55 protein-coding genes and 1 tRNA gene (2 of these 56 cut by a window edge) are annotated in these 57,457 nt (G+C 53.9%); 21 read left to right on the top strand and 35 right to left on the bottom strand.

All coding sequences use genetic code 11. The features are described from left to right. On the top strand, positions 1-727 hold the 3' portion of the coding sequence (gene proC / locus AC6I8R_RS04660; RefSeq protein ID WP_497831960.1) for a pyrroline-5-carboxylate reductase. It extends 86 nt beyond the left edge of the window; the window shows 727 of its 813 coding nt (coding positions 87-813); the start codon falls outside the window, past its left edge; it ends in the stop codon at positions 725-727. Positions 728-782: 55 nt separating this feature from the next. Here proC and AC6I8R_RS04655 read toward each other — a convergent pair whose 3' ends face one another. The 4 genes from AC6I8R_RS04655 to AC6I8R_RS04640 form a co-directional block, all read right to left on the bottom strand. Next, the gene (locus AC6I8R_RS04655; RefSeq protein WP_497831959.1) at positions 783-2,309 is read right to left on the bottom strand and encodes an FAD-dependent oxidoreductase; all 1,527 of its coding nucleotides are present in this window, start codon (positions 2,307-2,309) and stop codon (positions 783-785) included. A gap of 166 nt (positions 2,310-2,475) precedes the next feature. Beyond that, complete coding sequence (locus AC6I8R_RS04650; RefSeq protein WP_021185900.1) at positions 2,476-2,778, bottom strand: PsiF family protein; 303 nt, start codon at positions 2,776-2,778, stop codon at positions 2,476-2,478. 106 nt (positions 2,779-2,884) lie between these two features. Continuing rightward, positions 2,885-3,139: an anti-adapter protein IraP gene (gene iraP, locus AC6I8R_RS04645; protein ID WP_021185902.1), complete on the bottom strand. Its 255-nt coding sequence runs from the start codon at positions 3,137-3,139 to the stop codon at positions 2,885-2,887. 220 nt (positions 3,140-3,359) lie between these two features. Further along, positions 3,360-3,518: a hypothetical protein gene (locus AC6I8R_RS04640; RefSeq protein ID WP_021185903.1), complete on the bottom strand. Its 159-nt coding sequence runs from the start codon at positions 3,516-3,518 to the stop codon at positions 3,360-3,362. Positions 3,519-3,771: 253 nt separating this feature from the next. Between AC6I8R_RS04640 and AC6I8R_RS04635 the strand changes: the two genes are divergently transcribed. Then, positions 3,772-6,840 carry a beta-galactosidase gene (locus tag AC6I8R_RS04635; RefSeq protein ID WP_497831958.1) on the top strand — a complete coding sequence of 1,023 codons (3,069 nt, stop codon included), beginning with the start codon at positions 3,772-3,774 and terminating at the stop codon, positions 6,838-6,840. Here the strand turns inward: AC6I8R_RS04635 and AC6I8R_RS04630 are convergent. Then, entirely contained in the window at positions 6,779-8,083 is a 1,305-nt protein-coding gene (locus AC6I8R_RS04630; RefSeq protein WP_208724928.1) for a multidrug efflux MFS transporter, read from the bottom strand. The genes AC6I8R_RS04635 and AC6I8R_RS04630 overlap by 62 nt on opposite strands. A gap of 391 nt (positions 8,084-8,474) precedes the next feature. Here AC6I8R_RS04630 and AC6I8R_RS04625 point away from each other — a divergent pair, with 391 nt between their 5' ends. Continuing rightward, complete coding sequence (locus tag AC6I8R_RS04625; protein ID WP_021185904.1) at positions 8,475-8,726, top strand: biofilm development regulator YmgB/AriR family protein; 252 nt, start codon at positions 8,475-8,477, stop codon at positions 8,724-8,726. A 173-nt stretch (positions 8,727-8,899) separates the two neighbouring features. Here AC6I8R_RS04625 and AC6I8R_RS04620 read toward each other — a convergent pair whose 3' ends face one another. The 3 genes from AC6I8R_RS04620 to AC6I8R_RS04610 form a co-directional block, all read right to left on the bottom strand. Further along, positions 8,900-9,199, bottom strand: a complete 300-nt coding sequence (locus AC6I8R_RS04620; protein ID WP_021185905.1) for an I78 family peptidase inhibitor — start codon at positions 9,197-9,199, stop codon at positions 8,900-8,902. A 271-nt stretch (positions 9,200-9,470) separates the two neighbouring features. Beyond that, complete coding sequence (locus AC6I8R_RS04615; RefSeq protein WP_497831957.1) at positions 9,471-12,044, bottom strand: bifunctional diguanylate cyclase/phosphodiesterase; 2,574 nt, start codon at positions 12,042-12,044, stop codon at positions 9,471-9,473. Then, complete coding sequence (locus AC6I8R_RS04610; RefSeq protein ID WP_021185907.1) at positions 12,041-12,226, bottom strand: hypothetical protein; 186 nt, start codon at positions 12,224-12,226, stop codon at positions 12,041-12,043. The genes AC6I8R_RS04615 and AC6I8R_RS04610 overlap by 4 nt, the downstream gene beginning before the upstream one ends. 37 nt (positions 12,227-12,263) lie before the next feature. Here AC6I8R_RS04610 and AC6I8R_RS04605 point away from each other — a divergent pair, with 37 nt between their 5' ends. Then, a complete protein-coding gene (locus AC6I8R_RS04605) occupies positions 12,264-12,914 on the top strand; it encodes a CPBP family intramembrane glutamic endopeptidase (RefSeq protein WP_021185908.1) in 651 nt (216 codons plus the stop codon). Positions 12,915-12,999: 85 nt separating this feature from the next. On the opposite strand, the gene AC6I8R_RS04600 is transcribed toward AC6I8R_RS04605, so the two are convergent. Continuing rightward, positions 13,000-13,167 carry a hypothetical protein gene (locus AC6I8R_RS04600; RefSeq protein WP_013508057.1) on the bottom strand — a complete coding sequence of 56 codons (168 nt, stop codon included), beginning with the start codon at positions 13,165-13,167 and terminating at the stop codon, positions 13,000-13,002. A 216-nt stretch (positions 13,168-13,383) separates the two neighbouring features. Between AC6I8R_RS04600 and AC6I8R_RS04595 the strand changes: the two genes are divergently transcribed. Continuing rightward, on the top strand, positions 13,384-13,554 hold the full coding sequence (locus tag AC6I8R_RS04595) for a hypothetical protein (RefSeq protein WP_021185909.1): 171 nt from the start codon (positions 13,384-13,386) through the stop codon (positions 13,552-13,554). 112 nt (positions 13,555-13,666) lie between these two features. Beyond that, positions 13,667-13,897, top strand: a complete 231-nt coding sequence (locus AC6I8R_RS04590; protein ID WP_036627577.1) for a hypothetical protein — start codon at positions 13,667-13,669, stop codon at positions 13,895-13,897. Positions 13,898-14,012: 115 nt separating this feature from the next. On the opposite strand, the gene yniD is transcribed toward AC6I8R_RS04590, so the two are convergent. The 6 genes from yniD to AC6I8R_RS04560 all read right to left on the bottom strand — a co-directional run bounded on the left by yniD (position 14,013) and on the right by AC6I8R_RS04560 (position 19,706). Then, positions 14,013-14,120, bottom strand: a complete 108-nt coding sequence (yniD, locus tag AC6I8R_RS04585; protein WP_223300457.1) for a small membrane protein YniD — start codon at positions 14,118-14,120, stop codon at positions 14,013-14,015. An 80-nt stretch (positions 14,121-14,200) separates the two neighbouring features. Beyond that, entirely contained in the window at positions 14,201-14,629 is a 429-nt protein-coding gene (locus AC6I8R_RS04580) for an OsmC family protein (RefSeq protein ID WP_021185912.1), read from the bottom strand. Positions 14,630-14,690: 61 nt separating this feature from the next. Then, positions 14,691-15,881, bottom strand: coding sequence for an FMN-dependent L-lactate dehydrogenase LldD (gene lldD, locus AC6I8R_RS04575; protein WP_021185913.1), 1,191 nt, complete (start codon positions 15,879-15,881; stop codon positions 14,691-14,693). After that, a complete protein-coding gene (gene lldR / locus AC6I8R_RS04570; RefSeq protein WP_013508051.1) occupies positions 15,881-16,666 on the bottom strand; it encodes a transcriptional regulator LldR in 786 nt (261 codons plus the stop codon). Before lldR ends, lldD begins: the two co-directional genes overlap by 1 nt. After that, positions 16,663-18,318 (bottom strand): L-lactate permease, encoded by a 1,656-nt coding sequence (gene lldP / locus AC6I8R_RS04565; RefSeq protein ID WP_415174244.1) that lies wholly within the window; start codon positions 18,316-18,318, stop codon positions 16,663-16,665. Before lldP ends, lldR begins: the two co-directional genes overlap by 4 nt. A gap of 215 nt (positions 18,319-18,533) precedes the next feature. Continuing rightward, complete coding sequence (locus tag AC6I8R_RS04560) at positions 18,534-19,706, bottom strand: cyanate transporter (RefSeq protein ID WP_497831956.1); 1,173 nt, start codon at positions 19,704-19,706, stop codon at positions 18,534-18,536. 87 nt (positions 19,707-19,793) lie between these two features. On the opposite strand from AC6I8R_RS04560, the gene AC6I8R_RS04555 reads away from it, so the two are divergent. Together AC6I8R_RS04555 and AC6I8R_RS04550 are read left to right on the top strand one after the other, a co-directional pair. After that, complete coding sequence (locus AC6I8R_RS04555; RefSeq protein ID WP_208724923.1) at positions 19,794-20,654, top strand: LysR substrate-binding domain-containing protein; 861 nt, start codon at positions 19,794-19,796, stop codon at positions 20,652-20,654. A gap of 89 nt (positions 20,655-20,743) precedes the next feature. Continuing rightward, the gene (locus AC6I8R_RS04550) at positions 20,744-22,105 is read left to right on the top strand and encodes an amidohydrolase family protein (protein ID WP_497831955.1); all 1,362 of its coding nucleotides are present in this window, start codon (positions 20,744-20,746) and stop codon (positions 22,103-22,105) included. Positions 22,106-22,182: 77 nt separating this feature from the next. On the opposite strand, the gene AC6I8R_RS04545 is transcribed toward AC6I8R_RS04550, so the two are convergent. After that, on the bottom strand, positions 22,183-22,380 hold the full coding sequence (locus AC6I8R_RS04545; protein WP_021185917.1) for a hypothetical protein: 198 nt from the start codon (positions 22,378-22,380) through the stop codon (positions 22,183-22,185). Between the two features lie 392 nt (positions 22,381-22,772). On the opposite strand from AC6I8R_RS04545, the gene dbpA reads away from it, so the two are divergent. The 3 genes from dbpA to AC6I8R_RS04530 all read left to right on the top strand — a co-directional run bounded on the left by dbpA (position 22,773) and on the right by AC6I8R_RS04530 (position 27,121). Then, the gene (gene dbpA, locus AC6I8R_RS04540; RefSeq protein WP_497831954.1) at positions 22,773-24,152 is read left to right on the top strand and encodes an ATP-dependent RNA helicase DbpA; all 1,380 of its coding nucleotides are present in this window, start codon (positions 22,773-22,775) and stop codon (positions 24,150-24,152) included. A 133-nt stretch (positions 24,153-24,285) separates the two neighbouring features. Then, positions 24,286-25,248: a chemotaxis protein gene (locus AC6I8R_RS04535; protein ID WP_021185919.1), complete on the top strand. Its 963-nt coding sequence runs from the start codon at positions 24,286-24,288 to the stop codon at positions 25,246-25,248. 298 nt (positions 25,249-25,546) lie between these two features. Continuing rightward, a complete protein-coding gene (locus AC6I8R_RS04530; RefSeq protein WP_415174247.1) occupies positions 25,547-27,121 on the top strand; it encodes a methyl-accepting chemotaxis protein in 1,575 nt (524 codons plus the stop codon). Between the two features lie 57 nt (positions 27,122-27,178). Here the strand turns inward: AC6I8R_RS04530 and AC6I8R_RS04525 are convergent, their stop codons facing one another. The 13 genes from AC6I8R_RS04525 to AC6I8R_RS04465 all read right to left on the bottom strand — a co-directional run bounded on the left by AC6I8R_RS04525 (position 27,179) and on the right by AC6I8R_RS04465 (position 40,854). Beyond that, positions 27,179-28,468: an HAAAP family serine/threonine permease gene (locus AC6I8R_RS04525; RefSeq protein WP_415174248.1), complete on the bottom strand. Its 1,290-nt coding sequence runs from the start codon at positions 28,466-28,468 to the stop codon at positions 27,179-27,181. Positions 28,469-28,811: 343 nt separating this feature from the next. Beyond that, positions 28,812-29,807, bottom strand: a complete 996-nt coding sequence (locus AC6I8R_RS04520; RefSeq protein ID WP_415174249.1) for a glycosyltransferase family 2 protein — start codon at positions 29,805-29,807, stop codon at positions 28,812-28,814. Further along, on the bottom strand, positions 29,804-31,111 hold the full coding sequence (locus AC6I8R_RS04515) for an oligosaccharide flippase family protein (protein ID WP_415174250.1): 1,308 nt from the start codon (positions 31,109-31,111) through the stop codon (positions 29,804-29,806). The genes AC6I8R_RS04520 and AC6I8R_RS04515 overlap by 4 nt, the downstream gene beginning before the upstream one ends. 19 nt (positions 31,112-31,130) lie before the next feature. After that, the gene (locus tag AC6I8R_RS04510) at positions 31,131-32,108 is read right to left on the bottom strand and encodes a glycosyltransferase family 2 protein (RefSeq protein ID WP_497831953.1); all 978 of its coding nucleotides are present in this window, start codon (positions 32,106-32,108) and stop codon (positions 31,131-31,133) included. A gap of 795 nt (positions 32,109-32,903) precedes the next feature. Next, positions 32,904-33,368 carry a DUF6130 family protein gene (locus AC6I8R_RS04505; protein WP_497831952.1) on the bottom strand — a complete coding sequence of 155 codons (465 nt, stop codon included), beginning with the start codon at positions 33,366-33,368 and terminating at the stop codon, positions 32,904-32,906. A 142-nt stretch (positions 33,369-33,510) separates the two neighbouring features. Further along, the gene (gene citG / locus AC6I8R_RS04500) at positions 33,511-34,341 is read right to left on the bottom strand and encodes a triphosphoribosyl-dephospho-CoA synthase CitG (protein ID WP_497831951.1); all 831 of its coding nucleotides are present in this window, start codon (positions 34,339-34,341) and stop codon (positions 33,511-33,513) included. Continuing rightward, positions 34,319-34,858, bottom strand: coding sequence for a citrate lyase holo-[acyl-carrier protein] synthase (citX, locus tag AC6I8R_RS04495; RefSeq protein ID WP_415174253.1), 540 nt, complete (start codon positions 34,856-34,858; stop codon positions 34,319-34,321). The genes citG and citX overlap by 23 nt, the downstream gene beginning before the upstream one ends. Further along, positions 34,855-36,381 (bottom strand): citrate lyase subunit alpha, encoded by a 1,527-nt coding sequence (citF, locus tag AC6I8R_RS04490; protein WP_415174254.1) that lies wholly within the window; start codon positions 36,379-36,381, stop codon positions 34,855-34,857. The genes citX and citF overlap by 4 nt, the downstream gene beginning before the upstream one ends. 10 nt (positions 36,382-36,391) lie before the next feature. Beyond that, positions 36,392-37,267 (bottom strand): citrate (pro-3S)-lyase subunit beta, encoded by an 876-nt coding sequence (gene citE / locus AC6I8R_RS04485; RefSeq protein ID WP_036628187.1) that lies wholly within the window; start codon positions 37,265-37,267, stop codon positions 36,392-36,394. Then, entirely contained in the window at positions 37,264-37,557 is a 294-nt protein-coding gene (citD, locus tag AC6I8R_RS04480; protein ID WP_415174255.1) for a citrate lyase acyl carrier protein, read from the bottom strand. Before citD ends, citE begins: the two co-directional genes overlap by 4 nt. Before the next feature lie 17 nt (positions 37,558-37,574). Further along, entirely contained in the window at positions 37,575-38,594 is a 1,020-nt protein-coding gene (citC, locus tag AC6I8R_RS04475) for a [citrate (pro-3S)-lyase] ligase (protein ID WP_497831950.1), read from the bottom strand. Between the two features lie 15 nt (positions 38,595-38,609). Continuing rightward, complete coding sequence (locus tag AC6I8R_RS04470; RefSeq protein ID WP_036628184.1) at positions 38,610-39,473, bottom strand: fumarylacetoacetate hydrolase family protein; 864 nt, start codon at positions 39,471-39,473, stop codon at positions 38,610-38,612. Between the two features lie 22 nt (positions 39,474-39,495). After that, positions 39,496-40,854 carry a 2-hydroxycarboxylate transporter family protein gene (locus tag AC6I8R_RS04465; RefSeq protein WP_036628181.1) on the bottom strand — a complete coding sequence of 453 codons (1,359 nt, stop codon included), beginning with the start codon at positions 40,852-40,854 and terminating at the stop codon, positions 39,496-39,498. 334 nt (positions 40,855-41,188) lie between these two features. Here AC6I8R_RS04465 and AC6I8R_RS04460 point away from each other — a divergent pair, with 334 nt between their 5' ends. The 4 genes from AC6I8R_RS04460 (at position 41,189) to AC6I8R_RS04445 (ending at position 45,996) form a co-directional block, all read left to right on the top strand. Continuing rightward, on the top strand, positions 41,189-42,826 hold the full coding sequence (locus AC6I8R_RS04460) for an ATP-binding protein (RefSeq protein WP_497831949.1): 1,638 nt from the start codon (positions 41,189-41,191) through the stop codon (positions 42,824-42,826). Beyond that, the gene (locus AC6I8R_RS04455; RefSeq protein WP_021186448.1) at positions 42,816-43,511 is read left to right on the top strand and encodes a response regulator; all 696 of its coding nucleotides are present in this window, start codon (positions 42,816-42,818) and stop codon (positions 43,509-43,511) included. The genes AC6I8R_RS04460 and AC6I8R_RS04455 overlap by 11 nt, the downstream gene beginning before the upstream one ends. Before the next feature lie 549 nt (positions 43,512-44,060). Further along, positions 44,061-44,660: a hypothetical protein gene (locus tag AC6I8R_RS04450; protein WP_036628175.1), complete on the top strand. Its 600-nt coding sequence runs from the start codon at positions 44,061-44,063 to the stop codon at positions 44,658-44,660. Positions 44,661-44,838: 178 nt separating this feature from the next. Then, positions 44,839-45,996 carry a PAAR domain-containing protein gene (locus AC6I8R_RS04445; RefSeq protein WP_497831948.1) on the top strand — a complete coding sequence of 386 codons (1,158 nt, stop codon included), beginning with the start codon at positions 44,839-44,841 and terminating at the stop codon, positions 45,994-45,996. Between the two features lie 372 nt (positions 45,997-46,368). On the opposite strand, the gene AC6I8R_RS04440 is transcribed toward AC6I8R_RS04445, so the two are convergent. Continuing rightward, positions 46,369-46,444: transfer RNA gene (locus AC6I8R_RS04440), tRNA-Thr, on the bottom strand. A gap of 382 nt (positions 46,445-46,826) precedes the next feature. Between AC6I8R_RS04440 and AC6I8R_RS04435 the strand changes: the two genes are divergently transcribed. Together AC6I8R_RS04435 and AC6I8R_RS04430 are read left to right on the top strand one after the other, a co-directional pair. Next, positions 46,827-47,036: a YdgH/BhsA/McbA-like domain containing protein gene (locus AC6I8R_RS04435; RefSeq protein WP_013508023.1), complete on the top strand. Its 210-nt coding sequence runs from the start codon at positions 46,827-46,829 to the stop codon at positions 47,034-47,036. 123 nt (positions 47,037-47,159) lie between these two features. Continuing rightward, positions 47,160-47,375 (top strand): YdgH/BhsA/McbA-like domain containing protein, encoded by a 216-nt coding sequence (locus AC6I8R_RS04430; protein ID WP_013508022.1) that lies wholly within the window; start codon positions 47,160-47,162, stop codon positions 47,373-47,375. A gap of 153 nt (positions 47,376-47,528) precedes the next feature. Here AC6I8R_RS04430 and proA read toward each other — a convergent pair whose 3' ends face one another. Continuing rightward, positions 47,529-48,782: a glutamate-5-semialdehyde dehydrogenase gene (gene proA, locus AC6I8R_RS04425; RefSeq protein WP_497832737.1), complete on the bottom strand. Its 1,254-nt coding sequence runs from the start codon at positions 48,780-48,782 to the stop codon at positions 47,529-47,531. 10 nt (positions 48,783-48,792) lie between these two features. Beyond that, complete coding sequence (gene proB / locus AC6I8R_RS04420) at positions 48,793-49,896, bottom strand: glutamate 5-kinase (protein ID WP_021186172.1); 1,104 nt, start codon at positions 49,894-49,896, stop codon at positions 48,793-48,795. A gap of 251 nt (positions 49,897-50,147) precedes the next feature. Here proB and ompC point away from each other — a divergent pair, with 251 nt between their 5' ends. Continuing rightward, the gene (gene ompC, locus AC6I8R_RS04415; RefSeq protein ID WP_497831947.1) at positions 50,148-51,263 is read left to right on the top strand and encodes a porin OmpC; all 1,116 of its coding nucleotides are present in this window, start codon (positions 50,148-50,150) and stop codon (positions 51,261-51,263) included. Positions 51,264-51,327: 64 nt separating this feature from the next. Here ompC and crl read toward each other — a convergent pair whose 3' ends face one another. From crl to gpt, 3 genes are all read right to left on the bottom strand, one after another. After that, positions 51,328-51,729, bottom strand: a complete 402-nt coding sequence (crl, locus tag AC6I8R_RS04410) for a sigma factor-binding protein Crl (RefSeq protein WP_021186170.1) — start codon at positions 51,727-51,729, stop codon at positions 51,328-51,330. Positions 51,730-51,774: 45 nt separating this feature from the next. Further along, positions 51,775-53,022, bottom strand: a complete 1,248-nt coding sequence (gene frsA, locus AC6I8R_RS04405; protein ID WP_415175015.1) for an esterase FrsA — start codon at positions 53,020-53,022, stop codon at positions 51,775-51,777. A 118-nt stretch (positions 53,023-53,140) separates the two neighbouring features. Next, positions 53,141-53,599: a xanthine phosphoribosyltransferase gene (gene gpt, locus AC6I8R_RS04400; RefSeq protein WP_021186168.1), complete on the bottom strand. Its 459-nt coding sequence runs from the start codon at positions 53,597-53,599 to the stop codon at positions 53,141-53,143. Between the two features lie 254 nt (positions 53,600-53,853). On the opposite strand from gpt, the gene pepD reads away from it, so the two are divergent. The 3 genes from pepD to AC6I8R_RS04385 all read left to right on the top strand — a co-directional run. Beyond that, positions 53,854-55,314, top strand: coding sequence for a beta-Ala-His dipeptidase (pepD, locus tag AC6I8R_RS04395; RefSeq protein ID WP_021186167.1), 1,461 nt, complete (start codon positions 53,854-53,856; stop codon positions 55,312-55,314). Between the two features lie 260 nt (positions 55,315-55,574). After that, entirely contained in the window at positions 55,575-57,080 is a 1,506-nt protein-coding gene (locus tag AC6I8R_RS04390) for a sugar ABC transporter ATP-binding protein (RefSeq protein WP_021186166.1), read from the top strand. Continuing rightward, positions 57,077-57,457, top strand: the 5' portion of a protein-coding gene (locus AC6I8R_RS04385; RefSeq protein WP_021186165.1) for an ABC transporter permease. The gene runs 618 nt beyond the window's last position; the window shows 381 of its 999 coding nt (coding positions 1-381); its start codon is at positions 57,077-57,079; its stop codon lies beyond the right edge, outside the window. The genes AC6I8R_RS04390 and AC6I8R_RS04385 overlap by 4 nt, the downstream gene beginning before the upstream one ends.

Here is a 57,457-nt window from a genome sequence, read left to right as displayed (position 1 = left end):
CCCGGCCAATATCCTGGTTTATGATCGCAAACCGGCAACCAATCAGGCTCTGGCGCAGCAGTATGGCGTGACGGCGGCAGAGAGTGCCGAAAGCCTGGCAGCGGAAGTCGATATCCTGTTTGGCGCGGTGAAACCCAATGTCATTCTCAAAGTGCTGAAGGATCTGACGAGTCAGCTAAAAAAAGAGGCGCTGGTGGTGTCGATTGCCGCCGGAGTGACGCTGGATTCGCTGGCTGCCGTGCTGGGCCACGATCGTAAAATCATCCGCGTGATGCCAAACACCCCCTCGCTGGTCAATGAAGGGATGACATCGGTGACACCGAATGTGCTGGTTGAGCAGCATGAAACGGATGAAGTGGTGGCGATTTTCGAAAGCTTCGGTAAGGCCGCAGTGGTCAGCGAATATCTGATTCACGCGGTGGTCGGCGTCAGCGGTTCAGCCCCGGCCTACGTGTTTATGTTTATTGAGGCGATGGCCGATGCTGCGGTACTGGGCGGCATGCCCCGCGCCCAGGCCTATCAGTTTGCCGCGCAGGCCGTGAAGGGATCCGCGCAGATGGTGCTGGAGACCGGCAAACATCCCGGTGAACTGAAAGATATGGTGTGTTCTCCCGGCGGCACCACCATTGAAGCGGTGAAAGTGTTGGAGGAGAAAGGCTTCCGTGCTGCGGTGATCGAAGCGATGCAGCAATGTATGAAGAAATCCGATGCGCTAAGTAAGCAGTAATTTAGCCCCTTCTGTCGTAGCGGCACGATTTATCGCGCCGCTACGAAATGCGTATTTAACCTTGATGTTCTTCAAACAGCGCTATTCCCTGCGCCATTGTCATCGGTTGCTGCATCAGTTCTACCAGCGTTGCCGTCAAGGTATACATGCCCGCTGAACAAGCTGCCGCCAGCTTTCCCTGCTGTCCATAAAAGGCGATAAAACGCTTGTCCTGTAATGATCCCAGTAAACGGTATTCATCCCATTCTGTGGCATGTCCCAGATATTCGTAGCGCGTGCCGTAGTGTGCGGTCCAGAAAAAGGGCACACGGTCAAACAGCTGGCGTTGCCCCAACATGTTCAGAGCAGCAATTCGACCCTGTTGCTGCGCCACCCGATAGTGCTCGATACGCAGTGGCCCATTTGGCGTGGGATAACTGGCAATATCACCCGCTGCCCAGATATTTTTCGCCACCTGTAGCTGACTATCCGTGGTCAGGCTGCCATCTGCCTGCATTGCCAGATCATGGATAAATCCGGTAACTGGCTGAATACCGGTGGCAAACAGCACCAGACTTGCCGTGAGTTGCTTACCATTTTTCAGCGTGATGGCTTCAACGTGTTCAGTACCGATCAGCGCCTGAGGTTCCCCCTGCACCATCTTCACCCCATTTCCGGTGTGCAGTTCGCGAAAATATCGGCCAATTTCATCACCAAATTGTTTAGCAAACGGCAGTGGGTGACGCGCCAATACGGTGACATCAACATCCCGGTTTCGCAGCGCGCCCGCCAACTCCATACCAATGAAGCTATTGCCAACAATCACGATCTGATGGGTTTCATCAACATCCTCCAGCAGCGACGCGGCCTGGCTGAGCGAGTGCAACAGGTGAACACCAGGCAAATCCCGTCCAGGAATGTCCAGTGGCTGCGCGCTACCACCGCTGGCAATCAGGAGCTGATCAAAGGATAAGGCCTGACCATTGGAGAACGTCAACTGTTGCGCCGCACTGTCCAGCTCCACCACGTTGGCCTGAATACGCTCAACATGCCCCAGCACATCGTCTTTCAGTAAACGCGGCACCTCTTCGATAGCCATTTTTCCCGCCGGGACAAACTTACTTAGCGCGGTGCGATCGTAGGGTGCCTCAGCTTCGCGCTCAATCAGAACCAGATGCCCGGTAAAGCCTTCATGTCGCAGCGTCCACAACGCTGCGCTGCCCGCCGCTCCCGATCCCAGCACGACGCAAACCGGTTTTTCTCGTTCAGTCGCAGGCAGCGTGGCTGAGGACATGGCTTTGGTGTTGACCCATACCTGCCCTTGTTCGATACGTACCGGATAGTTTTTCAAATCCGCCAGAGCCAGCGGTTCATGCATCCTGCCATCTTCAATGCCAAACACCGCCTTATGCCAGGGGCACACCAATTCATCTCCGCATACCGCCCCTTGTTCGAGTGGTGCGCCAGCATGGGGGCATTTGGCTTGTAAAGCATGGACACGATCACCTGCACGGATCAGCAAAATATCTTTATCACCGACGGTAAATTTGGTCGGTTTATGCTGCTTAAGCTTTTTCAATTCAACGACAGATTGATAACTCACCTTTGGCCTCCCTTACTGTAGATGCCATAAATCCATACAAACAGTAAGTTTGGCAAAGCCTGATAATTTAGGGGGCTGATAATAAAGGGAGACGGGTAACAGTCTGTTAAGCAGGGTTTTTTAGCGGGTAATAAAAAATAGCGGCCCTCAGACCGCTATCAGGAGATTAACTTTTTTTCAGGCACGAACTCATAAAGGTTTTACGTGCATCGCCGCTGAGTTTTTTATCACCCGCTTCGGTGTTACAGGTTTTCATCTTCATTTGCTGCGGCGTCATGCTGCCCATTTTGCTGTCTTTTTTCAGACAGTCGCTCATAAAGCTTTTACGCGCATCACCTTTCAGGTTTTGCGATGACGCATGTTGATTACACATGGTCATTTTTTCCTGCTGCGCCGTTTTCTCTGCGGCACTCGCAGTACCCGCTAACAATAAGCCCGCAGCCATCATTGCCATAAAAAACGATTTCATTGCATCTTCTCCATAGAGTTATCGCCTGATAAGCCTGGCATGAGATAAGCAAAGCAGAAATAAATATAATGAAAAACGCCTGTGGCGATCACAGGCGTTGAGAAAATCATATGCGGGGATGGTTAAGCAGTTTTTCAACGTAATTACGTAGCAACAGGGCATCGGGAGACGTTTCTGGCTCGGTTGCCGGTGTCATCGCGTTTTCAATACCCAAAGTAATCCCTTTTAATTGTTCCGGCTCAAGTTTGCGTAACAAGGCCGTGACCACAATTTCCAGCGCCTCAACCTGGACCACTAATTCTTTAGACTCTTCTTCTTTTTCAGCCAGCTTAAGCAGGAGTTCCGCAATCAGATTTTTCATGCGACCAACTCAATTAGTTGAGGGAAATGCTGACGTTAGCATTGAGCAGAATAAAACAACAGGGATTTTTATGCGATCCTGTTAACTCAGTTAAAAAAGGCGGGAAAGAAAACTTGGTGCAGGATTTTATTATTAAGCGGCGAAACGTTTCTCTGATAAATAATGCTTTTGTGAAACGTTTCGCGCGCTATAGCAGCAATTAACCCGGGAGGTTAATGGCTTATGGCCCCATAAATCCGCGACCCGGACCGCCACCGTGGCCACCCCAACCGCCGCCACCGCCGCCCCAACCACCACCGCCACCCGGAGGCGGGAAAATACAACCGCTCAGCGCGGTCACCAATGCCACAACGGCTGCGATTTTAACAATACGGACCATAATTACCTCAGGATGGAGAAATCGCGCTGAGTGTATGAGTCGCCAGCGCGCCCGACAATACAGAATTCTCCGCAACCCGGCGCTATTCATCTCTGCTCACCATGCTTAACAATTTACTGGCACTACGCCAGGAGAAAACCGACAAAGGCGTAATAAAAGCGATAAAAATTCCTGCCCGACAGCAGGTCGCAGCGCTTTACAGTTGGCGCAATTTAACGCAATGTGAGCGCATTACAATTAATGAGATCCTAATATGACATCTGTCTCTGTTTCCCTGAATGAAATCCTGGCGCGGCGCGACTGGGAAAACCCGGTGATCACCAGCCTGAACCGACTGGATGCGCATCCCCCTTTTGCCAGTTGGCGTGACGAGCAGGCCGCCCGCGACAATCGGCCTTCGCCTTCCCGTCGCTGTCTCAACGGTCAATGGGCATTCAGTTATTTCAGCCAGCCAGAAGCGGTGCCACAAAGCTGGCTGTTGCAGGATCTCCCGGATGCCGGCACCCTTCCCATCCCCGCAAACTGGCAATTACACGGTTATGACGCCCCCATTTACACCAACGTGCAATATCCTATTCCGGTCAATCAGCCGTTGGTTCCGGCGAATAACCCCACCGGATGTTACTCGCTCACATTTAATGTTGACGATAGCTGGCTACAACAGGGCCAGACGCGCATTATCTTTGATGGCGTAAACTCCGCCTTCTTTGTGTGGTGCAACGGTCACTGGATAGGATATTCGCAGGACAGTCGCTTACCGGCCGAATTCGATCTCAGCGCCGCGTTGCAAGCAGGCAGTAACCGGTTGGCGGTAATGGTGCTGCGCTGGTGCGATGGCAGCTACCTGGAAGATCAGGATATGTGGCGTATGAGCGGCATTTTTCGTGACGTCACCCTGCTGCATAAACCCGAGACACAGTTGGCTGACGTGCAGATCGAAACGCAACTCAGCCCGGAATATATCCGTGCGGATTTGCGTGTCAGCGTAAAGATCCAGCATCTCAAGCCCTGCCGACTGCGTCTGAGCCTGTGGCAGGGGGAAACGCTGATCGGCGAACACCAACAAACGCCCGGCAGCGCCATCATTGACGAACGCGGCCACTATCCGGAACGCGCTTTGCTGGTTTTGCCCGTTAATCACCCCAGGTTATGGAGCGCCGAAACGCCGCATTTATACCGTGTGGTGGTTTCGCTGCTGGATGATCAAGGCAATCTGCTGGAAGCGGAAGCATACGATGTCGGTTTCCGTCGCGTGGCGATTGAAAATGGCCTGTTATGCCTGAATGGTCAGCCGTTGCTGATTCGCGGTGTTAACCGTCACGAACATCACCCGGAAAAGGGTCAGGTGGTGGATGAAGCCAGCATGCGTCGTGATATCGAGCTGATGAAGCGTCACAACTTCAATGCGGTGCGCTGCGCCCATTACCCTAATCACCCGCTGTGGTATCGCCTGTGCGATGAATATGGTTTGTACGTGGTCGATGAGGCCAATATCGAAACCCACGGCATGCAGCCGATGAATCGACTCTCTGACGATCCGCGCTGGTTTGCCGCTTACAGCGAACGCGTCACCCGCATGGTGCAGCGTGACCGTAATCACCCCTGCATCATTATCTGGTCGCTGGGCAATGAGTCCGGTCACGGCAGCACCCATGATGCGCTGTATCGCTGGGTAAAAAGCAGCGATCCAACACGCCCGGTGCAATATGAAGGCGGCGGAGCCAATACCGCCGCTACCGATATTGTTTGCCCGATGTATGCACGCGTCGATCAGGACCAGCCCTTCCCGGCTGTCCCCAAATGGTCACTGAAAAAGTGGATTGGCCTGCCCGGCGAAACCCGCCCGCTGATCCTGTGTGAATATGCCCACGCGATGGGTAACAGCTTTGGCGGCTTTGCCAAATACTGGCAGGCCTTCCGCCAGTTTCCGCGTTTGCAGGGCGGCTTCGTCTGGGATTGGGTTGATCAAAGCCTGACTCGCTATGACGCGCAAGGCCAGCCGTGGCAGGCCTACGGCGGAGACTTTGGCGATACGCCGAATGACCGCCAGTTCTGTATGAATGGCCTGGTGTTTGCCGATCGCACCCCGCATCCGGCATTGTTCGAGGCCCAGCGTGCACAGCAGTTTTTCCAGTTCACGCCTGATGCGCAGAACCCGTACCGTTTTACCGTCAGCAGCGATTATCTGTTCCGCCACAGCGATAACGAAGTGCTGCGCTGGTCGATTGAGCAGGAGGGACAAGTCATTGCCCGTGGCGAACTGCCGCTCGATATCGCAGCACGCGCCAGCCAGACCTTTGATCTACCACCGGCAGAAGGATTGCAGGGGAATTGCTGGCTCAATCTGGCGGTGCACCAGCCACGCGCCACTTCCTGGTCAGAGGCGGATGCACGCGTCGCCTGGCATCAATGGTCCTTGCCTGCCGCCCTGCCGCTGGAGACGCAGACGAATCCTGAACCGGCCCCGCAGATCGAGTCCAATCATGATCTCATCGCCGTCTACCTGCCGCAGCAGCGCTGGCATTTTTCCCGCCGCAGTGGGGAGATGGTGCAGTGGTTGGTGAATGATGAGGAAACCTTGCTGACGCCGCTCGAGGATTGTTTTATCCGTGCGCCAATCGATAACGATATCGGCACCAGCGAAGCGGCTAATGTGGATCCCAATGCCTGGGTCGAACGCTGGAAACGCGCCGGTTATGATCAACTGGAGCCACAGCTGGTGGCGATGGAGATCGATAGTCTGAAGCACAGCGTATTGATCGAAACGCGGCATCAGTGGCTTTTTGCCGGTCAGCTGATTTTTACCAGCCGCAAGCGTTATCAGATTCGCGGCAATGGCGAACTCACCATCGACGTGGACGTCGAACAGACGGCAGGCTTGCCGCCACCGGCACGTATCGGCTTACGCACACAACTGGCCCACGTCCCGCAGCAGGTCAGTTGGCTGGGACTCGGCCCACATGAAAACTATCCGGATCGTCAACTGGCAGCGCAGTTCTCCCGCTGGCAGCAGCCGTTGAGCGCGATGCGCACCGAATACGTTTTTCCCGGAGAAAATGGTCTGCGCGGCGGAACACGCCAGCTCGATACCGGTAGTTGGCAGGTAAGCGGTGACTTTGCCTTCTCGCTCAGTCAGCACAGCCTGGAGCAGTTGCGCGACACCTCACATCGCCACCTGTTGCAGCCAGAAGCGGGTTGCTGGCTGCATCTCGATGGTTTCCATATGGGGGTCGGCGGTGATGACTCCTGGAGTCCAAGCGTCAGCCCGGAGTTTTTGCTTTCTCAGCAGCGCTGGCACTTCTCCCTGACGCTGCGTCAGTAGCCTTCTCCACCTCGTCACGCTGGTTCACCGGGTGCGCCAGCGTGGTTTTAGGGCGGCGATAGAAACGCCTCAGCAACAAGACATTAATCAGCACCACCATCGCAGTGGCAAAGAACACCCAGCGATAGCCCGTTGCGGCGGAAACTGCGGCCCCCAGTAGCGGGCCAGCCACATTGCCCAAATACATAAACGACTGGTTATAACCAAAAATACGCCCGGTGATATTATCACTCGAATGGCGAACCAACAGCGTTTGCACCGCAGGCATCATCGCGCCATCGGCAAAGCCCAGCAGAAAACGCAGCACGCCCAGTTGCGTGGCGCTGGTGACAAATGACATGGCGGTGAGCAGCACCAGCGAGGTAATCATGGTGGCGATCAGAATGCGCTGAGTGCCAATGCGGTCGCCGAGCTTGCCAAGGCGCGGTGCCGAGATGAGCGCCGAAATACCCGGCAGTGCGGCAATCACACCACTGAGAAACGCAATGTTCTCAGCAGAAGGGGCCAGTTCACGCACAAACAGCGTCAGAATCGGGTTCACCGAACCGTTGCACATCTGGATGACCATCGTGGTGATAAACAGGCACACCATCAAACGCGGATTTTCCAGGCTACGAAACACCTCGCGTCCACTCAGCTTGTCTTTTTTACCAATTGGGGTATAGCCGGTCTCTTTAATCAGGAAAAGCGTGACCAGAAAGCTGATCATCAGTAATACCGAGGTGACAATAAACACCATGCGCAGACCGAGCCAGTCAGCCAGCAAACCGCCAATCATCGGCCCAAGGATCACCCCGCCTATCTGACCGGTTGCGACACTGCTCAGCGCCCAACCGCTGCGCTCACGCGGCACCTGCGCTGCCACCAGCGCCATCGCATTGGGAATATAACCCGAGGTCAACCCCATCAGGGCGCGCAACAGCAGCAGTTGCCAGGCATGGGTGACAAATGCCTGCAACAGAATCACCGCGCCCATGCCGAACGAGGCGCGCAGCAGCATCAACTTGCGCCCTTTGCGATCGGCGAGGCTGCCCCATAGCGGTGCCACCGCCGCAGAAATCACGAAAGTGATACTGAAGGTCAACCCTGACCACAAGCTCAGCGCATTATCCCCGCGCACCCCAAGATGTTCGATATACAACGGCAGAAACGGGATGATCTGGCTAATCGCCAACCCGGTAAAAAAACAGCCGAACCAGACCGAGATCAGATTGATTTTCCAGGGTTCTACGGAGCGTAACATGAGAGAGCACATCAAAATTGAAATGAGGGTTCAGTTTAACAATCCATTGACAGGGCCGGACGGCAAAACATGGCATAGGGATAAAAACGCAGTTTTCCGCTAGCCAGCTTACCTCTGCGCACAGCAAATATTACGCAGAGGGCGATTTACAGCGGGTTAATGTGCAAAAACAAATCCGGAAAAAAATTGCTAAATCGTCCATAGCTCAAATCGTGAAAAAATATTTCTGACGGTTACTGACAATTTTTGACGCCGCAACTATGTTTAAAAAACCACCAGCCGCCGCTGATGGGGCGCTGCCCGTTCTGGGCAGTATGCAGACTTAACCCGAAATCTCCCCGCTGTTGCCTGTCCCAGGTAGCGGGCATCGTTGTCTCTGCGGAGGTCAGCCATGAGAGTGCATCCCAACAGCGCCAGTCGGGCGATTACCGATTATTTTAACAGTCCAGCCTGGCATGCGCCGCATGAGGGCGATCTACTGGCGGCCATTATGCGCGAACTGATGGATGCGGGTCAGCCCGCGACCAGCAAGGCGGTGATCGCGCGGGTGATCGCGAAACTGGAGTTTGAGGGAGATGAGCAGCGCCTGCAGAGTTATCGCAACTTACTGGCCCAACTGCTGGAAGCGCGACCGCATGAATAAAACCCCATCGCGCCGCTACGGTTTCGTGCATGCAGGCATAAAAAAATCCCGCCAGAGGCGGGAAAACAAGACGAGCATTGCATATTCGAGAGTGACGAGGAAATCTCCGTAATGCGCAGCTATCCTCGCCCGACGCTGTGACAGCGCGATGACAATGCGATGTCGTTTTGATGTTACCCGCAGTAGACCTTGTCAATCTTGCCGCTTTGGTCAGCGGTAAAATTCAGGCGGCGCAGATTGAAGTCCATCGTCACCGCAGAATTCCACGGAATGGCGCGCACTGGCACGTCAAAACGTTGCTTCTGCAAGGCCGATAAAGGCTGGCCGATGTAATTCTGATACTGCGATGCGCCACACATATCGTTTTCCGCGTCCTGGGCCGTGCTCGCAGCGGTGTCAGGTTTACTCGCTGACTGGCAGGCAGTCAGGGTCAGGAACCCCATCACCAGCAGCGCTTTTCCATAATGTTTCACGTTTTTCTCCTCCTGGATAATCAGACAACCGGTTGCCCGAGAGTAGCCAAGCGTGCCTGTGAAACATAAAAATTACCATCAGACGTATCGCAGAAAAACCGCATCCCGAGGCGATCGCGATCGCACTTTTTCGGATTAATCACACAATCTGCCCAATATTTCAGCAACCATTGAGTAAAATTACCTAAGATTTATCTGAGGTGATGATTATGGAACTCGCAATTTTTATTGGTTTTGCAATTTTGATGACCTGTGTGGCCGTTAAAGTGCGTTAAACATCTTGTTGATTCAGTAGCGCTCTGAACGCCACCAGCGGCATCGGTCGCCCAAGAAAGTAGCCCTGCCCTTCTTCGCAAGACAACACTTTCAATTCGTTCAGTTGCGCTTCGGTTTCAATCCCTTCGGCTGTGATGGTCAGCGCAAACGCGCGCGCCAACCCGACAATCCCCGCGACCACCGATTGCGCCTGCGGCGACTCAGGAAACTCCTTCATCCACGAGCGATCAATCTTCAGGCCGTTAAACGGAAACGTTTTCAAATAACCCAACGCCGCATAACCGGTACCAAAATCATCCACCGTTAACCGCACCCCCAGAGCGCGCAGTCCCTGCATGATTTCCAGGGCGCGATCCGGGTGTTCAAAGGTGATGTTCTCGGTGATTTCCAGCTCCAGCCGGGTCGCCGGTAAACCGCTGACCTCCAGCGCACGGGCGACACGCTGCACCAGATCGCTGCCACGAAACTCCACCGGCGAGATATTAACGGAAACGTAACGTTGATCCCCCCAGTCGCGTGCGTCAGTACAGGCGCGCATCAGCACCCAATCACTGATGGCATTGATCAAACCATTCTCTTCGGCGAGAGGAATAAAACGGTCAGGGGTGATCCATTTGTCCTCAGCCACCTGCCAGCGAATCAAGGCTTCAGCACCGGCCAACTGACCATTTTGCAACTGATAACGTGGTTGATAATGCAGGCTGAAGGCCTCACTGGCGAGCGCGACTTCAATCGCCTGTACCATTTCACGCTTCGATTGCAAATGACTCGCCATCTCATTGGAGTACCACACCCATTGATTACGCCCGGCAGCGCGTGCCTGCCCCAGCGCAATATCCGCCAGGCGTAGCAACGCCTCTGGCTGGCTGGCATCCTGCGGCGCACAGACGATCCCCATACTGGCCGTCAGGCTGAGCTGGTGTGAACCACTCAGCACCGGCTGGTGGATCGCACGTTGCAGCGCACGGCAACGATACTCAACCCCGGCGCGAGATGCCTCACGCATCACCAAAATAAACTCGTCGCCTCCCAGGCGCGCCGCCAGTTCATGCGCGCCCATCAGACTTTGCAACCGTTGGGAAATCTGGTTCAGGACCGCATCCCCTACCGTATGCCCCCAGGTATCATTGATGGGCTTGAACTGATCAAGATCGAGACTGATAACAATCAACGGGTCATCATCCGTCGCCTGGTTGAGATGTGAGGTAAGAAACTCCTGCAACTGCATGCGATTTGCCAGACCAGTCAGCATGTCGTGACGTGACAGAAACTGAATACGCGCCTGTGCGTCCACTTCATAGGTGATATCCGACACGGTGCCACGGAAGCCGGACCGCAAACCGTTGCGCCGAATGGTTTTTGCCATCAGTTGCCCAATGCGCCGTTCACCGGTTGCCGACATAAACTGACAACGCAACGGCACGCGGGGGACATCTTCCCCCTGGCGCATCAACCAGGTCACCAGTGAATGGCTGGGATGACTGAGCAGATGATCAAGATGACGGCCAAGCCAGCGTTTCACCTCATGCCCGGTGACCTCGGTAAACCGCGCGGAAAGGTAGCATAAACGCCCCTGGTCATCCGTTTCCCAGATCCAGTCGGATGCCGCTTCAGCCAGATCGCGAAAACGCTCCTCACTGTCGGCCAGTTCGCGCTGGCTGATGGTGAGCATTTCAAAACGGCGATCGGACAGGACCGCGTTATATAACGCATGACGCACCACCCGACGGGTCACCAGCGCAATGGTCAGCGCCATCAACACCAGCAGCGGCAGCAGTAACCAAATCAACCCCATGCCTGGAGACTTGGCCTGCCAGCGAATCACCACCGGTTCCCCCCCCACAGTCGTCTCCACCAACCGGGGCTCATCCTGCGCATCACCACTGCTGGTGGGGGCATGTGGATTGATGACATCCATCGCTTTGCCCATCGCCTGAAGTTTCGCCGGGGTAAAAATATTCACAAATACCAGCACCGATGGCGGGCCGGGGAGAGTGGGTAAATTGGGGACTTTACCTGGAGTAATCGGAGCAGAGACGACCAAAGCGGGCTGGCCAAATATCTGCACGTTACGGGCGATGGCTTCGTGCCCTAATTTGCGCGTTACCGTCAACAGCGTGGCGGTTTGTGCGCCCAGCCAGCTTTCCAGCGGAGTGTCTACCATCTCACCATTGATGATCGCGTAACGCGTCTGACCCGCGCCATCAACCACAAACACCCCTTCGTAGTGGTACTCCTTGTACAGGTTCGCGCCAAGGTTCTCTTCATCAAACGCCCAGACCTTGTTGAGCTGAAGATGCAGGTTTTTATAGCCCTCCCCCCAGAAGGCGTAATCGCGCACATCGATCAACATCTCCTGCTGACGGGCATGCCACGCCTGGCGTAACAACATCTCGTCATGTTCGATGGAAACATTATTTTGATGATGGGCGATCGCCATCACCATCACCATTGAGAGCACCAGCACACCAAACAGCAATGCGGTGAGCGTACGCAGGCTACGTCGTGTCACGCGTACCGTAAGTGCTTCCCTGTTGGCCCTGGCAAACCAGTGAGACTCAGAATTCATGCGCAATGCTCGCGAAAAAAACAGACTGCAAAAAAGAGGATGCAGGTCGCATTGGTGACGCAACTGTACCCTGTAATGATTTTTTCGATTATCGGCGCGGCGCGCGCCAGATTTAGCCCAATGGCGGAATATTTGAGCAGCAGAAATCTCCCCACCGCGCCCTCGACAGCGATCATCGCCATTGCTACTATGCGATTTCCTCTGCTCGCTGAGTCGCCTATGGACACCCAATCCGACAAAGTCACGTTGACGCTGTTTTACGTTGGCAGCTTTGTGGTTTATTACCTCGTTACCATGCTGATTACGCTGTTTCCTAACTACGGCGTGCTGCGTAATGACGGTTTGCTGGTGCCGGTACTTTGTCTGTTCGAATTTGCGGTGATCTATCCGCTGTACCGCTTCTATTGCCAGCGTCGTAATGACATCCCGCTCGGCTATCTCCGTCCCGGTCAGACCCTGTTGTTTATTGGCGCGTTATTCATTTTGATGGCGGCACAAACGCAGTTTATGCAACCGGAAGGATGGCTGGTGGCGCAAACGCAGCAGGGGCGCAGCTCGATGCTGATCCTGTTGCTGACGGCGGTGTTGCTGGCTCCGGTATTTGAAGAGGTGTTGTTTCGCGGTTTTCTGTTGCAGGGGTTCCTGCTGTGGGCACCGAAAAGCCGCTTTGCCTGCATGTTGCTGACCTCGCTGCTGTTCGCCGCCATGCATACCCAATACGTGCATTGGGAAACCATTGTGGCGCTGACGCTGTTCTCACTGCTGCTGTGCTATGCACGCCTGCGCAGCAACAGCCTGGCACTGCCGGTGTTCCTGCACACGCTAAATAACCTGATCGCGATTCTGCCGGTCTGGTATTACGCCGGGTAGACGCGCGATAAATCACGCCGCTACAGGGCGACTCCCATTCCGTAGCAGCGCGATTTGTCGCGCGGACTTTTCGGGTATCGCGCCGTTACTCTTTTTCTGCTTCGAAGTGGTTTTTGAACTGTTCGTAGATGGAAATCATATTCGAGGCGTCGCCGTGCAGCGGGCTAAGTTTTCCGGCGCGCACCAGTTCAATCACCAGTTGCAGGGCGGCTTGTTTCGGGCTGCTGGCCGGATGGGCAATTTCAATCGACATGTGTTACTCACTTCTCATTTTTCCAGGGCCGCACAGTTTAGCTCAGAATGCGCTGATGTTGTGCACCGGCCCAGGTATAATCCGGTCGTTAGGGCAAAAAAAAAGCCGCTCAGGGTGATAACCCGCTCCCGTTTCGTTTGGCTATACTGGATCGTTAAAAGGGAACAAACAGCCACACTTTCCGTGCCAGAGAAAATGTGTATCAGGAGCCAAACCATGCTGATTGGTTTTGTATTGTTAGTGAGCGCGTGTGGACATGATGCCTGTGACGCGTTGCCAGTGTCGGAATACATTTATCCGACCAAAGTGGCCTGTGAGCAGATGGCGGCACGCATTCATAAAGTGCGCCCTAACGTGGTCCTGATTTGCGGCGAGGTACACCGTTAATTTGCTACCAGCAAGGCAATCAGGTGCAGATAAATTACGCCACTGACGTTGCAAGTGCCGGGTTTAGCGTTCAAAATATAAGCAGATTTACACTATTACTGTTGTGACTCCCATGAAAACAACTCGCCCCCGCCGTCCTAACGGACGCTGGGTTTATTACATTTTGTATGATGGCATTCTCTGGCCGTGCCCGGTGCGCTGGGAGTGGGAGAGCGGCTATGGTGGCTGGCTGCCGTTTTATTACTCGCCGACCTTTGAATTTGTGGTGGGGGACCCGCGCAAAGCCTATCGTATCGCCCGCAGTAACATCCGTACGGCGCGCCCTGACAACGAATACGCCTGAGAATCTTAGCCCAGTTGCCAGGGTAGCCAACTGGCGGTCAGCAGGTAATGCACCAGTTCCAGGGCCAGAATCACCATCACCAGCACACCCAGCTTATGTCGGCTGATCCAATCCTTTAAGCCCATATCATCGCCGCCCAGCGAATCAATAGCAGCGCACCGCAAATACACAGCAACACCAAAACCATTTTCCAGTGTTTTTTCGCAGCCAGATATTTTGCCAAGTCTCCTCCCGATCAGCAGAAAGCAACGATGCGCCCGTAAGCGCATCATCGATTCTAGCTCTGGTCTGCGATTGAGGCGATCAATTATTCAGCGTGTAGTCGAGGGTGATCTCGGCATTCAATACCTGAGAAACCGGGCAACCGGCTTTCGCCTGCTGAATAATCTCATCAAATCTCGCGTTATCAATGCCTGGCAACGTCACGCTGCTGGTCAGCGCGATTTTCGTGATGGCAAATCCCTCGCCTTTTTTGTCCAGCGACACATCCGCAGTGGTATCAATGCTTTCCGGCGGATGTCCCGCCTGACCCAGCATCAACGACAGCGCCATGGAAAAACAGGCGGCGTGCGCAGCACCAATCAACTCTTCCGGATTGGTCCCCTTTGCGCCTTCAAAGCGCGTATTGAAGCCATAAGGCTGATTGCTCAGTACGCCGCTCTCGGTGCTTACGGTGCCTTTCCCTTTGATGTCACCTTCCCAATGGGCAGATCCTTTCTTGTGAATGGTCATGTCATTCCTCCGGTTAGTCAGACAGGGAGTAAGTATAGCCAACCCCCTTCACTCTGACGGATCAACTCACCGCACGCGGACGCGCCGGGGCCAACCCCGCCTCGGACAACAACGCATTGGCCTGCACCAGCGAATCTCGCGTGATATCGGCGATAGTTTTCGCTCCGGTCAACGTCATCGCCACCTTCATCTCTTTCTCGATAAGATTCAGCAGGTTTTCCACCCCACGTTGGCCGTGGGTGGCGAGGGCATAAAGGAAGGCACGTCCAAGCAGCACGCTGTCGGCACCCAGGGCGATCATGCGCACCACATCCAGACCGTTACGAATGCCGCTGTCGGCCAGAATGGTGATATCGCCCTTCACCGCGTCGGCAATAGCCGGTAACGCACGCGCCGATGACAGCACACCATCCAACTGACGCCCACCGTGATTCGATACCACGATCCCGTCGGCCCCAAAGCGCACCGCATCGCGGGCATCTTCCGGATCGAGGATGCCCTTGATCACCATCGGACCATCCCAGAATTCGCGGATCCACTCCAGATCCTGCCATGAGATCGACGGATCAAAGTTGTTCGCCAGCCAGCCAATATAATCTTCCAGCCCGGTGGGTTTACCGAGATAAGTGGAGATATTACCGAGATCGTGCGGGCGACCATGCAGGCCCACATCCCACGCCCATTGCGGATGGGTCGCCGCCTGCCAGTAACGACGCAGCGCAGCATGCGGGCCGCTCATACCGGAATGCGCATCGCGGTAGCGCGCGCCCGGTGTCGGCATATCCACGGTGAACACCAGCGTTGAGCACCCCGCCGCTTTGGCGCGCTCCAGGGCGTTACGCATAAACCCGCGATCGCGCAGCACATACAACTGGAACCACATCGGGCGGTTAATCGTCGGCGCCACCTCTTCAATCGGGCACACCGACACCGTTGACAGGGTAAAAGGGATACCTTTCAGCGCCGCAGCACGCGCCGCCTGTACCTCGCCGCGCCGCGCGTACATGCCGCACAGACCAACCGGTGCCAGCGCCACCGGCATCGATAAGGTTTCATTAAACAATTTGGTCTCAAGGCTGAGATCGGACATGTTTTTCAGCACGCGCTGACGCAATGCCACATCAGCAAGATCCGCCACGTTGCGCTGCAACGTATGCTCCGCATAAGCTCCCCCGTCAATGTAATGAAACAGGAATGGCGGCAGAATACGTTGCGCCGCGGCGCGGTAGTCACTTGCAGCAGAAATGATCATCAGGGTTTTTCCTTGCGTTTATCCAGGTCATGGCCCGGCAGGCGGGTAATGCGCGCCTGTCGCGCTTCATCTTCATGCAGGGTTTTTAGCGTGGTGTGCACAAACCCGAGGTGGTCCATTGCCGCCAGGCGCGCGGCTTCGGCATCGCCCGCCAGAATGGCGTTCAGCAGCGCCTGATGCTGTTCAGTCAGGCGGTCAAAAATCACCGGTTGGGTGTACATGCGCTGACGGCTTTGCATCACCGAGGATTGCAGCAGATCGAAGAAACCTCGCATGGTCTGCAACAACACCACGTTGTGCGAGGCTTCGGCGATGGCGAGATGGAAGCGCACATCCGCCTGAGCCGCCAGGTCCGGGTCGTCGCTCTCTTTCAGTTTCAGCGTGGCGTCAAAGGCGTATTGCAGCTTCTCTTTATCCGCCTCGGTGGCGCGTAACGCCGCGTGCCAGGCGGTGCTGGCTTCGATGGCGTGGCGCGCTTCGAGGATGTCATAGCGATAATCCGGGTCGGCGGCCAGTAACTGACGAATCGGTTCGACGATACGTTGCTCTGACCACGGCTCCTGCGGCTGACGCAGCCAGGTGCCGCCGCCCCGCCGGCTGATTAACACGCCGCTGCTGATAAGTTGCTGAATCGCCTCGCGCAACGACGATCGTGAGACGCCGAATTCCGCCGCCAGCTGCCGCTCCGCCGGTAAACGCATACCGGGTTGCAACTGATGCTCATCAATCCAGGCGCGCAGCCGCGCCCGCAACGTATCCGCTAAGCGCGGCGTGTTTTCAGTCATGGAATCATCCAGGTTAGGACATACGCCTGAAGCGTGGTGATCACGCCGACCATACAGGTAAAAATCAGGCTATGTTTGACGGTAAAACGGAACAGATCCGACTCTTTGCCCACCAGGCCCACGGCCGCACAGGCAATGGCGATCGACTGCGGTGAAATCATCTTACCCGTTACGCCACCGGTGGTGTTGGCCGCCACCAGCAGCACATCCGATACGCCAATCTGCTGCGCGGTGGTGGCCTGGAGTGCCGCAAACAACGCATTGGAGGAGGTATCCGAGCCGGTGAGGAACACGCCCAGCCAGCCGAGGAACGGTGAGAAAAAGGTGAATGCATCGCCGGTATGGGCCAGCGCCAGGGCTAAAGTGGCGGAAAGACCGGAATAGTTGGAGATGAAGGCAAAGGCCAGCACCATGCCAATCGAGTAAATCGGCAGCGCCAGTTCTTTCAGGGTTTCACCGAAGGTGGCAATAGCGGCTTTTGGCTTCATGCGTAACCACAGCACCGACAGCACTGCCGCCACCAGAATCGCGGTGCCGGTCGCTGACACCACATCAAACTTGAACAGCGCCGGGTAAGGCGTGGCATTTGCCACCACCGGCGGCATACGTGCCACCAGCTCGTGCAGCAGCGGCACCGGCACGGTAAACACCCAGTCATACAGCGCCCCGCCTTTGGCGAACAACGCTTTGAACGGCGGAATGCTCCACAGCGTCACGGTTGCCGTGAGGAACAGGAACGGCATCCAGGCACGGATCACCTGAGCGGCGCTATAGCGCTGGCGCGACAGATCCTGATCCACTATGGAAGCGCCCATGTCGTTAAAACGGAAAATACGGACCGGCTTCCAGCGGCGCAGGAACAAGGTCAGGCAGATCAGGGACGCCAGTGACGAAATGATGTCCGGCAATTCCGGACCAAGGAAGTTAGAACTGAGGAACTGCGCAATGGCAAACGATCCCCCCGCCACCATCACCGCAGGCCAGGTTTCTTTCACTCCACGCCAGCCATCCATGATCGCCATGATCCAGAACAGCACGATGATGGTCAGGAATGGCAACTGACGTCCGGCCATCTGTCCGATATGAAAACTGTCCAGCCCGGTCACCTGCCCGGCAACGATAATCGGAATCCCCATCGCGCCAAATGCCACCGGCGCGGTATTGACGATCAAGCACAGCCCGGCAGCATATAACGGATTGAAGCCTAGCCCCACCAACAAGGCTGCGGTGATCGCCACCGGTGCGCCAAAACCCGCCGCCCCTTCGAGGAAAGCGCCAAAAGAGAAGCCGACGATCAGCATCTGCAAACGCTGGTCAGGGGTGATCGACAGGATCGAGGCACGAATGATATCGAACTGGCCGGTTTTAACCGAGATTTTGTAGACAAAGACCGCAGCGACAATGATCCAGGCAATTGGCCACAAACCATAAAGAAACCCATACGCCACCGAGGCCAGCGCCTGTCCCACCGGCATGCCGTACAACAGCAGCGCCACCAGCAGCGCAATCACCACCGTTGCCGTGCCCGCCTGATAGCCCTTCAGCTTGAGCTTAATCAGTGCGAAGAAAAAGAACACAATCGGGATCACCGCCACCAGGCTGGAGAGCCAGATATTATTGAGAGGATCGTAATTTTGTTGCCAGACCTGCATAGCGTGATCTCCAGAGGTCATCAGAAGCCTGCGTGACGGTTGCGCCACGCGTTACTGCCCGTGTTTATCACTGAATTGGTCGGACCAAAAATCAGTTTCCCGGGCTTTCTGGCTCCAGATAGTTAACGTATTGTTAACCTAAAGCAACGAAACTGGCGTGTTTTTTCGTGTTATGTGACCTCATGGAAACATTTTTGCTACATTGGTAGGACCAATTAAAGACCTGGTTGACCAAAGGCCTGACGATAACTGCGGGGATGGAAGCGAAAATTAAGCGCGATCAGCCCCACGACCACCGCTCCCTGCATCAACCACACGGAGGTAAAACTGTCGGTGACGGTATGCAGTTGGCCGGCAATAAACGGCATGCAGCCCGCGATGATAAAGCCCCAGCCCTGCATAAAAGCCACCAACCGCGCGCCAGCCTGTGGCTGCGGCAGATGCTCCAGCGCCAGCACCATTGCCAATGGAAAGGCCGCACCAAGACCAAATCCGGCAATCGCCGCCCATAACCACGGAACCAACAACGGGTCCAGCAGAAAACCAGCCATACCGATCAGCTGGCACGCCAGGCTAAATATCAGTTGTGGACGACGATCGCTGCCGCGCGCCAGCAACGGCATCAGCAACGCGCCCGTCACCTGTAACGCAATCATCACCGCGAGTAACGCGCCACCGGCCTGTGCCGACCAGCCCAGTTGTTGATACGCATCCGGCAACCAGGCGACACAGGTGGCATAGCCACCATTCACCAGGCCAAAACTCAGCGCCAGCGTCCAGGCGCGGGGTTTGCGCCACAAGGACGGCAACGGCAGCGGGTTGCTCTCGTGAGTGCCCGGCACCCGGAGCCAAAGCCAGATGAGGATCGCCAGCAACACCGGCAGCGCCCACTCACTTAACGCCAGCGACCAGCCAAGATGCGTACTCAGCCACGGCGATAATGCCGCCCCCAGGCCACCGCCGCCCATCAGCGCCCCGGCCCATAAGCCGGTCACCGCCGTGCTGCGTCGGGAAAAGCGCTGACGAATCAGCCCTGGCATCACCATCTGCACGATACCAATGCCCAGCCCACCGCATAATGCGCTCAACACCAGCCAGCGCCCCTCGGCGATCGCGCCACGCGCCGCCAACGCCACCAGCAATAACGTTAATCCTGCCAGCAGCAGGCGTCGCAATGGCAGGCGCTGCATCAGCGGTGCGCCCAGCAGCGCAACCGCGCCCATCATCATCATCGGGACGGCGGGCAATAACGACGCTGCCAGCGGAGAGAGGCCGATACTTTGACGTAACTGTCCCAGCAACGGGCTGACGGAGGTGAGTAACGGACGCATATTCAGCCCGGCCAGCACCAGGGCGGCGAGCGTCGGTCCGTTGGAATGTCGGGTCATACACAATCCTGCGGGGAAAAGGTTGTCAGGATGGCAGGGACGGTTACTATTTGGAAATGAAATAACACCATAGTGAACAGTGGAAAAATGAATCGTCAGCCGATGTTTACCCCGCAACAGTTATTAAGCTTTGTCGCGGTGTGTGAAACCGCCAGCTTTACCCGCGCCGCCGACCGGGTGCATTTGTCACAATCTACCGTCAGCCAGCAGGTGCGACGTCTGGAGGAGATGGTGGGCAAAGCGCTGCTGCAACGCACCTCACATCAGGTGGCCGTCACCGAAGAGGGGGAAAAACTGCTGGGCTACGCGCGCCGCATCATTGCGTTGAACGGTGAGGCACACGATGTGCTGAGCGACAAATGGCGGGATGGTGTTTTGCGTCTCGGTGTGCCGGAAGATTTTGCCGCCCCCACAGCGGGTTTGCTGGCCGATTTTAGCCGCCAGCACCCGCAATTGCGGCTGGATGTGATGAGCGGAATGTATGTTGATTTGCACGCGGCATGGCAGCGAGAAGAGCTCGATATCATGCTGATTAAGCAGCCGGGCGGCGAACGCCCGCTGGCAGCCAGACCGGAACCGCTGCTGTGGCTCGATAGCGCCGATCACCCCTGCTTTGCACAAAACCCGCTGCCGCTGGTGGTTTTTCCGCAACTGGGCTTGTATCGCGAGGAGATGTGCCAGACGCTGGATAGTCTGGGTCGTAGCTGGCGCATCAGCTACAGCAGCACCAGCCTGGTGGCGTTAGCCAGCGCGGCGGCGGCGGGTCTGGGGCTGACATTACTCCCCGCCAGTTGCCGCCTGCCACAACATCGTGTGCTGGGCGAGGCCGAGGGATTGCCGGTAATCAGCCATTTCGAGCTGGCGCTGTTTTGCCGTCAGCCACAGGACGCTCTGCAACAGGCACTGGCCGCCGCGCTGGTGGATTTTTGTCAGTTGCGTTGGCAGTGATTTTACCACTGCCAGCCAGTGGTAAATATCGCAGCGCAGCGGCGAGGCTTTTGCCAGATTAGGTTTTTCCCTTTTGACTGGAGCCTCTGATGCAACTCTCTTCCCCCAGCCGTCGTGATTTCCTTAGCCAGACAGTTCGCTGGACCGCCGCCGGTAGCCTGCTGGCGGCGGGTATGGGCCACGCCAGCCAGACCGTTGTCACCCACTCCGAACGTCCAGCCCTGCCCCGCACCCGCCATTACCAATTGTTGAATGTACGCCTCGAAGAAGGTTTCGAACGTGAAGGTAACGAGGTGATTGCCACGCGTACCGCGTTATATGACATCACCATTAACGACGGGAAATTTATCGCCATCGATCCGGCCGGAAGCGCGCGTAACAGCGACTTAGCCAACTGGGATGCACAGGGTTTATTGCTGCTGCCACGCACCCGCGATATGCATATCCATCTCGACAAAACCTTTTACAGCGGCCCCTGGCAGGCCCCCCGGCCACGTCAGGGCAAAACCATTATGGATATGATCGCCCGTGAGCAGGTGCTGATCCCACAACTGCTGCCCACCTCGCAGGCACGGGCCGAAGCACTGATTGGCCTGCTGCAAAGTAAGGGCAGCACCGCAGCGCGCAGCCACTGCAATATCGATCCCGTCAGCGGCCTGAAAAGCCTGGAACACCTCAAGCTGGCGCTGGCTAATCACCCGGATTTCGACTGCGAAATTGTCGCCTTTCCCCAGCACGGTTTGCTGCATTCAAAGGTGGATGGCCTGATGCGCGAAGCGATGGCGCTTGGCGTGCAATATGTCGGCGGCCTCGATCCCACTAACGTGGACGGCGCCATGCAGGCATCGCTGGATGCGATGTTCCAGACCGCCCTTGATTACCAGCGCGGCGTGGATATCCATTTGCATGAATCCTCCCCGGCAGGCGTGGCGGCGATTCAATATATGGTGGATACCATCGCGAAAAACCCGCTGCTCAAGGGGAAAGTGACCCTGAGTCACGGCTTTGCACTGGGCACGCTGGAAGGAAAAGCGTTGGATCAAATGATTGACGGGATGGCCGAGCAGCAGATGAGTGTGGCCTCCACCATCCCTATCGGCAAGCTGACTATGCCGCTGCCGCAATTGCAGGCGGCAGGAATTACGGTGATGACCGGCACCGATAGCGTGATCGATCACTGGTCGCCGTTTGGCAGCGGTAGCATGCTGGAGAAAGCCAATTTGTATGCGCAACTGTACCGTGGCTCCGATGAGTTTGGCCTGAGCCGGGCATTGCATATCGCCACCGGCGGTATTCTGCCGTTATCCAGTCAGGGTGAACGTCAGTGGCCACAGCTCCAGGATGAGGCCAGCATGATGCTGGTGGCAGCCAGTTGCTCCGCCGAAGCGGTGGCGCGCATTGCGCCGGTTCATGCCACTTTCCGACGCGGTACCGCCGTGTACGCCGCCTGAAGCAAAAAAGCCTCCGGGAAGGAGGCTTTATGAACGTAAAGGCTGGGACAAGGTGCGTCCCCTGCCGTGCTGGATTATTACGATAACATCTGAATAGCCAGCGCATAGAGCCGCTGGTTTTCTTCGTCGCTGACAGGCTCTTCTTCCGCGTAACAGGCAATCATGGAGCTGACTTTGTCAGATGACAGCGTCTCTCCGTGAATGTGTAGGGTTAACACGGCGCGGCCGACGATTTTCAGAATGTCCTCGTTTTGTCCCTGGACGTAGTGACTCAATGAAGTGACCTCTGAAGTTGTTTTATATCGCCAAATGGCGCGCTAAATATAAAACAATCCAGAGAACGATTTTAATCGGAATTTCCTGTAACAGACGGGACACATAAACATAACAGCAGCAAATGGTCGCCATCGTGCCGCCAGCATGCCGCTATCGTCTGATTAACTCAGCTTTTTTTCAGTTGCGATGGTTTTATGATCATGAGAGTTTTCGGAAAATTCATTAGAACTTTGCGACAATAACCGTCGAAAAATAAACCAAATATTGCCAGATGCTTATTGATTCCCCGCAGTGATCATCCCGCTGATTGCCGCGTGATTTATCATTGATGAGACAGGCCCTTTCTGCCAGACTGGCCGCCGCAACTCCGCCCGATATCAGAGACTGTTCCGTGACTGCTTTTTCTACCCTGACGCAACTGCCCACCAGCCAACTCGACAACCTGCGCGAGATGGGGTTTGACGCCATGACGCCAATCCAGGCTGCCGCCCTGCCCGCCATTTTGCAGGGGCGCGATGTGCGTGCTCAGGCGAAAACCGGTAGCGGCAAAACCGCCGCCTTTGGTATCGGCCTGCTCCAGCGGATTGATAGCAGCCAGTTTCATACTCAGGCGCTGGTGCTCTGCCCGACACGCGAACTGGCCGATCAGGTCAGCAATGTGCTGCGTCAGCTGGCGCGTTTCACGCGTAACATTAAGATCCTGACGCTGTGTGGCGGCCAGCCGATGAGCGCTCAGCGTGATTCGCTGGTACACGCCCCGCATATTGTGGTCGGCACGCCGGGACGCATTCTTGATCATCTGAAACGCGATAACCTCGATCTCAGCCAATTGCAAACTCTGGTGCTGGATGAGGCCGACCGTATGCTGGAGATGGGATTCCGTGATGATATGGAAGCCATCATCGGCTTTACCCCCTCGTCACGGCAGACGCTGCTGTTCTCTGCCACCTGGCCCGATACCATTGCCAGCCTGAGCGAACGCTACCAGCGTGATGCACTGGCGGTGGCGACCGAAACCGAAGCCGAGTTGCCAGCGATTGAGCAACGCTTTATTGAAGTCAACGCCAGTGAACGCATCAATCTGTTGAGCGCCCTGCTCAGCCAGCAGCAGCCCACCTCCTGCGTGGTGTTCTGCAACACCAAACGTGAGTGTGATGATATTGCTGCCGCCCTGAACGATCGCCAAATCAGCGCCCTTGCGCTGCATGGCGATCTTGAGCAGCGTGACCGCGAGCGTGTGCTGATCCGTTTTGCCAACGGCAGCATCCGGGTGCTGATTGCCACCGACGTGGCAGCACGCGGTCTGGACATTAAATCGCTGGCGCTGGTGGTGAATTTCCATCTGGCGTGGGACCCGGAAGTGCATCTGCACCGCATTGGTCGTACCGGCCGCGCCGGTGAATCCGGTCTGGCGGTCAGTCTGGTCGCCGCCGATGAGATGGCGCGCGCCCATGCGCTGGAAGATTATCTGCAACAATCACTCAACTGGGTTGCCGCCAGCACGCTGAAAGGCAGTGCGGCGAAGGCGCTGCCAGCTACCATGATGACGTTATGCATTGATGGTGGTCGTAAAGCGAAAATTCGCCCTGGCGATATTCTCGGTGCGCTGACCGGTGAGGCCGGATTCAGTGCCGATCAGATCGGTAAGATCGATCTGACTCCAACCCATGCCTATGTGGCGATTGCTGCCTCCCAGGCCAAAGCCGCATTGATCAAGCTAAAAGAAGGCAAGATCAAAGGGAAAAGCGTACGTGCCATCCTGTTGAAATAAGTCGCTAAAACGTGAGGGCGCTCGCCCTCACGTCAAAATTCCACCCGCCGCTCTCTATTTTTTAACCATCCTGCCGATAACTCCATCACGGCGATGTTGCCATGCCCTTAACGCAGCCCTGAGCGAGGCCAGGATGGATAATTTCCAGAAAGAGATCGATGAACGCGCTAACCTCGCGTTATCAAACAAATTCGAACTGTTGTTGTTCCGCCTCGGTTCCGATCAGCGGAAAGGCAAATCCGAGCTGTACGGGATTAACGTATTCAAACTGCGTGAAATCGTGCCGATGCCGAACATCACCCGTGCTGCCGGAATGCAATCGCCGTTGTTGGGCATGGCCAGCATCCGTGACCAGTTTATCCCGGTGATTGATCTACCGGCGGTGACCGGTTGCACCCCGGAAACCGGCCTCAACCTGCTGCTGGTGACCGAATATGCCCGCAGCACCCAGGCGTTTGCGGTGGAATCGGTAGAGAATATTGTGCGCCTCGACTGGAATCAGGTGCATACCGCTGAAGCGGGCATTGGTAGCCGTAATATCACCAGTATCGCCTGTCTCGACAGCGACGGAGAAAGCAACAATCTGGCGCTGGTACTGGACGTGGAACAGATCCTGTATGACATCATTCCATCTGTTCGTGGTGTCGAGCCGGGTGAAGAAACCGTGAAAAACTTCAACCTGAAACCGGGTCAGGTCGCGATTGTGGCGGAAGACTCCAAAGTGGCGCGCCAGCTACTGGAGCAAGGCCTGAAAAGTATGGGCATTCCGGCACTGATGCATAACACCGGTCTTGAGGCATGGCAGAAAATCACCCAGATGCAACAGGAAGCGCAGGCGGCAGGTGAGTCGATCCACGACAAAATCGCGCTGGTGCTGACCGACCTCGAAATGCCCGAAATGGACGGCTTCACCCTGACGCGTAACATTAAACGCGATGATGTGCTGCGTCATATCCCGGTGGTGATCCACTCTTCACTCTCCGGCAGTGCCAACGAAGACCATGTGCGTAAAGTGGGTGCCGATGGCTACGTGGCGAAATTTGAAATCAATGAACTGTCGAATGTGATTTATCGGGTCCTGGAAGCAGCGCGTTAATGCTTACCATTGCCGTAGCGGTGCGATTTATCGCGCGGGTTTTTCCAGCATCGTGCATGGAATTGCGCGATAAATCGCGCCGCTACAACTCCCCTGCGGAGTTTTTGTGACAAACCTCTAAAAAATTAAAGTAAAAACATTAACATCCGATAACCCTAGCGCTTGCGCGTGCGGGTCAAGACTACCCCCGCCGCAGTAAGTAAGCAATTTCCGCTTAAAAAACATCAACCTGACGCAGATGTTCCATCTGCTTTTCTATCTTGCAAACCAAACTTTTTGGCATCACGGGGAGAAACCTATGTTGAGCTTTAAGAACCTGAAGGTCGGTGTCCGGCTGGGCATCGCCTTTGGCCTGGTCGTGGCGTTGCTGGTCGTGGTGGGGATCACCTCTATCACCAAAATCAGCAATATTAAAAATGGCATCACCTCGATCGTGGAAGATCGTTATGTAAAAGTACGACTGGCCTATGATGTGCGTGATGGTGTGAACGATCAGATCAAATACCTGCGCGGCATCGTGATTGATACCACTCGCCCGGAAAATAACGTCAAACGCTTCCAGCAGTTGGCCGAGGCGACTGACCGTACCAACAGCGCGATGAAAAAGATCGAAGCCATCCAGACCACGGTTGTGGGTAAAAAGAAGATTGCTGGTCTGCTGGATGCCAGCCATCTGTTTGAACAACAGAAAGACCAACTGGTTACGCTGGTCAAATCGGGCGATCTGGAAGCCTCCAGCATCTTTGTGCTGAAAAAGATTACCGACACGCAAAACGCCTTTCTGGATAGCGCCAATGCTTTTGCCGCTTCTCAGTCCGAGCAGTTACAGAATGAAGGTATTAACATCATTGCCGATGGTTCCACCGCCATCATGGTAACGCTGGTGTTCTCCGCCGTGGCGATTGTGGCCTCCATTATCCTCGGCTTCCTGCTGACCCGTTCGATTGTGCGCCCGCTGAATGAAGCAGTGGAGATTGCCGGGAAAGTGGCAGCAGGCGATCTCAGCACCCATATCGAAGTCAAAAGTACCGATGAAACAGGCGTGCTGATGCGTGCGCTGCAAAGCATGAACGACAACCTGCTGACCATCGTTTCGGATGTGCGCGCCGGTTCCGACACCATCGCCGTGGCATCAAATCAGATTTCCAGCGGCAACCTTGACCTCTCTTCACGTACCGAGCAGCAGGCCAGCTCACTGGAGGAGACCGCTTCTGCCATGGAGCAGATGACCTCCACCGTGAAGCACAATGCCGAAAACGCGCGCGAAGCCAATAAACTGGTCGCCAACACCTCTGATGTGGCGAAAGAAGGTGGCGTGGTGATGGAACAGGTGATTGAGAAGATGGAAGCCATTGCGCTCTCCTCGAAGAAGATCGTCGACATTATCAGCGTCATTGACTCTATCGCCTTCCAGACCAACATCCTGTCGCTTAATGCGGCGGTGGAAGCGGCGCGTGCCGGTGAACAGGGACGCGGCTTTGCCGTGGTGGCCAGCGAAGTGCGTAACCTCGCACAACGTTCAGCTTCCGCAGCCAAAGAGATCAAAGTGTTGATTGAAGATTCTGTCGCGAAAGTGGATGAAGGGAGCCGCCTGGTCTCTCATGCCGGTTCAACCATTGGTGAAGTGGTGAACAGCGTGAAGAGCGTGGCGGATATCATGAGTGAAATCACCATCGCCAGCAGCGAGCAGAGTAGCGGTATCAGCGAGATCAATCTGGCGATTACCCAGATGGAAGCGGTGACGCAGCAGAACGCCGCACTGGTGCAGGAAGCCTCGGCAGCCTCTCAGGCCTTGCAGGAACAGGCCGAGCGTCTGGCGCAGTCGATGAGCGTGTTTAAGACCGGTCGAAGCATGGAACTGAGCGTGGTGTAACCACGCCGTTCAACCGTAACGGCGCGATAAATAAAGCGCGCCGTTACGGATTTGGGTTTAATTCGCCAGCGAATAGAAAATCGAAGAGATTGCCAGCAACCCAACAATCACCACAAAGGCATTGCTGATTTTGCCGCTGTACTTGCGCATCGCCGGTACTTTCTGGATGGCATACATCGGCATCAGGAACAACAGCATAGCAATCACTGGCCCGCCAAGCGTCTCAATCATCCCCAGAATACTCGGATTCATTGTCGCCACCAGCCAGGTGGTCAGCAGCATAAACAGCGACGTCATTCGGTTCAGACGTTGTGGCGCAACGCTCTTGCCACGGCTGCGCAGTGACTTAATCACCAGGCCGTTAAAACCTTCACGCGCACCAAGATAGTGACCGAGGAACGATTTGGTGATCGCCACCATCGCCACAATCGGTCCCAGCCAGGCGATCATCGGCACATTAAAGTGGTTCGCCAGATAAGACAGGATGGTGATGTTCTGCGCTTTGGCCGCATCAAGGTCGGCGGGTGACAGGCTCAGTACGCAGCTAAAGACAAAGAACATTACTGTCAGCACCATCATCAAATGCGCACTGGCGAGGATACGTGAGCACTTTTGCTCCGCCGCAGCGCCATACTCTTCACGCTTCGCCACCGCGAATGAAGAGATGATCGGAGAATGGTTGAAGGAAAACACCATCACCGGGATGGCTAACCACAGCGTCATCCAGATATTGCTGTCGCCACTGCTTTGGCCGGATGACAACGTCTCCAGCGCGGCACCGTGCCAGTGTGGCACCAGATAGCAGGCCAGCAACATCAGCACCGCAACAAACGGGAACACCAGCACGCTCATCGCTTTAACGATCATCTGCTCACCAAACCGCACCACGGTCATCATGCCGACAATCAAAATCAGCGACAGCACCGCACGCGGTGGCGATACCAGGCCCAGCTGATGCACGATAAAGCTGTCAACGGTATTGGTGATCGCCACGCTGTACATCAACAGAATGGGATAGATAGCAAAAAAGTAGAGCAGCGTGATGATCTTACCGGCACCTGCGCCAAAATGTTCTTCCACCACCTCGGTAATATCTTCGCCGGGATTTTTCCCGGAGAGAACAAAGCGCGTCAGGGCACGATGGGCATAAAACGTCATCGGGAAGGCGAGAACGGCCATGATAATCAACGGAATCAAACCACCTGCCCCGGCATTGATGGGCAGAAACAGCACGCCTGCGCCAATTGCCGTGCCGTACAACCCCAGCATCCACACGGTGTCACTTTTACGCCAGCCCTTTGCGGGCGCCTCAACGGCACCTAATGTGCCGGTTTGCGAGGTTTCCATCTGTCTCTCCAGAATTACTCTTAATCAAAAGCACAGCCGCCAGGGCTGCGAATTATGACGCGGTTGGCGCGACGTGATCATGCTAACCGTTTTTTATCGGCGCGCATGACTTAAACGCAAAAATCAGTGCGTAAAGTCAGCACTTGCGTGCAATGTGATGCATTTATCATCTAAAAATGCACGATATGCGCACGCAACCGTTTGCCTGGGCGCTATTTGACCTGAGACGCAGAGAGAGTGCAAGGGAGAACTCGTAGCGGCGCGATTTATCGCGCGGTTGCGTGCGCATTGCAGGTCAAACCCGCGAGATAAATTGCACCGCTACGGTGAGGGGCTGCAATGGTCAGAATGCGCGCATTCTGTAGAGGGCATAAAGAAAATAATACGCTGTGATAGTATTCAAATTCATAATCATATATTTCATCTTTTCATTTTTATTCAACAGAATAAAAATTCCTTTGGAATATCTGCCCCGTTTGATTTCATTAATCTCCTGAGCAATATCACCCGGTGAAAAAGATGAATGATACATTGATGTGACAATTTGCATGTCCAACGCGAGAACGCGTTTGGAAATACCCTTAAGGAAATAATCGAGATCGCTCTCCTTATATTTTTCCACAATCCCATCATACAACACTGTCAGTGATGTTTTTCTCACCTTCAATTCATTGTAATTGGACTTGCGTTTGGAGAGTGAGCCTTCAATATCTTCATAATGATAGGCGCTACCCGGCATCACCAAAAAGTTACTGACGCAGCTAAAACATTTAAGGTTGAATAATAAATCCTCGCTCATTGAGATACCTTCAATAAAGCGTAGCCCCATCTCTTCAACCATTTTTCGGCGATAACATTTGTTATGCAAATAACCAATATTGTCGCTCATCTCCAGCTCTCCGAGCACGAAAGGAATATCTTCCTGCTCAAAAAACCCCGCGTGAGAAACCTTGCCTACGCGATCATCATTCAGGTTTCCCACCATCAGATCAATCGTTTGGGCTGGCCAGGCTGCAAGGTTCTGCTTAAACCCCATAAGAAAGTTATTCTCGACCCAATCATCCGCATCCAGAAATAACACATATTCTCCACAGGATAATTGCAAGGCGTTATTTCTCGCCGCACTGACGCCTGCATTTTCCTGGTGAAGAATGTTGACTTGCGGCCAGGAGATAAACTCTTCAAGTATTCGTGGGGTTAAATCACTACTCCCATCATTAACCACGATAACTTCATAATTTCTGTAGGTTTGATTAAGCAAACTCAGAATTGTTCGCTTAATGGTTTTTTGTGCATTAAAGGCTGGGATAATAACACTAAATAATGGCTTTTCATTCATGATAAACTCTCTTTACTGTCTGAGGTTTTGATATTGTTAAATAACAGCCATAGTTTCCTGGGGTTGATAAAAATGAGATGAATACGCAAGACCGGTTGCGCAGAGAAGAAATAATTAAGCAGCGTAAAAGACATAAACTCGGTCAATACCACGCTAATTGCGGCACCGGTCAGACCGAAAAGCGGCACCAAAAGGAGCGATGACGCAAGACAGATTAATAAAACAGCGAAGGTTTTTTTCACCAAATAACGATAACCGTTGTACTTAATAATGAAGCGGTCCATTACGCTACTTAACACCGCGCACATCGCGCCAAAACTGAGGAGCACCGTTGGCGCGATAGCATCCAGCCAGGCCGCGCCGTAAAAGTCACGAATAAACCAGCCCGAGAGCAACCAAATAGAAAAAATCACGCCAGCGGAAACACCAATCACCAACAAATGCAGCTTCTGGGCTTTCACAATGGCCTGTTCAGGATCGCGCTCGGCAAAGAATGAGGGATAAAACGATGCCAGCAAGGCGCTGGGCAAAAACACCCAGGCCGTGGATAACGTCAGTGCAACCGAGAATATCCCCGCCTCTTTCACCCCAAGAAAATAAGATACGCTGACCTGATTAACTCGGGTATACAGCGCAACGGCAATCACAGATAAAATCAGTGAGAATCCCGATGCCACCATATAACGTGAATATTTTTTGAACTGCCGAATGGCGGGTATCGACCTCTGTTGCTCCGCCAGCAAAAACCAGCCCGTCTTCAACACAAACGGAATCAGCGTGGCCAATACGATAGGAATCGCCAGATATTTGGGGTCGAGAGTAAAGTACGAAATAAAGAAACGCACCGTCAGGCTGATAATCAGGCCAATAAGATTGGCAATAACATTCCGCCGCGCATGCAGCATCGCTTCGTTATAGACATTCACCAGGTCGATAGCGGAAAACAGACAGGCAAATGCGGCGGCACCAATAAACACCAGTGCATCTGAGCTCAGTTCTTCCTGCATCACCAGAAATCCCACCAGCGACAATAGCGCGTACAACACCAGCACCAGGAAAAAGGTCGAGATCATCAATCTGATGCCGGAATAGCGCTTCTGTGAGATGCGTTTCAACAGAATCACATCGCTGCCCATCTGGGCGATGGTTTGCACAAACTGAAACACCAGCATGGAGAGGGAGATAATGCCGAAGGTGGTTGGACCGACGTATTTCGCCACATAGGAGGTAACGAAAATCAGACCCAATACCGCGATCAGCTTCTCAGCAATCATCCATAATGAGTTTTTTAATTTATCTTTCACAACGTCACCCCAAAGGGAATTATTTCCGCACCCACTTGCGCAGATGCGACACCAGACGAGGGCTGAGGAAGAAAAACGTGAAGTACAGACTCCAGGCATTGATCATCAACCCCGAGGAGAGATAGGATTTAAACGATTGACGATAAAGCGCAATATATTCATCGATAAAGTCGCGACTGAACCCCTCACTATTAAGTGCTTTGTAGATATAGGAGGAAGTGACTTTCAGATAGAGATGGTAATAACAGCGATGATGCTGCGCTGACAAAAACGCTTTCATGCTGCTAAACGAACGGGCAAACGAAAAATGTTTTTCCTTTAATGACGATCGGGTTGCCGAGTGGGTAGATTTAACGTAGTGATAAACCACTTTATCGGAGAACACCACCTGACGATGTTGTTGCAGCCAAAGATAGTTCATCACAAACAGCAGATCTTCAAAGTTATAAATCTCCTCATTGAAATACAGATGATGTCGGCGAATAACATCACCGCGAAATACCTTGTCGCAAATGCCGTGTCGTGGATTGAAATAGAGCAATTCATTAATCGCGGCTGACACCGCCATCGGTCTGGCGTGATCCGATGCCACCGGAAAATCCAACGCTTGTCCCTGTGGCGTAAAGTGTTGCGACTGACCAACGGCCATACAAACATTTTGCTGCATCAGACACAGCCAGGTCGAAAATGCCGTGGAGGGCAGAAAATCGTCGGCATCCAGAAAGCAAAGAAATTTGCCGCGTGACGCGCGAATACCATGATTACGTGCCGACGAGACGCCACCATTCACTTTGTCGATGATGTGAAAGTGTGGATAGTGCGCGTAATTTTGCAGCAACGACAGCGAGTGATCTGTCGAGCCATCGTTAATAAAAATCACTTCAAAGCGAGATTCATCCTGCTGGATCAGGCTATCAATGCATCTCTCCAGATAGGCTGCGGCGTTATATACCGGCACGATGACGCTCAATAACACGTCGTTGACAGGATTTAGCATGTGACCTCTGAAACATTAAACCGATTAGCCAGTAATGTTAATTCCGCATGATACTTATATTCGCCTTATAATTTATTTCGGAGTTTCCTCAGGTAAAAAACCAGAAATCAAAGAGGGCCGGATGATTAAGGCTATTAAGAATTACGCCATATAAACAGGACAATTTAAATATCGATAGATGGCAAGAAAAATACAAGCTACCGCCCCTGGCTTACCGTCACCAGTTAAACAATTTGGGTTAACTCTTTTTTTATGGCAAAAGTCACCAGGCTGAACTCTGCTGAGTCCAGTTAAATTTCAGCCACTTAAATTGTCATGCCCGGGTGAAAAGGTGCATCTAAAAATGGGCCTTCCCATCACGGGCATCTACATTAATGATCTTGCTGTATGTCCTGCATTTTTATTACCGGGAGCGTCACAGGCCCGGCGAAAAATGCAAGGGGCGTTAATTCAGTACGGTCATCGCGAGCGCACTGCAACAGGCCATAAGCCAAAAAATTGCGATCTGATTCAAAACTCCGTCCAATAATCTTACCGGGCAGGGTTATAAGGTCAATGTCAGCTATATCAAACCGGAATTTCCGTATCAGCCATCATCTCGTAATGGTGCCAAATAGATTAGCCAGCATGAATTAAGAATTGATGCATTGATTAGCGCAGGTCGTCGAAATACCAGGAATAAAGTGAAGGTAATGTAAGGTGATGTACCAAAATATTTCTGCGGTATTTTTTCACTGTGACATTTATTCCACGCTCATTCCTGGCGGTTATACACGCGCGTCCTTCAACAGGGGGTTAATGCGACGCAGCGACATGCTCAGGAACGATGAATTCCACCGTTTTGCTGTCCAGCGGTTTATGCGTGGGATCGGCAAGAATAATGGTCACTTTATGCTTGCCTGCGGGCAGCCCTACCAGGATCACCGGTTCCCCACTGGCGTCAGCCCAATGCCAGGGATTGCCGTCAACAACGACGTGGATATGACCGATACGTGGCGTGACCTTTAACGCCTCTGGCCCAAATACCGGTTCGATACGCAGGTTTTCCGCCCGATATTGAATAAATACCGCGCCCTTACGCAGCGGCCCGGCCAGCGGCGCATCAACGATAAGCCTCGCTGGTGGCTGTGGTTTTTCCAGCGGCGCGACGGCGGCAGGCCCCAGGACGTCGCCCGCACTAAGGCCGCCCAGCTCGGCGGCCCATGCGCAGGTAGCGGATGAGAACAATATCGGGGAAATAAGGATCAGTTTACGCAGCATGATGGTGGCTCCTGTGGGTAAGTAAATAACAACAGACACAGAAGACCACGCTGATGTATCGGCTTTATTTGGGCGATGCCGCGTTATGTATTGCTCTGTAACACCCGCCGCGTCAGATACAGAGAGAAACCAAAAAAGATGATTATGCGAGTGCAGCCAGCACCCAGGCGACGGCCAGCAAATCGGCACTGCCGCCAGGACTTAAACGCCGCGCCATCAACGCCTGATCCATCTGGCGCAGCGCGGCGTTATCCCAACCGGTTGCCAACAGCATCGCGGCATACCGCTGGACATAGCGCAGCCCTGCCTGGCCCCCACGCGACACCAGATTGCTGTCCGGGTTTGATGCCATCAGGCGCAGCAAAGCATGTTGTAACTGCCGCTCGCCCTGCTCCAGATGCCAGAATGGCAGCACCCTATTGCGTACCGTGGCGAAGCCACTTTCCACCTCACCACGCGCGCCCGTCAGGCCATAGTCACGAAACTGCTGCTCCCCGGCAGTACAACAGGTTTTGCGGTTACCCAGTTCACGCGCTACCAGGCCTCGACATATCTCACTCACCTGACGGCATAAAGCGTCAGCACTCACCCTGCGCCCCTGTCCCTGCAAACGCCCGGCAGCAAAGCACAGCAATCCCAGGGAGAAAATGCCGCCTTTGTGGGTATTCACCCCACTGGTGGCAGTGAACATCGCCTGCTCGCAAGCAATACCCGCCGGACGTAACAAACGCAGCTGTTCCGCGGCGGGATGGTGCGCATGCTCAAACCCGATGTTGGCAAAAACCGTCAGCCAGGGGGTGATAGCCGTAATGCTGGTTAACAGCAACGCATGATCCATATCCTGATGAGAACCGTTATTAGCCCGATCCACCAGCCCCGGTTTCGGCGTTAAATCCAGTTCCAGACGCAACGCCAGTGCCGCAAGGCCGGGCACGTCCGGTTCTGTGGCGTTAATCGCGAGCAAACCAGCCATCAATCATGTTCTCCACACGCGCTACCACCTCCTCAAGCGGATGGCGGCGCGAACGCGCGCAACCATGCGCCGGTTGATCGCAGACCAGACAACGACGGGTGTGCAAATCCAGTGAATGTCGTCCAATCTGCCCCTGCTGCGGGCAAAACACGTCAAAATCCCACAACCTGCCGAGCGGGAAGGTTTGTTCCAGTTCGACGCACTGCGCTTTGATTTCCACTGCCGGATGTTCCACGCACCACAGCGCTTCCGGTCCGGTTTCCAGCCACAATACCTGGTGGGCTAGCACCGGCCAGCGATGCTGCCACAGCAGTTGGTCGCAGGCCTGCACAGCCACCCCCATGGTGTTGCGATAACGGATGCTGTCTTTCACCGCCCCCGGTGTCACCAGCGTCAGCGAGATGATCGGTTGTTGATAGCGAGTGAGCCAGTCAGCCTGACGCGCCGCGCGAGCCTCTTTCGCCGCCAACAGCGCTGTCAGACTGACGCCCGCTTGCACGGGCGTCATCATGGTCATAGTTCTTCCTCTTTAACCTGCCGAACAACGTCAATCACGCTGCCATCGCGATAGCGGATCACCCCGACAATGCGGTCGGTAAAGGCGATCGGTTTGGGTTCACCGGTCAGCGAAACCGCACGCTGATAGAGCGCCTCAATATCGACCACTTTCAACCCGGCGGCCAGCAAGCGCTCGCGAATTTCCGGGCGCGCCGGATTCACCGCGATACCGTGGTCGGTCACCAGCACATCAATACTCTCGCCGGGCGTCAGCCGGGTGGTGACGCGTTTAACCACGGTGGGAATGCGACTGCGCAGCAGTGGCGCGACCACAATCGTCAGATTGGCGGCGGCGGCAACGTCGCAGTGACCACCAGAGGCACCGCGCATCACGCCATCAGAGCCGGTAATCACGTTAACGTTGAATTCAACGTCAATTTCCAGTGCGCTCAGGATCACCACATCAAGTTGATCGCAACTGGCCGCTTTGCCGCCGGGATTGGCATACACGTCGGTGGAGATCTCCACATGATTCGGGTTGCGATGCAGTGAGGCCGCCGCTTCACTGTCAAAGCATTGGGTATCGAGTAATTTTTCGATCAACCCCTTTTCGTGCAGATCGACCAGGCCCCCGGTGATACCGCCAAGGGCAAAACGCGCTTTGACGCCGTGGCGCGCCATTTTTTCTTCCATAAAACGGGTGGCCGCCGTGGCCGCTGCGCCCGAACCGGTCTGCATCGAAAAGCCTGGGCGGAAATAGCCCGAGTGTTCAATCACATCGGCGGCGTAGCGGGCAATCATCAGCTCACGCGGGTTGCTGGTGACGCGTGCCGCCCCAACGCTGATTTTCGCCGGATCACCCACACTGGCGACCTGAACGATCAAATCCACCTGATCCTGGCCGAGGCTGGCGGGCATATTGGGAAACGGCACCAGCTCCTCGGTCAGCAGCACCACCTTTTTGGCGAAACGGGCATCAACCATTGCATAACCGAGTGACCCACACGCGGAACGTCCTTGCGTACCATTGGCGTTGCCAAACTCATCGCTGCACGGCACGCCCAGGAAAGCGACATCAATATTCAGTTCGCCATCCTGTAGTAGCTTGACCCGACCACCGTGGGAATGGATCTGCACCGGTTCTTTCATCAGCCCATGTGAAATCGCTTCCGCCAGTTTGCCGCGCATCCCTGAGGTGTAGATACGCGTGATCACTCCGCTTCGAATATGCTCGATCAGCGCATCGTTGCAGGTCATCAGCGAACTGGAAGCCAGCGTCAGATTTTTAAATCCGAGCCGTGCCAGCGCCGCCACCACATTGTTGATAACCTGATCGCCTTCGCGAAATGCGTGGTGGAAGGAGATGGTCATACCATCCTGTAAGCCGCTACGCGCGATGGCATCCTCCAGCGAGGCACACAATTTACGGGTGTGTTTGGCATGGATATCTGCCAGCCACGGCGTGGTGTGATGGGCGCTTTCAAAAGGTTTTAACTCACGCAGATGCGGGAAATTAACGTGAAGAAGTTCTGTTTGATTCATGATTTTTTCCTTAACGCCGCACGCCGGATGCCGCCGCACGTTCCAGCACCATCAGCGCGTGATTGATAATCGGGGCATCGATCATTTTGCCGTTTAGCGACACCACGCCGAGGCCATTACGTTCACCCTCTTCTGCTGCTTCGATCACGCGTTGCGCGTGATCCACTTCCTGCTGAGTGGGTGCATAGGCGTTATGCAGCAGATCAATCTGGCGCGGGTTGATTAACGATTTGCCGTTAAAACCCATTTTGCGGATCAGCTCGACTTCACGCAGAAAACCGGCTTCATCGTTCACGTCTGACCACACCACGTCAAAAGCATCGATACCGGCAGCGCGGGCGGCGTGCAGCACGGCACAACGGGCATAGAACAACTCGGTGCCATCACCACGTTCGGTTTGCATATCCATCACATAATCGAAAGCCGCCAACGCAATGCCGATCAGCCGCTGGGAGCTGCGCGCGATCGCCACGGCGTTGATTACACCAATCGCGGATTCAATCGCCGCCATCACCCGCGTAGATCCCACTTCACGTCCACAAGCTAACTCGATCCGTTCGAGGTGACGCTCCAGTTCGTAGATATCTTCCGGGGTATCGGTTTTCGGCAAGCGCACCACATCAACACCCGCACGCACCACCGCCTCCAGATCCGGCAAACCAAACGGCGTGTTCAATGGGTTAATGCGTACCACGGTTTCAATGTCCTGATACATCGGGTGCTGCAATGCATGGAACACCAGCAAACGCGCGGTATCTTTTTCCCGGAGTGCGACCGCGTCTTCCAGATCGAACATGATCGAATCAGGCCGATAGATAAAGGCGGTGGAGAGCATGGCCGCATTAGCCCCCGGCAAGAACAGCATGCTTCGGCGTAGTTTCCTCATAGCAGTTTTCCCCAATCGATCTCCGCGTCTGGTGCGGAGCGCAGTATGGCGCTTTGCAAACGAGCGCGGATCACACAATCCAGCGCGCCTTTGTCTTCGATAATGATCAAGCCCTGATGGACCTGCATATCACGCAGCGTGCTGTGCACCACCTGGCGGATCTGATCGCCAAACTGCTTGATCACCTCGCTACGAATCACCACTTCCAGCCCGTCTCCGGCGGGGGCGATTTTTACCATCAGGTCGCTGGACTCCAGGGTTCCTGCCAGCGCCTCCCTCACAATTTTCATATTTATATTCCTGATTTTTAAGCAACTTCTGCGCTGTAATGGGATGTCAGATGCGCAAAAGTGGTATCCGGTACGATTTCCCGAATGCGGGAAAACTGGTGTGTTTTTAATAAGCGCCGCACTTCTGAAGCCGAGATGGCATGGCCTGCGGCTTTGATACGCGGGATTTCCACCACCTCCACCGCGCCAGCCAGCAGCTGATGCATGCTGTGGTTGTACTGGCGGGTGATGTCGCAAAACGGTTCGCTGCCGATAAAGCGATGGGTAATACCTAACGCCGGGGCGATATGGTTGCGGAACAGCAGCAAGTCGATCTCACTCCACGCTTGCTGGACCTTGCCGGTTTCTTTCAGGAAATAGGCCGGAAAGGTGGCGCGCGAGATGATGTACTGAGAACCTTCATGCAAGGTGATATTGGGCAGATGGGCGATGCCGCTCTGCACCATTTTCCAGCGTGCGCTATAGGGGAAGAACGAAGCGTCTTCACTGACCACAAACAGGTGCAGCCAGTCACAGCGTGCTGCCGCCTGCTCCACCAGATAACGATGCCCCAGCGTAAAAGGGTTGGCGTTCATCACAATCGCGCCAATACGTTGCCCGGCGACACGGCTGGCCTGCAATGAACGACAGTAGCGCTGAATACCTGAAGGGGTGTTTTCCAGCAGAATGGCGTTCTCCCCACTCTGTACCACCGGCCAGAACCCGTTACGCTGGAACCGCTCCCGGTTGCAGGGGCGCGTACACAGGAACAAGTGAAAATGTCCACGCGCCAGCGCCAGGTGTTCCACTTCAGCCAGCAACTGTGCGCTGAGATTTTCACCGCGCCACTGCTCATCAATGGCGACACATTTGATAACGTTAGCGGCGAGGCCAGCGCAGCCCACCAGCCGATCGTTCGACCAGGCTTCAACAAAGGTGGTGATGTCGCTGTCCATGCCTAATCCGCTATCCGCCAGCAGCGCACGGATAGTCTCGCGCCGCCGGGTATTACCGCTGACTTCCGCAATGCGGAAGTCGATGGGGGGTCGTGGTTGCATAATCTCGCCTGCGCCTCAGTGCGTCGCCGTCAGCGCGTGAGCTGGCGCATCGATAATCACATTGCTGAGATGGCCGATGTTTTCAATCTCCACTTCAATGCGATCGCCTGCCTGCATAAACAGCGGTGGATTGCGTTTCTTACCCACGCCGCCCGGCGAGCCAGTAATGATGACGTCTCCGGCATGCAGGCTGGTGAAGGTGCTGATGTACTCAATGAGTTCGGCGACTTTATGGATCATGCTGGCGGTGTTGTCATCCTGCACCATGCGGCCATTCAACCAGGTGCGAATCGCCAGCCGATGCGGGTCCGGGATTTCATCGGCGGTGGTCATCCACGGGCCAAATGCGCCGGTCTGCCGCCAGTTTTTTCCGGCGGTAAACCAGGTGTGCTGCCAGTCACGCGCGGAGCCGTCCATATAACAGCTGTAGCCCGCCACATGATTCAGCGCGTCCTCGCGTGCGATATCCTCGCCGCTTTGCCCGATGATCACCGCCAGCTCACCTTCATAATCAAATTCGCTGGAGTGGCGCGGTTTCAGTACCGGCGCGTTATGGCCGGTTTGCGAGTCGGCAAAACGCACAAATAACGTCGGTGCCGGGTTATGTTGATCAAACTCTTTACGTTTTTCGGCGTAGTTCATGCCGACGCAAAGAATCTTCCCTGGGTTATCAATCACCGGTAACAATTCAAGATCGTTAAAGCGCAGATCCGGTGCCTCCTGGCTCAACTGTTGCGCTTCAGATAAGGCGTTGGCAGCGAGCAGCGATTTTAAATCCGCGTAGCGGTCGCCAAGACGGCGACCCAGATCGATCACGCCGTTATCCCTGACGATGCCGTAGCTACGCTTTCCCTGGTGGACAAAGCTTGCAAGTTTCATATTCGTTCCTGTAACGCATAAATCAGACGAGGAAGTTGCCGAGGATGAGCAACGATACCGACACGTTGATCGCCCCGCCGATACGGGTGGCAATTTGAGCAAATGGCATCAGGCTCATACGGTTACCCGCGGTGAGGATGGCGACATCCCCGGTGCCCCCCTGACCGCTCTGGCAGCAGGAGACGATGGCGACATCGATAGGATGCATACCGATCTTTTTGCCGACGAAGAAGCCCGTCGCGACCAGTGCAGAAACGGTGCTGACGATCACCAGCAGGTTATTGATGGTGAATGCGTGCACCAGTTCCTCCCACGGCGTAATCGCCACGCCAACGGCAAACAGGATGGGATAGGTCACCGAGGTCTGGAAGAATTTGTACACCACCTGCGACCCTTCCAGCAGGCGTGGTGAAACACCATGTGCCAGCTTGATCAGCACCGCGACAAACAGCATGCCAACCGGCGCTGGCAGGCCAATCAGTTTGTGGCCGAGCATACCGATCATGTACAACAGCACCGCCAACAGCGCCCCGGCGGCGATGGTAGTGACATCGGTTTTACCCGGTGCCGCTTCTGGCGCTTTGGTGTCGCCGTTGCTGCGGTTTGGCATCAGTTGGCCTTCACCGGTCAAATGCGGAAAACGCTTACCAAGTTGGTTCAGGCAGCCGGAGATAATGATCGCCGTCAGACCCCCCAGCATCACCATTGGCAACACGCGACCAAGCGCAACGCCCTGATCCATATGCAGCAGCGTGGCGTAGCCAATTGACAGCGGGATCGCCCCTTCGCCAACGCCACCGGCCATGATCGGCAGAATAATAAAGAAGAAGATCTGGAAAGGTTCCATACCGAGCATCAGGCCAACGCCCATTCCCACTAGCATGCCGACGATCTCACCGCACAACATGGGGAAGAAAATACGCAGGAATCCCTGAATCAGGGTGGTGCGATTCATGCTCATGATGCTGCCGACAATAATGCAGCAGATGTAGAGATAGAGGATGTTGGTGGATTTATAGAATTTGGTGGTGGACTCCACCACGACATCCGGCAGCAGGCCATAGTAGACCATTGCTGACGGGATAAAGGTGGCGCAAATCGCAGCAGCCCCCAGTTTGCCCACAATCGGCAGACGTTTGCCAAACTCACCACAGGCAAAACCGAAAAACGCCAGTGTCGCGACCATCACCACAATATCGCTGGGTAACTTGCCGCCCAGACAATCGATAGCAATCAACGCCCCGGCCAGCAGAAATAATGGCAATGGAATAATCCCGATTTTCCAGGTATCCATAATATGCCACCACCGGTCCTTAAGTGATTTCTTTTGAATCGCCAATGATTCAGAGGTAACAGAAAACGAATCGTCAGTTGTGCTCATAATTAAGCCCCTTGGTTATTTTGTGCCTTCAGGGTAAAGGGCTAATGGCGTAGGTTATGTGAGGGAAAGCATAATAAAACCGGAGTTTTAATGGCACCTATGGTTTTTATGGTTTCTTTTATTTTCTGTGATTCATACCTTAATTATTGCCGTGGTTTTAATGGTTTTTATATCCAGAGGTACATGTTAATAACATTTCCAAAAATGAGTATTTAACATGTCATTTTTTGCGCCAGATCTTGCTGTGCAAGGGATCACAAGTTTCCAGTAAACTACGCACAATGATGATAAAAAATGGTACATTGGCGCTTTGCTGGCTGTGGTGTGTGCCGTTATGAAGCTATCCTTCCAAATCAAACTTTTTATTTCTCTGGTGCTGTTCTTCTCCGGTTTGTTTGTTTTGCTCGGCATTTATTACTATCAGGATGTCAGTCGCCAGCTATATCAGGAAATGAGCACCAGAGCAAAAATACAGGCAGAAGAGATCGCGATTATTCCGAATTTGCGCAAGGCGGTCGCAGACAAAGATATTCCGGCGATTAATCAGTTTATGCACCAGGTGGTTTTGCATAGCGATGCCAGCTTTATTGTGGTGGGGGATAATAAGGGAATTCATCTATTTCATTCGGCGCACGGGGAGGTTGTCGGCAAAAAGCTGATTGGCGGCGACAATGACGCAGTGCTGCGGGGAATCAGCACCACCACGATTCGCAAAGGTGGGCTGGGAATATCTCTGCGCAGCAAAGCGCCGATATTTGACGATAACCATCAGGTGATCGGCATTATCTCAGTGGGTTATCTCACCAGCTATCTCGACACCATTACGCTGAGTAAAGTGATCAATATCTTTATCGCCGCCGTGTTGCTGCTGGCCGCCCTGTTTATCTTTTCCTGGTTTTTCACCCGCGGGATTAAAAAACAGATTTTTTCGCTGGAACCACGGGAAATTGGTCTGCTGGTACGCCAGCAGAAAGCCATGATGGAATCCATCTATGAAGGGGTCATTGCGGTCGACAGTGAGCTGCGCATTGAGGTGATCAATCAGGCAGCACGCAAGCTTTTAGGGTTGAGCCAGCCAACCCGCCTGCTACGTGGTCATCCTATTGGCGAGGTGATTGCTCCGGTGCCCTTTTTCACCCGCGAGGTGATACTGGAAAACGATACCCACGACGAAATTTGCCGTTTCAATCAGTTAACGGTGATCGCCAGCCGGGTGCGAATTATGCTGGAGGATGAATTGCAGGGGTGGGTCATCACCTTTCGAGATCGCAACGAAATTGACAGCCTGAGTGCGCAACTCAGCCAGGTTAAACGCTATGTCGATAATCTGCGCATCATGCGCCATGAACAGTTAAATCGCATGACCACCCTCTCCGGGCTGTTGCATATGGGACGTTACGACGAAGCGGTGCGCTATATCCAGGCCCAGTCAGAGCATGCGCAGGAACTGCTGGACTTTATCTCCGCCCGTTTTAGCTCACCGACGCTGTGCGGCCTGCTGTTAGGCAAAGCGGCGCGGGCGCGGGAAAAAGGCGTGGCGTTAGCCTTTGATCCGTTATGCGAGATGGCACGGCCTTGTCGTATGCTGGGAGAGGCCGAGCTGATCTCAATCATCGGTAACCTGCTGGATAATGCAATCGAAGCCACCCAGCGCTCTCCTCTGCCTCACGATCCAGTGGAAGTGCTGATCCTGCTTAATGAGCGGGAGCTGATCATTGAGGTGGCGGATCAAGGTATCGGTATCGATCCGACCATTCGTGAGCATATTTTTGAACGCGGGATGACCACCAAGCGCAGTGGCGATCATGGCATCGGCCTGTATTTAATCGCCAGCTATGTCACGCAGGTTGGCGGGTCAATTGAAGTCTCTAACAATGCCCCGCGAGGTACGATTTTTTCGTTATTTATTCCTGAAATGGGCGGCCAGGCGCGTCCCGTTCCGACGCTGGAAGAACAGTATTATGCAACCTGAAATGATAGACGTATTGATTGTAGAAGATGAAAACACACTCGCGCAGTTGCATGCCGAACTGATCGGCGAACATCCGCGCCTGCGGCTGGTGGGGGTTGCCTCGTCACTCGCTGAAGCTCGGGTGTTAATGAAGAGCAAGCAGCCAAAGCTGGTGCTGCTCGACAATTATTTGCCGGACGGTAAAGGCATCACGTTGATCAGCGATCCATTGGTTTTGCACGCCAACTGTTCGGTAATTTTTATCACTGCCGCCAGCGATATGGATACCTGTAGTCAGGCAATCCGCAATGGTGCCTTCGACTATATTCTCAAGCCTGTCTCATGGAAGCGTTTAAGCCAATCACTGGAACGTTTTGTGCAATTCGCCGAACAGCAGCGAGTATGGAAGATTGTTGATCAGCAAAACGTTGATTCGCTCTATCAACTTCAGGCGAAAAATTACCGCCAGGATAACGGCAGCAAAGGTATAGAAGAAAAGACGCTGGCGCTGGTACAAAGAATGTTTGCCGAAGCCGCACAACGTTGTTTTTCCGTGGACGAGGTGGTGAGCGAAACCGGACTGAGTAAAACCACCACCCGACGCTATCTGGAACACTGCGTGGATGCGGGTTTCCTGGCGGTGGAGATGCAGTATGGCAAGATTGGTCATCCGAGGAGGATGTATCGACGGGTTGAGGAGTCATGATGGGAAATGCGCGGCACGGTGGTCGCTTTTGATGCATCGTTCTGCGTGACTTACCTCAAATTTAACCGTTTACGATATCCGATGTAAAAACAACGTCGTATACTTTCGCTCTTGCCTGCAAAGCATTAATTAACAATAAAATCATATAGTTAAAAACATCATTTTCAATGACTCACCTTTCGGGTGTGGCAACGCTTGACTGTACGCAAATGGTCGTACAAAATACAAGGAATGTAGAATGGCTTTCAAAGAGATAAAGTCTAAGGCAATAAGCTGTCTGAAAAATGGATGCTATGACCATGAAGCAAGGTGCGATATTGATACGAAGAATCTGTTTTCTGTTGGGGAAATAGACGAAGAATATGTAATTTCTTTGATACAGCGAACATTTGGGGATCAATATACCTACAGCCCACATCATCAGGACAGTCATACTTACGTTCACCTATGCCGTCCGTATAAAGATGGCTGTTATTGGTACGTAAAGTTTTATTTCATTGAACCCGACATTATCTTTATCAGCGTTCATAGATAGCAGGAGAGGTTAAGATGAGAATCGTTAAAGAAGGTGATACACGACAGGTTATCTGCCATAACTGTGGAAAAAGTCAGGCGACCTATTTATTACGCGATGTCGATTTCAATGATAAAAGTGGCACTGTTAAAAATATTTTAGCGGCTGTATGTAATAACTGCAATGAAGTCGTCAGCATTCCAGCGCAATCGACACCAAAGATCAAAGAAGAATACGATAAAATAAAGGCATCTTTAGAGGTAAGGGTTCCGGCACATTTCCTGGACATCTTAAATGTAGCCTCTCAGAAAATAAACCCCGCTGTGGATGATAGCTTCAGCCGCGCGCTGATACTTTATTATATTCATGCCTTAAACTCTGGACGCTATGAGCAGCAGGATTTAGCAAAGCTATTGAATGGTGATTTAGCCAAAGCCAAAGCATCAAAAAGAATCTCGATAAAGATAACGCCCTGGCAGCTCAACGAACTCAATGAGCTTATGGCGAAGCAACATATTGAAAAGAACACCGATGTAATTAAGGCAGTAATACTTAAGATCAATGAAGACATTATCCAAAATGACAAACCCGAACAACTTTCTGAATTAAGAAATGTTGCGGCTGCATTTTCATAATGCCGTCAACTGAATCAACAGATGATGAGTTGGTTAAAGTTAACCATTCATGTTAATCAGAGCCGCTTCACATTTTTTGAATTTCCCTGAATCAAATGATTTTTGCTGATTTACTCACCACCGATTAAAAAGTAGACTCCCCCGCTGACGGATAAAAGGGCAACACAGGACCAGGGAAATGGCGAAAGGCATCGTGCTTTGTCAGGGTGACAAGACTAAATGCGGCGGTAAAATTACCGCAGGAACAGTGCAGGGTTTTTCTTTCGGTAAGCCTCAGGCAAGGGAAGGCGATCCTGTTACCTGTGGGAAAAATGGCAAAACGTATCGAATCATTGGCGGTATATCTCACTATACCAGCGGCCCCGATAATAAGCGTATTGCCGGCTCGCTGGACAGCCACAGCTCCTGCCCCTGTAAGGCAAAAATTATTCCTTCCAATCTTTATCCTACTTATACGCAGGAAGATGCTCCGGTGATGAGGGGGATGGATGCCACCAAACAAGTGCCTGCGGAAACGGCAACAAAACCGAATCAATTTATCCAAAATCTTGTCGAGCAAAACAGGCAACTTGTTATCAGCCAACAAAATGTAAAACCTATACCAGATGGCGTTTATATCTGGACAGAAGTCATCGGTGCAGGGCACACGTTTGTTTCTGTACATGAAAATGACCGCATATACCTTTATACCTATGGGCGGTTTGGTAGAACCGGGCCTGGTGGATTCACAGGAGATGGAATTCTTAATTTTTTAAAAGATGAAGATGCAGAGGTCTACTATAAAAAGGAACTCCATAGAATGAATGCTCGTGTCTTTCGTATTGATGATGCAGACAAAAGATTGATAAGAACGTACTTTGAAGATCTTTGGATTAAGGGCAATCCAGCAATTCAAACGGAGAAAATGAATGAAACAACCAAAAGGAGAGGTCGTACGATAGACGAGTATGATGTCACTGGGAATAACTGTACAACACATTCAGTTTCTGGAATAAAACTCTCTGGCTCAAAACTATTTAAAAGTGGTTATACTTCACTTACTACTCATTTACCCATCGAAGCAGAGGACGACTTTACCGTCCCGATTTCTCTGCAACGACATTTAGCAAAAAGAGCAGCGGATATGTCTTCTATGTCCGTCATGGAGATGACAAAAAATTTTAAAACACAATATCCTAATAATGATAGCATCCACCCTTTAGAAAAATATCCCGGTAGAATGATCGACCAAGTTGCTGCGGAAATCGCTACTACTGGCAATTCTTTATCTCCGTACTCAGGTGGAACCATTGGTGGCCTTCTTGGAGGTTCTTATGACATTAACGAACAAGACTAAATTCTTTCTGCGTTGGAGTGGGATTGGAATTGTATCCATATTCTACTTTTTGGGTTTGATGATATCATCTTTTTCCTACTCTGATATCTACGATAAACAATCAATGCAGCTTACTAAAACCATACCCGTGACCGAGCATTGGGCAATAACTGAATCTTTAATTGAATCATTAAATGTAATTATTAATACAGCCTTTTTGGGGTTTATTATTTGCGTTCCCCTGATCCTGATTATTTTCAAAAAAGTAAGATGATCCTGAATCCACCCGAGTGCAAATTTTTATAATGAATCAACAAAGTAAATGCGATATCGTGAGTTAGTCTCACACGTTAATGGCCGGAGGAGAATATGGCATAATTTATGGATTTTACATGGTGCCGGTAATAGGAGTCGAACCTACGACCTTCGCATTACGAATGCGCTGCTCTACCAACTGAGCTATACCGGCATGAAGGCGGGTAACTACGGGGCAATAAGTTAGAAAAAACCTCCAAACGAGTCAAGGGGCAACGCACCGCAGGTGGAACTTATCAGCATTCCCTGACAAAACCGTTCATATCGCCAACACCCACCTGTAGGTAGCGGCGCGATTTATCGCGCGGGTTTAAACCCCAGAGTTGCCTGAAAACCGCGCGATAAATCGCGCCGCTGCGACTCCTTCAACCAAAGGTGTCTGCTGAACAGGAAAGATTCATCGCGCATATTATATTCAATTTTTTTGAATTCTTTCAGCAAATCCCTCAGCTTTTCCTCACCCGCCGACAGGTCTATTCTCTCTCACATCGAGGCACAACGCCTCACCAATTAAACAAACTTCTGAGGAAATGACCATGAAATCTATCAAAACTTTCGTTGCAGTTGCCGCCCTGTCACTGGTTTCTTTCGGTAGCTTTGCGCAGAGCATCACTGCTTCCGCTTCTACCCTGGATGGCGCAGAAGCCAAAATCGCTGCACAGGCCAAACAGGCAGGTGCGTCATACAAAATCACCGGCGCACGCGTAGACAACGGTGCTTACCTGTCAGCTGAACTGACTAAATAAGGTAATAATTAGCACGATCACAGTTATCGCACTAATTATCATTCATGAAACGATAACTATGGTTATTATTACTTTCATCGAAGGCACACAGCCTTCCAAACAAACAAATTAAGGATTAAGACCATGAAAACTATCAAAGCACTGTCAATCGCCGCTGTAGCCGCTCTTTCCCTGATGTCAGCAGCCAGCTTCGCGCAGAGCATCTCTGTTACCTCTTCAACGCTGGACGGTGCAGAAGCCAAAATTGCTGCACAGGCCGCTCAGCAGGGTGCACAGTACAAAATCACCGAAGCGAACACCAATAACCGTGTTCACATGACCGCAGAACTGTACAAATAACGGATGGTCGTACAGGGACGTGCCGGAAGAGGTCGCCGCAAGGCGGCCTTTTTCGCATCTGGAGACTGGACAGTTGCGCGATAAATCGCGTCGCTACGAATCAGTGACAAAAAAGGCACCGTAAAAGGTGCCTGTTTTTCATCTGACAACACATCAAGCGCGTGGCGTATCGTCGCCCCAGCCAATCCATTTGTAGGTAGTTAACGCTTCCAGACCCATTGGCCCGCGCGCATGCAGTTTTTGCGTGCTGACTGCCACTTCAGCCCCAAGACCAAACTGGCCGCCGTCAGTAAAGCGGGTGCTGGCATTGACGTACACCGCCGAGGAATCCACCTGATTAACGAAGCGGTTAGCATTGCCAATGCTGCGCGTCAGGATGCCATCGGAGTGCTGGGTGCCGTGTTCACGGATATGATCGATAGCCTCATCAATATTTTCCACCAGCTTGACGTTAAGATCGTTCGACAGCCACTCATCGTCATACTCGGCAGCCTGCACCGCAACCACGCTGGCCGGGCCGTTCTGCACCAGACCAATTATGTTTTCATCGGCGTGCAGGGCAATTTTTTCTTCCGCCATCCGTTGCAGGAAAGCCGGGATAAAACGCGCCACCTGATCACGATGAATCAGCAGCGTTTCCAGCGAGTTACAGGCACTCGGGCGCTGTTTTTTGGCGTTAACGATTACCGTCAATGCCGCCTCTGTCTCCATAGTTTCATCAAGGTAAAGATGACACACGCCGATCCCGCCGGTGATCACCGGGATGGTAGAGTTTTCACGGCACAGCTTGTGCAGACCAGCGCCGCCACGCGGGATCAGCATGTCAACATAGCGATCAAGCTTCAGCAGTTGATTCACCAGTTCGCGATCCGGATTCTCAATCGCCTGAACCGCACCCGCCGGTAAACCGTGCTGCATCAGGGCATTCTGAATCACTCGCACTGTCGCGGCGTTGGTACGATACGTCTCTTTGCCGCCGCGCAGAATCGCCGCATTGCCGGTTTTCAGACACAGCGATGCAACATCCACCGTCACATTGGGACGTGCTTCATAAATCACCCCAACCACACCGAGGGGTACGCGACGACGTTCAATACGCAGGCCGCTATCGAGCAACCCGCCATCAATCAATTGCCCGACCGGGTCGGCCAGACGGCACACCTGACGTACATCATCGGCAATACCTTTCAGACGCTGCGGGTTGAGTGTCAGACGATCCAGCAGCGCTTCGCTCATACCGTTCTGGCGCGCATCGGCCAGATCCAGCTCATTGGCCGCAAGGATATCTGCGCTTTCCGCTTCCAGCCGATCGGCGATGGTCAGCAGCACCTGATTTTTCTGTGCGGTGGAGAGTTCCGCCAGTTTGTACGACGCTGCCCGCGCCGCTTTACCCATTTCTTCTAACATCATCCGCTCCTTAACTGACGATCATATCGTCGCGGTGCACCGCCACCGGGCCATATTCATAACCGAGGATCTCGCCAATCTGCTGGCTGTGATGCCCGGCGATCATCCGCATCGCATCGCTATTATAACGCGTTACGCCGTGGGCAATATCACGCCCCTCAAGGCTACGAATACGGATCACTTCCCCACGAGAGAAGTTGCCCTGCACCTCACGGATACCCTTCGGCAGCAGTGAGCTGCCGCGTTCAAGAATCGCCGCCAGCGCACCATCATCCACGGTGAGTTCACCGGCCGGTGGTGCGCCAAAGATCCAGCGTTTACGGTTTTCCAGCGGCGTTTGCTGAGCATGGAAACGGGTGCCAACCGGCTTACCTTCAATCACTTCGCCAATCACATTGCTACGGCTTCCGGCAGCGATAATCACGTCGATACCGGCGCGACAGGCCACATCCGCCGCCTGCAACTTGGTCGCCATACCGCCAGTGCCCAAGCCCGAGACGCTGCCACCCGCCAGGGTACGCAACGCATCGTCGATCTGGTGTACATCGCTGATCAATTCAGCTTCCGGGTTGCTACGCGGATCAGCGGTAAATAACCCCTGTTGATCGGTCAGCAACAACAATTTGTCGGCCCCGGCTAACATTGCCGCCAGCGCGGAGAGGTTGTCGTTATCGCCAACTTTAATTTCGGCGGTAGCAACCGCATCGTTCTCGTTGATCACCGGCACGATATGGTTGTCGAGCAACGCACGCAGCGTATCGCGTGCATACAGGAAGCGCTCGCGATCTTCCATATCCGCCCGCGTCAGCAGCATCTGGCCGATATGGATGCCATAAATGGAGAACAGTTGCTCCCACAATTGAATCAGACGGCTCTGCCCCACCGCAGCGAGCAGCTGCTTTGAGGCGATGGTAGGTGGCAGTTCCGGGTAACCAAGGTGTTCGCGCCCGGCCGCCATAGCGCCCGAAGTAACGATAACGATACGATGGCCCGCCGCGTGCTGCTGTGCACACTGACGAACCAGCTCCACCATATGCGCCCGATTCAGTCGACGTGAACCGCCGGTGAGAACGCTGGTACCCAACTTGACCACAAGGGTCTGACTGCCACTCATGTTTTTCCTGCCATATAAGAAAAAAGTTCTGCGAAGGGACGTTTTATCAGGAGTGAGCAAGGAAGCCAACAGCCACCGGGGGAAAAGCACAAAATTCCCCGGACAATGCCGTAGACCAAAAGTTCGCGATTAACAAGAAAACAGAAAAACTGTCATAAAACTTTCATCGCCACCCGGTAAAAAGTCCCCGTGATTTATTACAAGTCCTTTCACGGGCATAACAAATTTTACTCATTGGGATTGATAGCAAAATGATGAAAAGCAAACTGGCATTAGTCGTCTCCGCGCTGGCTCTGGCCTCCACCGCACATGCCGCCGAAGTGTATAACAAAGACGGTAACAAACTGGACTTCTACGGCAAGGTGAAAGCTGAACACTACCTGAGCGACAACGCCAGCTCAGACGGTGACAAATCATACGTGCGTATTGGTTTTAAAGGCCAAACGCAGATCAACGACCTGATGACCGGTTACGGCCAGTGGGAATATCAGTACAACGTCAACAACTCGGAAGGTTCAGACTCCAACAGCGGCAACAAAACCCGCCTGGGCTTTGCCGGTCTGAAGTTCAGCCAGTACGGTTCATTCGACTACGGCCGTAACTACGGCGTGCTGTATGACGTGGAAGGCCTGACCGACGTGTTCCCGGAATTCGGTGGTGACGGCACCGCACGCTCTGACAACTTTATGACTCAGCGCGCCACTGGCGTCGCCACTTACCGCAACAACAACTTCTTTGGCCTGGTGGATGGTCTGCGCTTCGCGCTGCAATATCAGGGCAAAAACGACGCCACCAGCGCCAACGCCCGTGGTAGCGCTACCGATACCTCCCGCCAGAACGGCGACGGCTACGGCGCATCGCTGGGTTACACCTTTGGTGACACCGGTATCAGCGCCATCAGCGCCATCACCTCTTCTGACCGCACCAACCAGCAGGAAGCCCGTACCTACGGTAAAGGCCAGAAAGCGGAGTCCTGGGGTGCTGGCCTGAAGTATGACGCCAACAGCGTTTACCTGGCCGCGATCTACACCGAAACCCGCAACATGACGCCAATCAGCGGCACTTATCAGGGAGCTTCAGTAGCCGGTGCGGCGAACAAAGCGCAGAACATCGAATTGGTGGCACAGTATCAGTTTGATTTCGGCCTGCGTCCGTCACTGGGCTATGTGCAGACCAAAGGCAAAGATATCGAAAACGGTATCGGCGATGCCGACCTGGTGAAATATATCGACGTGGGTGCGACTTACTACTTCAACAAAAACATGTCCATGATGGTGGATTACAAAATCAACCAACTGTCGGATGACAACAAACTGGCACTCAACAACGACGACGTTGTGGCTGTGGGCATGACTTACCAGTTCTAAAAACGTTTTACCCTCATTGTGTCTGTAATCAGAGGGCAGGCTCATCACCTGCCCTTTTTATTGGTTACGCGCTCAGCTTTACCGGTTGTTCATCAAATCCCGCAGCAGGTTTGAGATCCAGTTTCAGCTCATGCAGTGTCGCTTTAAGACGCTCGTGGAAGTTGCGCAGCGTCTCCTCAACTTTTGCATTGTTATCTTTGCCCTTGATGGCGGCAGCACTCCAGTTACCCGCTTTGTCGAACAGACCAAAGGTGTACTGGTAGGTGAAGTGATCTTCCTGCGCTTCCAGCTCCATCCACCAACCCCAGAATTCACGGCTTTCCGGTGCCGGTTTCACATTGATGCATACGGCAAGGCAATCAAAGAAGAAGCGTGTTTCTTCGCATTTCCCTTCACGAATATAGGGGCCAAGCTCGGTGAAGCGCTTAAGCAGACGGCTGCGGGGGTGACCACTCGGTAACGACATGCTAATTCTCCCTTTTCGATTAACGGACCGTGTAACGATTGCTACTTAGTCTTTTAACTGCTTTGCCAGCCAGTCGCAAATCTGATTTAGCGCTTTGTCGAAGCTACTGAAGACCGGTGCGGTTGGAATCATCAACGTTTTCCCCTGTGCCGAGGAGCTGGCAATCATCCGCGCATCCTCTTCAGGACAGAACAGATCGTTGTTCCAGTAAGCCGCCAGCATCGGGATCGGCGTACGGCGTCCCAACAACCCCTGCACTTTGAGCGAGTAGCGATTCAGTTCCGTACGCAGATTGCTGTCCGGGGTGGATGACATACCGAGGCGACTCGCCAGCATATCCATATACATATCCGGCAGTTGATCCTGACGCTGCGCATCGACAAACACGCCGTGTACCATCGCACCCAGCGTGGCGACCGCACGCAAACGCGGCACTTCGAGATAAGCCAGTCGCGTTGCGACGTTGGCACCAAAACGGTAGCCAAATAACCCCACACGCGTGTGATCAATCCACGGGATGTTGCTCAGTTCACGCAGCACCTGCTGATGTAACTGACTGGTGTCCTGATTCAGCGTCCATTTGCTGCTCAGACCCACCGACGGCATATCCAGCGTCAGCATCGCGATACCGCGTGGAGCGAGGTAATCGTGGAACAGACGATAATGGTCGATTTGCAGCGAATCCAGCCCGCCGCACAGCATCACCGTCGGATAAGGCGCTTTGGCCTGCGCAGGCATATGCAGAAAGCCGGTCACCGGGCTGCCGCCGCTGATGGAGAAGGTCAGGGCTTTTAACTCGCCCGAAAGGCGCTGGGTGGCTTCTTCGTAAGCCCGGTTGGCGAGCACCTGCGCCTGATCGGCCAGCTCGTCACCTTTAATATAGGGATAGGCTGCCAGGCTGTAGAGATTGGCCGCGTGCAACCACTCCTGACCTGCCTGTTCAGGGTTTTCATCCTGCATCGCTTCCTGCTGCCACACCGCCGCCTGCTTCGACCACTCAAAATTCCAGTTGCCGCTGCGGTAGCCAATCACCGTATCCAGCAATTCATCGCTGGTGTGTTCAACATTGCTGATGGCGATACGCGCCAACACTTCGCTGATCTCCTGCGGCGTCAGGCCACGCCAGGTCCACAGCAGTTTGTTCAGCATGCGATACCAGCAATGCTGGGTATCCCCTTCCAGCGTGTTATGTACCTGGATTGGGCTATGGTGCTCACGTCGCACCAGGGCGGATGTTTCAGGGTGTTTGAAACGCGGTTTGAATAGCTCTTCGCTGAGGTTTTTGCTCGGCATCGTAAACTCTCTCCTGCGACGGTCACGGCGAGGATCAGTTTACTGCACCCGCACTGTCGGTGCGAGAGACAGAAAGCACAACGCCCGGCGAAACCGGGCGTTGTTTGCGTTACATCAATCAGCTTTTGACGATGGGGGGAATGTACACCACACCCATGTCCCACGGCTGTTCGATCCAGGTGTTCTGCGGAATATCGACGATGTAATCATCCACCAGCGCACGGCCTGCCGGTTTCGCAAAGATGGTGACGAAACGTGCTTTCGGGTACATATCGCGGATTGCCTGCGCGGTGCCACCGGTATCCACCAGATCGTCAATCACCACGAAGCCTTCACCATCACCTTCTGCGCGCTTCAGCACGGTCATCTCACGCTGATGGTCGTGATCGTAGCTGGAGATGCATACGGTATCGACGTAGCGAATACCCAGTTCACGCGCCAGCAATGATGCCGGCACCAGACCACCACGGCTTACCGCGATGATGCCTTTCCACTGTTCCACAGGAAGCAGGCGCTGGGCCAGTTTACGGGCATGAATCTGCAACATGTCCCAGGTGACGACGTATTTTTCGCTCATAAAAGGAGTCCCGGCCAATTGAAGTTGGCTTAAAAATGTGCAAGGGGGAATGGGTTGCGCGAGATTATAAGGATCTGTCGCATTAAAAACCAGCATCTGCACATCGGTTGCGGGTTTTTAACGCGCCTGATTACGCACCCGGCCAGAAACAGTGATATTCTCAGCCCCATCACGTCAGATGAGCTGACGGCGATCTTTCACTGGAACCCCGCGTGCGAGCGGCCTGTCCGCCACGCTGACACAGGAGACGCGTTGTGTCTGAATTGTCTCAACTTTCCCCCCAGCCGCTGTGGGATATTTTCGCCAAAATCTGCTCCATTCCACACCCGTCTTATCATGAAGAAGCGCTGGCCGAATACATCGTCGGCTGGGCCAAAGAGCAAGGATTTTGGGTTGAACGCGATCAGGTCGGAAACATCCTGATTCGTAAACCCGCCACCAAAGGCATGGAAAAACGCACGCCGGTCGCCTTGCAGGCGCATCTCGACATGGTGCCGCAGAAGAACAATGACACGGTGCACGACTTCACCAAAGACCCCATTCAGCCGTATATCGATGGCGAATGGGTGAAAGCGCGCGGCACCACGCTGGGTGCCGATAACGGCATCGGTATGGCCTCGGCGCTGGCAGTGCTGGCTGACAACAGCCTGACACACGGCCCGATTGAAGTGCTGCTGACCATGACGGAAGAATCCGGTATGGATGGCGCGTTTGGTTTACAACCAAACTGGTTGCAGGCCGATATCCTGATCAACACCGACTCAGAAGAAGAAGGTGAGATCTACATGGGTTGCGCGGGCGGTATCGATTTTATCACCACCCTGCCGTTAAGCCGTGAGGCAGTGCCTGCCGGTTATGAAACCCTGAAGCTGACGCTGAAAGGCCTGAAAGGCGGCCACTCCGGCGCAGATATCCACCTCGGTCTGGGTAATGCCAACAAGCTGCTGGCGCGCTTCCTCGCCGCCCATGCGCGCGCCCTTGATGTGCGTCTGATTGAGTTCACCGGCGGTACGCTGCGTAACGCCATCCCGCGTGAAGCCTTCGCGACCCTGGCGATCGACAGCCATAAAGTGGACGCGCTGAAATCAGCTGCGGCGCATTTCCAGGCGACGCTGCAAAACGAGCTGGGTATTAAAGAGAAGAACATCGCGCTGCTGAGCGAGCCGTTGGCGCATCAGGGCCAGGCGCTGACTGCCGACAGCCGTGACCGCTTCCTGAACCTGCTGAACACCACCCCGAACGGTGTGATCCGCAATTCAGACGTGGCGAAAGGCGTGGTGGAAACCTCGCTTAACGTCGGCGTGGTGACGATGGACCAGGACAACGCAGAAATCATCTGTCTGATCCGTTCGCTGATCGATACCGGTAAAGATTACGTGGTTGAAGTGCTGACCTCGCTGGGTGAGCTGGCGGGTGCCAAAACCGCACCGAAAGGCGGTTACCCAGGCTGGCAGCCGGATGCCGATTCGCCGATCATGGCGCTGACGCGTAAAACCTACGAAGCGCTGTTTAGCAAAACGCCGAATATCCAGGTGATCCACGCCGGTCTGGAGTGTGGTCTGTTCAAGAAACCGTATCCAAATATGGATATGGTCTCCATCGGACCGACCATCACTGGCCCGCACTCCCCGGATGAGCAGGTTCACATCGCCAGCGTCGGTTTGTACTGGCAGCTGCTGACCTCTTTGCTGAACGTTGTGCCAGAAAAAGTGTAACTATTTCGTAAAGTGACTAACCAGGCTCCGGCCTGGTTTTTTTATGCCTGTTAACAACCCCAGCATAATTCGCTACAAATCCCTCACATCACCTCCCTCTTTCACCAGTCGCTTTGGTTACAGCCAGTTTTAGCCGCCGTTACGCCCAGATGTCTGGATGGCTAATAAGATTTTGTGCTAGCTTATGCGCTTTCGTTTGTTGCCGAGCCTGGATGTTCAGGAAAAAATGCGCCCAATTCTCTTTATTAAAGGCCCTGTCCATGAGTGCGATTAACCGCCTGGAGATGCGTAATATCTCCATCGCTTTTGGCGGTTTTGCCGCGCTAACCGAGGTGGATTTCACCACCGACGGTGGCTCGGTGCATGCGCTGACCGGCGCGAATGGCGCGGGGAAATCAACACTGATGGCGGTGCTGGCCGGTGCCCACAGCCATTATCACGGCGAAATCCTGCTCGACGGTGCTCCCGTCACCATTCGCTCACCGCGCGATGCCAAAAAACTGGGTATTCATCTGGTCCAGCAGGAAGTGGATGTGGCGCTGGTGCCACAGCTCAGCGTGGCGGAAAACATCCTGCTTGATCAGCTGGCAGAACCCGGCCACGGTTATCGCTGGGGCGAGATCCGTCGCCAGGCGCGTGCGCTGCTGGAGCAGCTGGAAGTGAACATTGATGTCAAACGCCTGGTGGAACGCTGCTCGCTGGCGGAGAAGCAGCAGATTTTACTGGCACGCGCCCTCTCCCACCACTGCCGCTTCCTGATTCTGGATGAACCCACCGCGCCGCTTGACCAGCATGAAAGCGAGCGTCTGTTTAACGTGGTACGCCGTTTACAGGGCAACGGCATTGGCGTGGTGTTTATTTCCCACCGTATCCATGAACTGAAAGCGATTTGCGACCAGCTGACGGTGCTGCGTGACGGACGGTTAATCGAAACCGCACCGATGGCCGCACTCAGCGGTGAACAAATCGTCGAGAAGATGCTCGGCCACCAGCTGACCGATGTCTACCCGCCACGTCGTGAACGTCAGTCGCAACCGCTGCTGCTGTCGGTGGAAGGTCTGCACGACGACCAGTTGTTGCAGGATATCTCGCTACGTCTGCATAAAGGGGAGATCCTGGGGATCGCCGGTCTGGCCGGTGCCGGGAAAACCGAGCTGTGCAAAGCATTATTTGGTGCCAGCAAAAGCCGCGTCAGCAAAGGCGAGTTACATGGTAAGCCGTGGCAGCCGCGTTCCCCGCACGATTCGGTGGAAAATCGCATGGCGCTGGTGCCGGAAGAACGGCGTAAAGAAGGCATCTTTATTGATGAGTCGGTGGCGATGAACCTGAGCATCAGCGCCGATAACAGTTTCTCGCGCTGGAGCCTGTTTGGTCATCGCCAGGCCTGGCGCTGGGCGGAAGAGGTGATTAACCGCCTCAACGTGCGTACCACTGGTCCGGCGCAGACGCTGCGCCGCCTGTCCGGCGGTAACCAGCAGAAAGTGGCGATCGGCAAATGGCTGCGCAATAACGCTGACGTGCTGATTTTTGATGAACCGACTAAAGGTGTCGATATCAAGGCGAAAACCGATCTGTTCAGCCTGATCGACGGTTTAGCGCGGGAAGGCAAAGGCATCATCTACGCTTCGGGTGAGTTTTCCGAACTGGTGGGCCTGTGTGACCGTATTTGTGTGCTCTGGGATGGGCGCATTGTGGCAGAAATGGAGGGACGTGAGGCCACAGAAGAGACGCTTTTGCTTTATTCCACCGGAGGAACCCCTGCGTGAGCAGCAAAGAAATAATCCTGAACCCGCAGCCTTCTCTGCGCCATCAACTGTTTGATTTTCTCTATAAATGGGGCATGTTGCTGACGGTGGTGATCCTGATCGCTGCCTTTGGCCTCGCGTCAGACAGCTTCCTTGAACCCACCAATATCATCAACATTCTGCGCTCGATCGCCATTGTGACGGTGATTGCGATTGGCGTGTCAATCTCGCTGACCATCGGCGGCTTTGACTTGTCGGTTGGCTCCACCGCGTCGTTAGCAAACGCGCTGGTGATTTCGCTGTTCGTCTGGTACGGCTTTGGCACCACCGAGGCGATCATTATCACCCTGCTGCTGTGCACCCTTGTGGGCCTGTTTAACAGCTTCCTGATTGTGGTG

This window comes from Pantoea sp. X-Soil-OKNW-713 (assembly GCF_059730685.1).
Note: the sequence above shows the minus strand (reverse complement) of the source record. Positions and strands in the feature narration are given on the sequence as shown.

What these genes read in the sequence shown, in the direction of transcription:
- AC6I8R_RS04390 (WP_021186166.1), top strand. Translation starts at nt 55,575, where the DNA reads ATGAGTGCGATTAACCGCCTGGAGATGCGTAATATCTCCATCGCTTTT.
- AC6I8R_RS04610 (WP_021185907.1), bottom strand. Translation starts at nt 12,226, where the DNA reads ATGGCGATGATCGCTGTCGAGGGCGCGGTGGGGAGATTTCTGCTGCTC.
- AC6I8R_RS04560 (WP_497831956.1), bottom strand. Translation starts at nt 19,706, where the DNA reads ATGACCCGACATTCCAACGGACCGACGCTCGCCGCCCTGGTGCTGGCC.
- AC6I8R_RS04650 (WP_021185900.1), bottom strand. Translation starts at nt 2,778, where the DNA reads ATGAAATCGTTTTTTATGGCAATGATGGCTGCGGGCTTATTGTTAGCG.
- AC6I8R_RS04445 (WP_497831948.1), top strand. Translation starts at nt 44,839, where the DNA reads ATGGCGAAAGGCATCGTGCTTTGTCAGGGTGACAAGACTAAATGCGGC.
- AC6I8R_RS04530 (WP_415174247.1), top strand. Translation starts at nt 25,547, where the DNA reads ATGTTGAGCTTTAAGAACCTGAAGGTCGGTGTCCGGCTGGGCATCGCC.
- AC6I8R_RS04525 (WP_415174248.1), bottom strand. Translation starts at nt 28,468, where the DNA reads ATGGAAACCTCGCAAACCGGCACATTAGGTGCCGTTGAGGCGCCCGCA.
- citE (WP_036628187.1), bottom strand. Translation starts at nt 37,267, where the DNA reads ATGAGGAAACTACGCCGAAGCATGCTGTTCTTGCCGGGGGCTAATGCG.
- AC6I8R_RS04590 (WP_036627577.1), top strand. Translation starts at nt 13,667, where the DNA reads ATGAAAACAACTCGCCCCCGCCGTCCTAACGGACGCTGGGTTTATTAC.
- AC6I8R_RS04535 (WP_021185919.1), top strand. Translation starts at nt 24,286, where the DNA reads ATGGATAATTTCCAGAAAGAGATCGATGAACGCGCTAACCTCGCGTTA.
- AC6I8R_RS04435 (WP_013508023.1), top strand. Translation starts at nt 46,827, where the DNA reads ATGAAATCTATCAAAACTTTCGTTGCAGTTGCCGCCCTGTCACTGGTT.
- AC6I8R_RS04450 (WP_036628175.1), top strand. Translation starts at nt 44,061, where the DNA reads ATGAGAATCGTTAAAGAAGGTGATACACGACAGGTTATCTGCCATAAC.
- ompC (WP_497831947.1), top strand. Translation starts at nt 50,148, where the DNA reads ATGATGAAAAGCAAACTGGCATTAGTCGTCTCCGCGCTGGCTCTGGCC.
- AC6I8R_RS04430 (WP_013508022.1), top strand. Translation starts at nt 47,160, where the DNA reads ATGAAAACTATCAAAGCACTGTCAATCGCCGCTGTAGCCGCTCTTTCC.
- AC6I8R_RS04600 (WP_013508057.1), bottom strand. Translation starts at nt 13,167, where the DNA reads ATGTCGATTGAAATTGCCCATCCGGCCAGCAGCCCGAAACAAGCCGCC.
- citX (WP_415174253.1), bottom strand. Translation starts at nt 34,858, where the DNA reads ATGACCATGATGACGCCCGTGCAAGCGGGCGTCAGTCTGACAGCGCTG.
- citD (WP_415174255.1), bottom strand. Translation starts at nt 37,557, where the DNA reads ATGAAAATTGTGAGGGAGGCGCTGGCAGGAACCCTGGAGTCCAGCGAC.
- iraP (WP_021185902.1), bottom strand. Translation starts at nt 3,139, where the DNA reads ATGAAAAATCTGATTGCGGAACTCCTGCTTAAGCTGGCTGAAAAAGAA.
- AC6I8R_RS04615 (WP_497831957.1), bottom strand. Translation starts at nt 12,044, where the DNA reads ATGAATTCTGAGTCTCACTGGTTTGCCAGGGCCAACAGGGAAGCACTT.
- AC6I8R_RS04470 (WP_036628184.1), bottom strand. Translation starts at nt 39,473, where the DNA reads ATGAAACTTGCAAGCTTTGTCCACCAGGGAAAGCGTAGCTACGGCATC.
- proB (WP_021186172.1), bottom strand. Translation starts at nt 49,896, where the DNA reads ATGAGTGGCAGTCAGACCCTTGTGGTCAAGTTGGGTACCAGCGTTCTC.
- AC6I8R_RS04635 (WP_497831958.1), top strand. Translation starts at nt 3,772, where the DNA reads ATGACATCTGTCTCTGTTTCCCTGAATGAAATCCTGGCGCGGCGCGAC.
- AC6I8R_RS04580 (WP_021185912.1), bottom strand. Translation starts at nt 14,629, where the DNA reads ATGACCATTCACAAGAAAGGATCTGCCCATTGGGAAGGTGACATCAAA.
- AC6I8R_RS04605 (WP_021185908.1), top strand. Translation starts at nt 12,264, where the DNA reads ATGGACACCCAATCCGACAAAGTCACGTTGACGCTGTTTTACGTTGGC.
- AC6I8R_RS04455 (WP_021186448.1), top strand. Translation starts at nt 42,816, where the DNA reads ATGCAACCTGAAATGATAGACGTATTGATTGTAGAAGATGAAAACACA.
- AC6I8R_RS04510 (WP_497831953.1), bottom strand. Translation starts at nt 32,108, where the DNA reads ATGCTAAATCCTGTCAACGACGTGTTATTGAGCGTCATCGTGCCGGTA.
- AC6I8R_RS04550 (WP_497831955.1), top strand. Translation starts at nt 20,744, where the DNA reads ATGCAACTCTCTTCCCCCAGCCGTCGTGATTTCCTTAGCCAGACAGTT.
- citF (WP_415174254.1), bottom strand. Translation starts at nt 36,381, where the DNA reads ATGAATCAAACAGAACTTCTTCACGTTAATTTCCCGCATCTGCGTGAG.
- crl (WP_021186170.1), bottom strand. Translation starts at nt 51,729, where the DNA reads ATGTCGTTACCGAGTGGTCACCCCCGCAGCCGTCTGCTTAAGCGCTTC.
- gpt (WP_021186168.1), bottom strand. Translation starts at nt 53,599, where the DNA reads ATGAGCGAAAAATACGTCGTCACCTGGGACATGTTGCAGATTCATGCC.
- AC6I8R_RS04555 (WP_208724923.1), top strand. Translation starts at nt 19,794, where the DNA reads ATGAATCGTCAGCCGATGTTTACCCCGCAACAGTTATTAAGCTTTGTC.
- lldD (WP_021185913.1), bottom strand. Translation starts at nt 15,881, where the DNA reads ATGATCATTTCTGCTGCAAGTGACTACCGCGCCGCGGCGCAACGTATT.
- citC (WP_497831950.1), bottom strand. Translation starts at nt 38,594, where the DNA reads ATGCAACCACGACCCCCCATCGACTTCCGCATTGCGGAAGTCAGCGGT.
- citG (WP_497831951.1), bottom strand. Translation starts at nt 34,341, where the DNA reads ATGGCTGGTTTGCTCGCGATTAACGCCACAGAACCGGACGTGCCCGGC.
- lldP (WP_415174244.1), bottom strand. Translation starts at nt 18,318, where the DNA reads ATGCAGGTCTGGCAACAAAATTACGATCCTCTCAATAATATCTGGCTC.
- AC6I8R_RS04640 (WP_021185903.1), bottom strand. Translation starts at nt 3,518, where the DNA reads ATGGTCCGTATTGTTAAAATCGCAGCCGTTGTGGCATTGGTGACCGCG.
- frsA (WP_415175015.1), bottom strand. Translation starts at nt 53,022, where the DNA reads ATGCCGAGCAAAAACCTCAGCGAAGAGCTATTCAAACCGCGTTTCAAA.
- AC6I8R_RS04625 (WP_021185904.1), top strand. Translation starts at nt 8,475, where the DNA reads ATGAGAGTGCATCCCAACAGCGCCAGTCGGGCGATTACCGATTATTTT.
- AC6I8R_RS04465 (WP_036628181.1), bottom strand. Translation starts at nt 40,854, where the DNA reads ATGAGCACAACTGACGATTCGTTTTCTGTTACCTCTGAATCATTGGCG.
- AC6I8R_RS04630 (WP_208724928.1), bottom strand. Translation starts at nt 8,083, where the DNA reads ATGTTACGCTCCGTAGAACCCTGGAAAATCAATCTGATCTCGGTCTGG.
- AC6I8R_RS04520 (WP_415174249.1), bottom strand. Translation starts at nt 29,807, where the DNA reads ATGAATGAAAAGCCATTATTTAGTGTTATTATCCCAGCCTTTAATGCA.
- AC6I8R_RS04460 (WP_497831949.1), top strand. Translation starts at nt 41,189, where the DNA reads ATGAAGCTATCCTTCCAAATCAAACTTTTTATTTCTCTGGTGCTGTTC.
- proA (WP_497832737.1), bottom strand. Translation starts at nt 48,782, where the DNA reads ATGTTAGAAGAAATGGGTAAAGCGGCGCGGGCAGCGTCGTACAAACTG.
- lldR (WP_013508051.1), bottom strand. Translation starts at nt 16,666, where the DNA reads ATGACTGAAAACACGCCGCGCTTAGCGGATACGTTGCGGGCGCGGCTG.
- AC6I8R_RS04505 (WP_497831952.1), bottom strand. Translation starts at nt 33,368, where the DNA reads ATGCTGCGTAAACTGATCCTTATTTCCCCGATATTGTTCTCATCCGCT.
- AC6I8R_RS04595 (WP_021185909.1), top strand. Translation starts at nt 13,384, where the DNA reads ATGCTGATTGGTTTTGTATTGTTAGTGAGCGCGTGTGGACATGATGCC.